Below are 57,671 nucleotides of genomic sequence, written 5' to 3' on the forward strand. Positions count from 1 at the left end.
GCTGCCGTTGTGCCGCTCGGCAATGAAATGCTCGAGATTCTGTTCGGTCTCTTCCATGGTGGTGAACAGTTCGTCACGCACCAGGCTGAGGGACGTTGCTCCAGTGACCATAGGTCTACTGCACCTCGCTAGGCTGGTACTGCATCAGTCGGCAAATTCCGCTTTCTGCTTGCTCATGTGCGCGGCCATGGCCACGCGCAGGTCAGCAGATTGCAGCATCGCGGCATTCCAGTTGGCCACGAACTCCAGGCCGTCGTCGACGCGGTGATCGCGCATGTAGCGAATCATGTGTTTGCTGCCGCGGATGGCGATCGGCGATTTCTCGGCGATCTCGCGGGCAATGCCGAACACCCCGGCGAGCAGCTCTTCCTGGGTCGCGTAGGTGCGGTTGACTAGGCCGATGCGCAGCGCCTCGGCGCCGTCGATGGTGCGCCCGGTGTAGGCCAGTTCGCGCATCATGCCGTCGCCGATGATGCGCGGCAGGCGCTGCAGGGTGCCGACGTCGGCGGCCATGCCCATGTCCACTTCCTTGATCGAGAACTGCGCATCAAGCGTGGAGTAGCGCATGTCGCAGGCGCTGACTAGGTCGATGGCGCCGCCCAGGCAGTAACCCTGGATCGCCGCCAGCACCGGCTTGCGGCAATGGTCGACGGCATTGAAGGAGGCTTGCAGGCGCAGGATGGTGCGGCGCAGGGCTTCGGCGTTACGCCCGATGTCCTTGCCCATCTGGCTGCCGGCCTGGGCCAGCAGCATCAGGTCGATGCCCGAGGAGAAGTGCTTGCCGGCACCGGACAGCACCACCACGCGGGCCTCGTCGGTGTCGTCGACCCACTGGAAGATTTCGACGATCTCGCTCCAGAAGTCCGCGTTCATCGCGTTGACCTTCTCCGGGCGATTGATCTGTACGTGGGCGATCTTGTCGCTCAATTCGACACGAAAGGCTTTGTAGTCGGACACCCAGACATCCTCGGAAGCATGGCGCACAGAGGCACGCATAGAAAATATTGTTATGGATCGAACCGCCCAACTATAACAAGCGTGCCATAAATGTCGATGCTGGCCACTGTGATGGAGGCCACGCTCCCAAAGCTCAAGGGATTTCTGCCTGTTCTCGTTAAGCATTTGATCTGGCTGGAGCTTGGCAGCAAAGCCAGACGTGCCAAGCAAGCTTTTCAGGCGCTGGCGCGGAGCGGCCCCGGCGCGCGCAAGGCAAAGCGCCCCGGACCGGGGCGCTTATGGGGAAGGCGGGCAGCCGCTGCGCGGCTGAGTGCTCAGAGCTTCAGGCAATCCACCGCATATTGCCCGTCTTCCTGCTTCTGCAGGCCGTGCACATCGGCATCGAAGCCGGGGAACTGCTGGTCGAAGGTGCGGGCGAACTGCAGGTAGTCGATGATCGAGCGGGTTTCAGAGGTGAAGCGCTCGCCCGGCATGATCAGCGGGATGCCCGGCGGATACGGCACCAGCATCACCGCGGCGATGCGCCCTTCCAGCTGCTCGATCGGCACCGCCTCGACCTCGCCGCGCACCAGCTGGTTGTAGGCATCGGCCGGCTTGATCGCCACCTGCGGCAGCACCGTGTACATGCGCTTGAGCGCCTTGGCCGTGGCGTTTTCGCGGTAGCAGGCATGCAGCTGCTCGCACAGGTCGCGCAGGCCCATGCCGGCGTAGCGTGCCGCCTGCTCGCGGGCGAGCGAGGGCAGCGCATCGACCAGCGCCACGTTGGCGTCGTACAGGCGCTTGAACTCCAGCAGCTCGGTGAGCAGGGTACTCCACTTGCCCTTGGTGATGCCCATGGAGAACAGCACCAGGAAGGAATACAGGCCGGTCTTTTCCACCACCAGGCCGCGTTCCCAGAGGAACTTGCTGACTACGGCGGCGGGAATCCCCGACTCGGCCAGCACACCCTCGGCGGACAGCCCCGGCATCACCAGGGTGACCTTGATCGGATCGAGCAGCACGTAGTCCTCGGCGATCTCGCCGAAGCCATGCCAGGCCGCGTTCGGCTGCAGCAGCCAGTCGCCGGTCTGCGCGCCCTCGGCCTGCGGCGGTTGCCAGATGCTGAACCACCAGTCCTCGGCCTTGAGGTTCTGCCGTAGGTTGGCCAGGGCGCGACGGAAGCTCAGCGCCTCGTCGAAGGTTTCCTGGATCAGCGAGCGCCCGGCCGGGCCTTCCATCATCGCCGAGGCCACGTCCAGCGAGGCGATGATGCCGTACTGCGGCGAGGTGGAGATGTGCATCATGAAGGCTTCGTTGAAGCGTTCGCGGTCCAGCTGGCGTGCGCCGCCGTCCTGCACGTGGATCATCGAGGCCTGGCTGAAGGCCGCCAGCAGCTTGTGGGTGGAGTGGGTGGTGAACACCAGCGGAGTCTTCTCGCCACACTCGGTGCCCATGCCGTAGCGCCCGGCATAGAACTCGTGGAACGCCGCGTAGGCATACCAGGCCTCGTCGAAATGCAGCACCTCGACGCTGTCGGCCAAAGTGCGCTTGATCAGCTCGGCGTTGTAACAGAGGCCGTCGTAGGTGGAGTTGGTCACCACCGCCAGCTTGACCTTGGGCGCGCGGCCCTTGGCCAGCGGACTGGCGTCGATCTTGGCCTGGATCGATTCCTTGCTGAACTCACTCAGCGGGATCGGCCCGATGATGCCCAGTTCGTTGCGCTCCGGGCACAGGTACAGCGGGATGGCGCCGGTCATGATGATCGAATGCAGGATCGACTTGTGGCAGTTGCGGTCGACCAGCACCAGGTCGTCGCGACCGACCATGGAGTGCCAGACGATCTTGTTCGCCGTCGAGGTGCCGTTGATCACGAAGAAGGTGTGGTCGGCGCCAAAGTTGCGCGCCGCGCGGGCCTCGGCCTCGGCCAGCGGGCCGGTATGGTCGAGCAGCGAACCCAGCTCCGGCACCGACACCGACAGGTCGGAACGCAGGGTGTTCTCGCCGAAGAACTGGTGGAAGGCCTGCCCCACCGGGCTCTTGCGGTAGGCCACGCCGCCACCGTGGCCGGGCGTGTGCCAGGAATAGTTGGACTGCTCGGTGTGCTGCACCAGCGCCTTGAAGAACGGCGGCAGCAGGCCGTCGAGGTAGTTGTGCGCGGCGCGCGCCACCTGGCGGGCAAGGAAGGACACAGTGTCTTCGTACAGGTAGAGGATGCCGCGCAGGTGATTGAGGTCGGCCATGGCCTCGGCCGGCGCGTTCTCGATGGTCACCTGCTCGCCCAGGGCGAAGATCGGCAGCTGCGGCGCGCGCACCCGGGCAATGCGGATCAGCTCGACCATGTCCTGCAGCAGGTGCCGGTTCTCCCCCGCGCCTTCGGCGGCGACCAGGATGCAGGCCAGGCCGTGGTGGGTCGAGGCGACGATGCGCCCCTCGGCGGAGCTGGCGGTAGAGAGGATGGTGAAGCCATCCTGGCTGAGTTCCTGGGCAATTGCCCGGACGCGTTCGCCGGCTACGGTGTCGGCCTTGATGTCGCGGTGAACGATGAGGACGGGGAATTTCAGGTCTTTGTACATTATGAGTTCCTGAGGGGCCGGCAGCGGCCTATCCCTTCAGGTTAGAAGTTCGCCCGGACGGGCGGAACCCCCTGTGCGGCAAGCTGTAAGAAAAGGTCGCCTGGACAACCTTTAGCTTTCTTTCGCCGCCTCCAGCTGCGCCCACAGCGACGGGCCGCCGGCGGACTTCTCGATCACCGCCAGGCGCGCGGCATGGGCGGCCAGCTCGGCCTCGCTGGCGCGGATGATGCAAGTTGGCGCCCGGTTGGCATCCAGACGGATGATCGGGCTGGGCATCTGCCGGCCGCTGCCGTCGCCCCCCTCGCCGGCCAGCGACAGGTGGGTCTGGCCACCGGTCATGGTCAGGTAGACGTCGGCCAGGATCTCGGCGTCGAGCAGTGCACCGTGCAGGTCGCGGCCGGAGTTGTCGACGCCATAGCGCTTGCACAGGGCATCGAGGTTGTTGCGCTGGCCCGGATGGCGCTCGCGGGCCATCAGCAGGGTGTCGAGGATGCCGCAGTAGTCGCTGACTTCGGCGCGCTCGCTCTGCCCGAGCAGGGCGAACTCGTTGTTGATGAAGCCGACGTCGAACGCCGCGTTGTGGATGATCAGCTGGGCGCCGTGGATGAACTCGTAGAACTCGTCGGCGATTTCCCTGAAGCGCGGCTTGTCGGCGACGAACTCATTGGTGATGCCGTGCACCGCGATGGCGCCTTCGTCGATCTCGCGATCCGGGTTGAGATAGACGTGGTAGTGGCGCCCGGTCAGACGCCGGCCCAACAGCTCGACGCAACCGATCTCGATGATGCGGTGGCCATCGGTCACCGGCATGCCGGTGGTTTCGGTATCCAGCACTACGCTACGCATGTTTCATTGCCCTCACTTCGTCGACGCCGCGGTTGGCCAACTGGTCGGCCTTCTCGTTGCCCGGATGGCCGGTATGCCCGCGCACCCAGCGCCACTCGACCCGGTGGCGGTTGACCTGCTCGTCCAGCGCCTGCCACAGGTCGGCATTCTTCACCGGCTCCTTGCTGGCGGTCTTCCAGCCACGCTTCTTCCAGTTCGGCATCCATTCCTGGATGCCCTTCATCACGTACTGCGAGTCGGTGACCAGGCGCACCGAACAGGGCCGGGTCAGGGCGATCAGCGCACAGATCGCCGCCATCAGCTCCATGCGGTTGTTGGTGGTGTTGGGCTCGCCGCCCCAGAGTTCCTTTTCGGCACCCTTGAAGACCAACAGCGCGCCCCAGCCGCCCGGGCCGGGATTGCCCTTGCAGGCGCCATCGGTGTAGATCTCGACTATGTCTTCGCTCATTGACTACTTATTAATCTATTGCTCGGAATCGCGGCGGCTGACTTTGGCCACCGGCATTGGCAGCAACTTGCCCATGGTGGCCCGTTGCACAGGTCGCAGCGGCCGCAAGCCGACCACCAGCTTGCGCGCTACCAACAGATAGAAGCCCGCACCCGGAATCTGCCAGGCGCCACCCCAAGTCTCCAGCCGGGCCAGGCGCGATTGCCAGGCCGGCGAAGCAAGCGGCGGACGATAGCACCCGAAGCGGCGTTTCTCCAGCGCGAAGCCGAGCAGGCTGAGCCAGTCGCTCATGCGCGCCGGCGAGATGCAGCGGGCCTGGCGGAAACCGTCGCGGGCGAAGTAATGGCGCAGGCCCCAGGCGCTCCAGGGGTTGATCCCGACCACCAGCAGGTGGCCGCCCGGGCGCACGCTGTGCGCCGCCTCGCGCAGCAGGCCGTGGGGCGACAGGCAGAAGTCTAGGCCGTGCTGCAGCACCACCACATCGGCGGCGTGTTCACCGAGCGGCCAGGCCTGCTCCTCGCAGGCGATGTCGACGCCAGGCAGCGGCGCCCCCAGGCGTACGTTGCAGCGGATCTGCGGCGCCTTGGCCGGCTGCGCCGCCGCCGGGCCGTAATGCACCAGGTAGCCGCCGAAATAGCGCGTCAGCTCTTCATCCAAGGCGCGGCGCTCCTCTTCCAGCAGCAGCTCGCCGAGGGGCGAGGCCAGCCACTCGCGGGCGGCCTGGGTGAGGTTCAGCCAGTCCGTATCGGCCTGGGCAAAGGGTTGCTCGCGCATCGGGCACCTCCAGTGACACAAGCAGGGCTTTGCCGCTTAAGATGCGCCATTGCTCCCCGATTGGCGACCCCGAAAAATGTTTCAGATCGACGCCCTGCCCGCCTTCAGCGACAACTATCTGTGGCTCCTGCAGGACCACGCCCAGCAACGCTGCGCCGTGGTCGACCCGGGCGACGCCGCGCCGGTGCTGGCCTGGCTCGCCGCCCACCCGGGCTGGCAGCTCAGCGACATCCTGGTCACCCACCACCACGCCGATCACGTCGGCGGCATCGCCCAGCTCAAGGCCGCCACCGGCGCCCGCGTGTACGGCCCGGCGCAGGAGCGCATCCCGGAGCGCGACGTGGCCCTGGCCGAAGGCGATCGTCTCCGCGTGCTTGGCCGCGAGTTCGTCGTCTACGAAGTACCCGGCCACACCCTCGGCCATATCGCCTATTACCACGCCGATACCGGGCAACCCTGGCTGTTCTGCGGCGACACCCTGTTCGCCGCCGGCTGCGGGCGCCTGTTCGAAGGCAGCCCGGCGCAGATGCACGCCTCGCTGAACAAGCTGGCCAGCCTGCCGGACGCGACCCTGGTCTACTGCACCCACGAATACACCCTGAGCAACCTGCATTTTGCCCGCGCCGTCGAACCGGAAAACCCGGCCATCGCCGCACGCTTCGCGCAAGTCAGCGCCTGGCGCGCCCAGGGGCACTGCAGCCTGCCCTCCAACCTGGCGCTGGAGAAGGCCACCAACCCCTTCCTGCGCTGCGGGGAAACATCCGTTAAAGAAAAAATCGACGAGCGGGACGGCACCCGCCAGCGCTCGCCGGACGAGCTGTTTGCCTGCCTGCGCGCCTGGAAGGACGGCTTCCGGATTGGTTAAAAAACGATCAACGGACTGGTGAAAACTTGACCACCCCCTGAGGCGTTCCTAGAATCGCCCGAACTTTTGCGCCGGACGACCCTAGCGACCAATGCCTCCATTACTCTCCAGATCCCTTGAATCAGCTGCATTGGCACGACGCGCAAGGGCTCTGGCGGTGATGCTGTGCGTGGTCCTGAGCGGTTGCCAAAGCATCGGCAACAGCCCGGACGAAGACGACCGCGACACCAATCGCGCGGTCGGCCTGCAACGGGAACCGGAGTGGCTCAGCGAGGTCGAGGAAGAGCAGCCGCCGCGCGATATCTGGGAACGCATGCGCGACGGTTTCGAGCTGCAGGGCGATATCGGCGTCAACCCGCGCATCGAGAACAAGCGCCTGTGGTTCGTCAGCAACCCGTCCTTCCTGGAAAACGCCAGCGAGCGCGGCAGCCTCTATATCCACTACGTGGTCGAACGCCTGGAAGAGCGCAAGATGCCGATGGAGCTGGCCCTGCTGCCGGCCATCGAAAGCTCGTACAACCCCTTCGCCTATTCGCGCAGCCACGCGGTCGGCCTCTGGCAGTTCATCCCCTCCACCGGCCGCCACTTCAACCTGCGCCAGACCAGCTGGTACGACGGCCGCCGCGACATCACCGCCTCCACGGATGCGGCGCTGAACTACCTGAGCCGCCTGCACGACATGTTCAACGGCGACTGGCTGCTGGCCCTGGCCGCCTACAACGCCGGCGAAGGCACGGTCAGCCGAGCCATCGAGCGCAACCAGAAGCTCGGCCTGCCGACCGACTACTGGAACCTGCCGCTGCCCAAGGAAACCCAGGACTACGTGCCCAAGCTGCTGGCCCTGTCGCAGATCGTCATGTCGCCGGAGGCCTACGGCATCCGCCTCAGCCCGATCGCCAACGAGCCCTACTTCGAGCAAGTGGCGATCCGCCAGCGCCTCGACCTGTCGCGGGTGGCGCAGATGGCCGAGATCGACGAGGACGAGCTGTACAACCTCAACCCGGCCTTCAAGAAACGCATCACCATGGACGGCCCGCAGCACCTGCTGGTGCCGACCGAAAAGGCCGAGATGCTCAGCGCCAACCTGGCCCTGATGAAGCCCCAGCAACTGGTGAACTGGCAGGAATACCGGGTGCGCCCGAGCGACAACCTGCACAGCATCGCCAACCGCTACCACCTGACGGTCAACACCCTGAAGGAGGTCAACAACCTGACCAGCAACAACCTGCGGGTCGGCCAGGTGCTCAGCATTCCTGCCGCCGGCGAGCGCGAGCCGAGCCAGCCGCTGCACCAGCAGACCGCCAAGGCCGCCCCTGCCGCCGGGCCCAAACGCTACAAGGTGAAGAGCGGCGACACCCTGTGGCAGATCGCCAATGCCCATCAGGTTTCGCTGCAGGACCTGCAGCGCTGGAACAAGCTCAACAGCCGCAGCAAGCTCAGCCTCGGCCAGCAGCTGCTGATCCATGGCGGCGCCAGCGGCGGCACCGGCAACTCGGTGGCTGCGGCCAAGCCGGCGGCCAGCAAGGCGGCCGGCGAGCGCTCGGCGGTCACCTACTACCGGGTCAAGAGTGGCGACTCGCTGTACCTGATCGCCCAGCGCTTCAAGGTCGACATGCAAAGCCTGCAGCGCTGGAACCCGCGCAGCAGCCAGTCGCTGAAGCCCGGACAGACCCTGACCCTCTACCTCAACTGAGGCGCCCCCTCAGAACCTCAGCGCTTGCTCAGGGCATCCAGGCAGCGCCCGGTCAGCTGGGTGAAGCGCTGGAAGGCGACGAACTGCTCGTGCTTGAGCGCCCGCCCGGATAAGCGGCAGTCGGCGTAGAGCACACCGATCTCGCGGGTACCGGCCAGCACCGGGGCGATGAAGAACATCCCCTGACCCAGCAGCTGGCGCATCGGCAGGGTCACCAGTTCGTTCAGGTTGTAGCTGGCCGGCACGCCCATCCACAGCGCCTCGCGATTGCGCAGGACGTAGCTGAACAGGTGCGGCTGCTCCGCCTGGCTGGCCGGCAGCTGGAAATCGTTCAGCCAGCTCTGCGTGCCGTCCCCCACCACCCGTTTGGCACGGAAGCGCGTCTGCCCATCGGCCAGCACCGCCAGCATCACCCGCTCCAGCCCGGCACCATCGTGCAGGCCCTTGAGCAGGGTATCGAGAATCAGACCGACATCGCCCTTCTGGCTGGCCAGCATGCCCAGGTCCTGCAGGGCCTGCTGCAGCACCAGCAGGTCGGGCTGCAACAGGCGCGCCTTGCGCTCCTGCTGCTGCAGCTTGATCTGCTCGGGGTCGGTATTGGGGATCAGGCTGCACAACTTGCTGGCGCCGAAGGTGGCGGCCACCTTGACCGTTTCCTCGGCGCTTTCCAGGATCTGTTTCAGCGCATCCTCGCTGCTGATCCCGGTGAATTCGGCGAGCTGCTTGACCAGCACCTCCATCGCCGGCGAATCCCAGCCCTCCAGCGCCGCCTCGCTGATGCGCACGCCGAGGCTGACCGCGCGCGCCGCCGGATCGGCCGGGTTGCTGCCATGCGCCAGGCTGGCGATCTCGCCGAGGTTCCAGCTCTTCACCAGGCCCATGGTCAGCTGGCGGAAGCTGGTGCCGAGCACCTGGCGCACCGCCTCCTCCTCGACCACCCCAGGCTGCTCCAGGGCGTCGGCCAGCTCATCGGCCTGCTCCCCGCCGCAGCCCCAGAACGCCAGTTCGCCGACCTGGTTCAACAGGGCGGCGATGAACACCTCCTCCTGATGCCTGGTCAGCACATAGCCGGCGATGTTGCGCGCCTGCACGGCGGCATGGAACGAGCGCGCCAGGAGCATCTGCAACTGCTCGCGCGGCACCTTGGTGAGTAGGCTGTCGATCAGGCTGACCGACATGCCGATCAGCCGCACATTGTCGAAGCCGATCAGCACGATGGCCCGCGAAATGGTGCGGATGGTTTCCTGGGACGGGTTGTAATAGACGCTGTTACCGACCCGCAGCACCTTGGCGGTGAGCGAGGCGTCGCGCAGCAGCACGTCGGCCAGTTGCTGCACCGAGGCCCTGTCGGCCTGGGAAAGTCGGTGCAAGTCCTGCACGACCGCGGCTAAAGCGGGTAATTCGGCCTGATTCAAACGGTCTATCCATGCCTGCAAACCCACACTGCGTTCCGCCAAGATGCCGTCCCCATTTCAATTTGTTTCAGTGTAATCAAATTGACCGCATCCGTAGCGCAAAAGGCACTCTTTTTCCTGCGGATACAAGCTGTTACTGTACCGAACCAGAAGCCCAAAAGCCGCCATGGACTGGATCTTGCGCCCGATGCGTTCCCTGTTCCTGCTGATACTTGGCCTGGCCATGAGCTTTCCCGCCTTCGCAAGCATCAGCGAAAGCCATGGCTACGCCCAATTCGGCACCCTCAAATACCCCGCCAGCTTCACTCACTTCGACTGGGTGAACCCCGACGCGCCCAAGGGCGGCACCCTGCGGGTGATGGCCTACGGCACGTTCGACACGCTGAACGCCTACAGCTTCAAGGGCAGCAGCCCCTCCGCCGCGCCCAACTTCCTGCAGTACGGGGTCAGCGAGCTGAACGAGACCCTGATGGCCGGCACCGGGCAATACGACCCCTCGGGCGACGAACCGGCCTCCAGCTACGGCCTGATCGCCAAGAGCGTGGAATACAGCGAGGACCGCAGCTGGGTGGTGTTCAACCTGCGCGAGGAAGCCCGCTTCCACGACGGCCAGCCGATCACCGCCTACGACGTGGCCTACTCCTACCGCCTGCTGATCAAGGACGGCCACCCGCAGTACCGCACCAACCTGCAGGAAGTGAAGCGCGTCGACATCCTCAACCGCCATCGCATCCGCTTCGTCTTCAAGCGTGCCGGTAACCCGCTGCTGATCCTGCGCCTGGGCGAACTGCCGGTGCTGGCCCAGCACTACTGGAAGGGCCGCGACTTCAAGGCCACCAGCTTCGAGGCGCCACTGGGCAGCGGCCCCTACCGCATCAGCCGGATCAATCCGGGCCGCGGCCTGGTATTCGAACGGGTCAAGGACTGGTGGGGCGAGAAGCTGCTGGTCAACCGCGGCAAGTACAACTTCGACCGCGTCGAGGTGGAGTTCTACCGCGACAGCAACGTCGCCTTCGAGGCCTTCAAGGCCGACGAATTCGACTTCTACATCGAGCACCAGGCGAAGAACTGGGCCAACGGCTACCGCTTCCCCGCCATCGCCCGCGGCGAGGTGATCCGCGCAGAGATCCCGCACCAGATTCCCACCCAGACCCAGGCGCTGTTCATGAACAGCCGCCGCGCCACCTTCGCCGACAGCAAGGTGCGCGAGGCCCTGGGCCTGATGTTCGACTTCGAATGGACCAACCGCGCCCTGTTCAACAGCGCCTACCAGCGCACCAGCAGCTACTACCCGAACAGCGAGTTCGCCGCCAGTGGCAAGCCGGAAGGCGCCGAGTGGCTGCTGCTCTCGCCCTACCGCAAGCAGCTGCCGGCGCGCCTGTTCGGCGAAGCCTTCGCCCTGCCCCACACCGATGGCGCCGGCGTGCCGCGGGAAACCCTGCGCAAGGCGCTCGGCCTGCTCGCCGAGGCCGGCTGGAAACCTTCCGGGCAAACCCTGGTCAACGCCAAGGGCCAGCCGCTGCGCTTCGAGATCCTGTTGGTCAACCCGAACCTGGAACGCATTCTCCAGCCCTACACCGAGAACCTCGCCAGCATCGGCATCCAGGCCAGCCTGCGCACCGTCGACCGCGCCCAGTACAAGCAGCGCCTCGACCACTTCGACTACGACATGATCCTGATGACCCTGCCGCAGAGCCTCAGCCCCGGCCTGGAACAATGGCAGTACTTCCACTCCAGCCAGGTCGACGTCAAGGGCGGCAAGAACTACGCCGGCGTCGCCCACCCGGTGATCGACCACCTGCTGGAAAAGCTGCTGGCCGCGCAGAGCCGCGACGAGCAGGTCGCCGCCAGCCGCGCCATCGACCGCATCCTGCTCTGGCAGCACTACAGCATTCCCAACTGGTACATCAATCATCACCGCTTGGCCTACCGCAACCGGTTCGCCTTCGTCACCACCCCACCCTATACCCTCGGGCTGCGGGCCTGGTGGCTGAAGCCCACGGAGACTGCTCGATGACGAATCCCCTGCGCACCCTAGCTGCCGGCCTGCTGCTGTTTGCCGGCCTGGCCCAGGCTGCCCCGCAGCACGCGCTGACCCTGTATGGCGAGCCGGCCAAGTACCCGGCCGACTTCCAGCACTTCGCCTACGTCAACCCGGACGCACCCAAGGGCGGCACCCTGCGCCTGCCCGGCCTGGGCGGCTTCGACAGCCTCAACCCGTTCATCCCCAAGGGCAACGTCGCCGACCGCATCGGCCTGCTCTACGACAGCCTGACCTACCGCTCGCTGGACGAACCCTTCACCGAGTACGGCCTGCTCGCCGAGAAGATCGAGAAGGCGCCGGACAACAGCTTCGTGCGCTTCTACCTGAACCCCAAGGCGCGTTTCCGCGACGGCGTGCCGGTCACCGCCGCGGACGTGGTGTTCACCTTCAACGCCCTGGTCAAGCACGGCCACCCGCAGTACCGCCACTATTACGCCGACGTGGCCCAGGTGGTGGCCGAAGACCCGCGCCGCGTGCGCTTCGACTTCAAGCACAGCGGCAACCGCGAACTGCCGCTGATCCTCGGCCAGCTGGAGATTCTGCCCAGGCACTGGTGGAACGAACTGGACGCCAGCCAGGCCGACAGCGCCCAGCGGCTCGACCAGCTGGCCAGCCTCAGCGCGCAGGTGGACGGCAAGCTGCTGATCAAGGCGCTGGACGCCACCCAGGCCCTACCGCTCGACAGCATCCGCCGCAACTATGAGCAACTGGCCGCCGGCAATCCCGAGCTGCCGCCGGCCGAACAGCTTAAGACCCTCGACGACTCCAGCCTGCAGCTGAGCTTCCCACGCCAGCCCGCCCAGGCCGTGCTCGACAGCCTGGCCCAGCTCAAGCTGCTGCCGGCCAAGCGCGACTTCGCCGAAACCAGCCTGGAGGCGCCGCTGGGCAGCGGCCCCTACCACATCAGCAAGATCGCCCCGGGCAGTTCGATCCGCTTCGAACGCAACCCGGACTGGTGGGCCAAAGACCTGCCGGTGGCGCGCGGCCTGTACAATTTCGCGCGCATAGACATGGACTACTACCGCGACACCTCGGTGGCCCTGGAGGCCTTCAAGGCCGGGCAGTTCGACGTCAACCTCGAGTACTCGGCCAAGGACTGGACCACCGGTTACGACTCCCCGGCTCTGCGCGCCGGCAAGTTCGTCCAGCAGGCGATTCCCAACCACAACCCGGTGGGCATGCAGGGCTATGTGTTCAACACCCGCCGGCCGATCTTCCAGGATCGCCGGGTGCGCGAGGCGATCGCCCTGCTGTTCGACTTCGAGTGGGCCAGCAAGCAGCTGTTCCACAACGCCTACAAGCGCACCCACAGCTACTTCGAGAACTCGGAAATGGCCGCCCGCGGCCTGCCCGACAGCGAGGAGCTGAAGCTGCTCGAACCGCTGCGCGGGAAAGTGCCGCCGGAGGTCTTCACCAGCGAGTTCAAGCCGCCGGTCAGCGACGCCAGCGGCATCATCCGCGAACAGAGCCGGCGCGCCTACCAGCTGCTCACCGAGGCCGGCTACCGCATCGAAGACGACAAGATGATCGATGCCCAGGGCAAGCAGCTGGCCTTCGAGTTCCTCAACTACCAGGCCAACCTGGAGCGGGTGATCCTGCCGTTCAAGCGCAACCTGGCCGAACTGGGCATCGACCTGCAGATCCGCCGGGTCGACACCTCGCAGTTCATCAACCGCCTGCGCTCGCGCGACTTCGACATGACCTCGGCGATCTGGCCGCAATCCAGCTCGCCCGGTAACGAGCAGCTGGACTTCTGGCACTCCAGCAGCGCCGACAACCCCGGCAGCAGCAACCTGATCGGCCTGCGCGACCCGGCCATCGACCAGCTGGTGGAAGGCCTGATCCGCGCCGACTCGCGCCAGGCGCTGATCAACCATGCGCGCGCCCTCGACCGCGTGCTGCTGTGGGGCCACTACGTGGTGCCCAACTACTACGTCGACACCTGGCGCGTGGCCTACTGGAAGCGCTTCGGCCGCCCGGCGGTGACCCCGCTGTACGACTACGGCCTGATGACCTGGTGGGAAGAGCGCCCGGTCGGCGCCGCGGAACCCAGCGCCACTGCGCCGGCCGAGGAAGTTCGCTGAATGCTCGCCTACATCCTGCGCCGCCTGCTGCTGATCATCCCGACCCTGTTCGGCATCCTGCTGATCAACTTCCTCATCGTCCAGGCCGCCCCCGGCGGGCCGGTGGAACAGATGATCGCCAAGCTGGAGGGCTTCGATGCCGCCGCCGGCGGCGCTACCGGGCGCATCTCCGGCGGTGGCGGCGAGGTTTCCGTGGCCGGTTCCACCTACCGCGGCGCCCAGGGCCTGGACCCCAAGCTGATCGAAGAAATCGAGAAGATGTACGGCTTCGACAAGTCGGCCCCCGAGCGCTTCTGGCTGATGCTGAAGAACTACGCCCAGCTGGACTTCGGCGAGAGCTTCTTCCGCGACGCCAGCGTGATCGACCTGGTGCTGGAGAAGATGCCGGTGTCGATCTCCCTGGGGCTGTGGAGCACCCTGATCATGTACCTGGTGTCGATCCCCTTAGGCATCGCCAAGGCCACCCGCCACGGCAGCGCCTTCGACGTCTGGACCAGCACCGCGATCATCATCGGCTACGCCATCCCGGCATTCCTCTTCGCCATCCTGCTGATCGTGCTGTTCGCCGGCGGCAGCTACTGGGACTGGTTCCCCCTGCGCGGGCTGACCTCGGGCAACTTCGACGAGCTGAGCCTGGGCGGCAAGCTGCTCGACTACTTCTGGCACCTGGCGCTGCCGGTGACGGCCCTGGTGATCGGCAACTTCGCCACCCTGACCCTGCTGACCAAGAACAGCTTCCTCGACGAGATCGGCAAGCAGTACGTGGTCACCGCCCGCGCCAAGGGCCTGAGCAACACCAGCGTGCTCTATGGCCATGTGTTCCGTAACGCCATGCTGATCATCATCGCCGGCTTCCCCTCGGCCTTCATCGGCATCTTCTTCACCGGCTCCCTGCTGATCGAGGTGATCTTCTCCCTCGACGGCCTGGGCCTGATGAGCTTCGAGGCGGCGATCAACCGCGACTATCCGGTGGTGTTCGGCACCCTGTTCATCTTCACCTTGCTGGGACTGGTCGTGAAACTCATCGGCGACATCACCTACACCCTGGTCGATCCGCGCATCGACTTCGAAAGCCGGGAGAATTGAGATGAAGCTCTCCCCGCTCAACCAACGGCGCTTCGCCCGGTTCAAAAGCAACAAGCGCGGCTGGTGGTCGCTGTGGCTGTTCCTCGGCCTGTTCATCCTCAGCTTGGGCGCCGAGCTGATCGCCAACGACAAGCCGCTGGCCGTGCGCTATGACGGCGAATGGTTCTTCCCGGTGCTCAAGCGCTACCCGGAAACCACCTTCGGCGGCGAGTTTCCCCTGCAGGCCAACTACAAGAGCCCCTACATCCGCGAGCTGATCGCCGAGAAGGACGGCTGGATGCTCTGGCCGCCGATCCCCTTCGACTACTCCAGCATCAACTATGAACTGCAAGTGCCGGCGCCCGCGCCACCCTCGGCGCAGAACTGGCTGGGCACCGACGACCAGGGCCGCGACGTGCTGGCACGGGTGATCTACGGCTTCCGCGTGTCGGTGCTGTTCGCCCTGGTGCTGACCCTGCTCAGCTCGCTGATCGGCGTGTTCGCCGGCGCCCTGCAGGGTTTCTATGGCGGCTGGGTCGACCTGGTCGGCCAGCGCTTCCTGGAAATCTGGTCGGGCCTGCCGGTGCTCTACCTGCTGATCATCCTGGCCAGTTTCGTGCAGCCGAACTTCTGGTGGCTGCTGGGCATCATGCTGCTGTTTTCCTGGATGAGCCTGGTCGACGTGGTGCGCGCCGAGTTCCTCCGCGGGCGCAACCTGGAGTACGTGCGCGCGGCGCGCGCCCTGGGCATGCAGAACGGCGCCATCATGTTCCGCCATATCCTGCCCAACGCCATGGTCTCGACCATGACCTTCATGCCGTTCATCCTCACCGGCGCGATCGGCACCCTGACCGCCCTGGACTTCCTCGGTTTCGGCCTGCCGCCCGGCGCACCGTCGCTGGGCGAGCTGGTGGCCCAGGGCAAGTCCAACCTGCAGGCGCCCTGGCTGGGCATCAGCGCCTTCGCCGTGCTGGCGCTGATGCTCAGCCTGCTGGTATTCATCGGCGAAGCCGCGCGCGATGCCTTCGACCCGAGGAAATGAGATGACCGACGCCAACAACCTCATCGAAGTCCGCGACCTGGCCGTCGAATTCGTCACCGGCAGCCTCGTCCAGCGCGTGGTCGAAGGCGTCAGCTTCGACATCAAGCGCGGCGAGACCCTGGCCCTGGTCGGCGAAAGCGGCTCGGGCAAGTCGGTCACCGCCCACTCGATCCTGCGCCTGCTGCCCTACCCGCTCGCCCGCCACCCGAGCGGCAGCATCCACTATGGTGAACAAGACCTGCTCCGCCTCGGTGAAGCTAAGCTGCGCGGCATCCGCGGCAACCGCATCGCCATGGTGTTCCAGGAGCCGATGACCTCGCTCAACCCGCTGCACACCATCGGCAAGCAGATCAACGAAGTCCTCGCCCTGCACAAGGGCCTGTCCGGCAAGGCCGCCACCGCGCGCACCCTGGAACTGCTCGAACTGGTGGGCATCCCCGAACCGCACAAGCGCCTGCGCGCCTACCCCCACGAGCTGTCCGGCGGCCAGCGCCAGCGCGTGGTGATCGCCATGGCCCTGGCCAACGAGCCGGAGCTGCTGATCGCCGACGAACCGACCACCGCGCTGGACGTCACCGTGCAGCTGAAGATCCTCGAACTGCTCAAGGATCTGCAGGCGCGCCTGGGCATGTCGCTGCTGCTGATCAGCCACGATCTCAACCTGGTGCGACGAATCGCTCACCGCGTATGTGTCATGCAGCGCGGTCGCATCGTCGAACAGGCGTCGTGTGACGAATTGTTCCATGCGCCGCAGCATCCCTATACTCAGGAATTGCTCGGCGCCGAGCCCAGCGGCGGCCCGGCGGCCAACCCTGCCGGCCCGCCACTGTTGGAAGTGGACGACCTGCGCGTGTGGTTCCCGATCAAGAAAGGGCTGCTGCGCCGTACGGTCGACCATGTGAAGGCGGTGGACGGCATCAATTTCAGCCTGCCCCAGGGTCAGACCCTGGGCATAGTCGGTGAAAGCGGTTCCGGCAAGTCCACCCTCGGCCTGGCGATCCTGCGGCTGCTTGGCAGCCAGGGCGCCATCCGCTTCCAGGGCCAGGCGCTGGACGGGTTGTCGCAACAGGCCGTGAGGCCGTTGCGGCGGCAGATGCAGGTGGTGTTCCAGGATCCCTTCGGCAGCCTCAGCCCACGCATGTCGGTTGGGCAGATCGTTGGCGAAGGCCTGGATATCCACCGCATGGGGACGCCGGCGGAGCAGGAACAGGCGGTCATCGACGCGCTTGTGGAAGTAGGTCTGGATCCGGAAACCCGGCACCGCTACCCCCACGAGTTTTCCGGCGGGCAACGGCAGCGGATTGCCATTGCCCGGGCACTGGTGCTGAAACCGGCGCTGATTCTGTTGGACGAGCCCACTTCGGCGCTCGACCGTACGGTGCAGCGCCAAGTGGTGGAGTTGTTGCGCTCGTTGCAGGCCAAGTACAACCTAACCTACCTGTTCATCAGCCACGACCTGGCGGTGGTCAGGGCCCTGAGCCACCAGCTGATGGTGGTCAAACAGGGCAAGGTGGTGGAACAGGGCCTGGCCGACACGATCTTCGCCGCCCCGCAGCACACCTATACCCGGCAGTTGCTGGAAGCCGCCTTCATGGCTCCCGGCAAGGCCGATTAATCAGAAGAGGAACAAAGCACATGGGTTTTCTCGCCGGTAAGCGCGTACTGATCGTTGGCGTGGCCAGCAAACTGTCGATTGCCTCGGGCATCGCCGCCGCCATGCATCGCGAGGGCGCCGAGCTCGCCTTCACCTACCAGAACGAAAAGCTGAAAGGCCGCGTCGAGGAATTCGCCGCCGGCTGGGGCTCGGGCCCCGAACTGTGCTTCCCCTGCGACGTGGCCAATGACGAGGAAATCGCCACGGTCTTCGCGGAACTGGCCAAGAAATGGGACGGCCTGGACTGCATCGTCCACTCGGTGGGCTTCGCCCCGGGCGACCAGCTGGACGGCGACTTCACCGCAGTCACCACCCGCGAAGGCTTCAAGATCGCCCACGACATCAGCGCCTACAGCTTCGTCGCCCTGGCCAAGGCCGGCCGCGAGCTGATGAAGGGCCGCAACGGCAGCCTGCTGACCCTGTCCTACCTGGGCGCCGAACGCACCATGCCCAACTACAACGTAATGGGCATGGCCAAGGCCAGCCTGGAAGCCGGCGTGCGCTACCTGGCCGGCAGCCTCGGCCCGGAAGGCACCCGCGTCAACTGCATCTCCGCCGGCCCGATCCGCACCCTGGCGGCAAGCGGTATCAAGAGCTTCCGCAAGATGCTCGCCGCCAACGAGAAGCAGACCCCGCTGCGTCGCAACGTGACCATCGAGGAAGTCGGCAACGCCGGCGCCTTCCTCTGCTCCGACCTGGCCTCGGGCATCAGCGGCGAGATCATGTATGTCGACGGCGGCTTCAACACCACCGCCATGGGCAACATCGAAGACTGAGCCCGACTCAATCTTCGCCCACAAAAAAGGCCGCATCATGCGGCCTTTTTTGTGGCTGGCGATCCGCCCCGCGGGGCGGACCCGATCGATCAGTAACGCTCGATGTCAGCCTGTTCCTTCAGCTCGGCACGGTAGGCATTGAAGTCCTGCTGACCCTGGCGCGAAGCCAGGGCGCGGCGGTACATGGTCTTCTCTTCCGCGCTCAGCTCGGCCTGCGGCTGGCCGACGCCATTCAGGCGCAGCAGCACATAGTCGCCGTTGCTCAGGCTGACACCGGTGAAGGTCGGTGCACCGCTGTCGGCCGGCTTGGGCATGCGGAACAGCGCCTGCAGCAGAACCGGATCGACGCCTTCCTGGTTGCGCGTCGCCGCCTCGACGACCTTCCAGACCTGGCCCTGCTCGGCCTGCTCGACCGGGGTTTTGCCTTCGCGCAGGCTGGCCAGCAGTGCCTCGCCCTTGGCCTTGACCGCTTCGTTGGCACGCTGCAGGGTCAGGCTTTCGCGGATGCTGGCAGCGACCTGCTCGAACGGCAGCAGTTGCGACTTCTTGTGCTCCTTGACCCGCACCACCACCACGGTATCCGGATCCAGCTCGATGGCCCCGCTGTTGGTCGAAGCCTCCAGCAGATCCTCGCTGAATGCCGCCTGAATCACCTGACGGTTGGCGGCCACGCCTTCGCTGCCCCCCTCGCGCCCGAAGGCGGCGGTGGTTTTCACCTCGAGCCCCTGCTCCTGGGCCGGTTGGGCCAGATCGGCAGCCTCGTAGGCGGCGTCTTCGAGGGCCTTGGAGGCCTCGACGAACAGCTGCTCAACACGCGGCGCCTTGAGATCGGCGACCAGTTTGTCTTTCAGGCTGTCGAAGCTCGGCACATCGGCCGCCTGCACGCCCAGCAGCTTGATCAGGTGCCAGCCGAACTCGCTACGCACCGGCGCGGAGACTTCGCCTTGCTTGAGCGCATACAGCGCCTCTTCGAAGGCCGGGTCGTAGACGCCCGGGCCGGCATAGCCGAGGTCGCCGCCATTGGCTGCCGAACCCGGATCCTGGGACAGCTCCTTGGCCAGCGCGGCGAAATCCTCACCCTGCTGCAGGCGCTTGTGCACGTCTTCGAGCTTGGCCTTGGCCTGCTCGTCGCTCAGCTTGTCGTTGACCTCGAGCAGGATATGCGCGGCCTGACGCTGCTCGGCCAGCCCGGCGATTTCCTTCTGGTACTGCTCCTGCAGCTCATCATCCTTGACCTCTACGCGATCGAAGAAGGCGCTCTTCTTCAGCTCGACATAGTCCAGCACCACCTGCTCGGGGCTCATGAACTGGTCGGCATGGCCGTCGTAGTAGGCCTTCAGCTCCTCGTCCTTGAGCTGTACCGCCTTGGCGTCGGCTTGCAGGGTCAGGGTGGCGAAGTCACGGGTCTGCTTGTCCAGGCGGACGAAGGCATCCAGCTCGGCATCGGTGAGGAAGCTGCTACCGACCAGGCCGGCCTGCAGCTGGCTGATCAGCACATCCTGCTCCAGACGCTGGCGGAACTGCATCGGGGTGTACCCCTCCTGCTGGATGATCTGCAGGAAGCGGTCCTTGTTGTACTTACCGTCCACCTGGAACAGCGGCATGCTCAGAATCAGCTGATCGAGCGCCGCCTGGGAGAAGGCCAGGCCGGCATCCTTGCTGCCTTGCAGCAACAGGTTGCGGTCGATCAGACCGTTGAGCGCCGACTCGCGCAGCATCTTGTCGTCCAGCATGGACACATCGAAGTCCTTGCCGAACTGCTGGATGTACTGGCGGCGTTGCATGTCGACGGCACTGCTGAGGGCGTCCTGGCTGATCTTCTCGCCGTTGACGTCGGCAGCATTCTTACTGTTACTCGCGGAGTTGACGATGGCGTCGAATCCGGTGAGAGCCATCAGCGCGACGATGACGCCGACGATGGTCTTGGCAATCCACCCCTGTGAATTGTCCCTGATATTCTGCAGCATGCATCCCCCGAAACGGCTGCGCTGAACAAGCAGCCATGCAGCGTGGGTGAAATCCGGATAAAAGAAAGGCGCATCCTAGGATGCGCCTTCTCGGTAACTGATGGAGCGGCTTTGGCTCGTCTGAACCGCCGCTCCGACCAGGTCGGGGCCAGCCCGACCTGGAAGGGCAAGGCCAGAGAGACGCTTAGTTGACGGCGTCTTTCAGGGCTTTACCAGCTTTGAAACCTGGGATCTTGGCAGCGGCGATGCTGATCGGCTTGCCGGTCTGCGGGTTGCGGCCAGTGCGGGCAGCACGCTCTTTAACAGCGAAAGTACCGAAGCCAACCAGCACCACGGAATCACCAGCCTTCAGGGCGCCAGTGACGGATTCGATCACTGCGTCCAGCGCGCGGCCAGCAACAGCTTTCGGGATATCAGCAGATGCGGCGATGGCATCGATCAGTTCCGACTTGTTCAATCTAAGTCCCCTTATTTCTGTTGAGTTGTTTCTTAATTGTTTGGTGTAAGCAAAGCGGGTGCTGAAGGGCCTGGCTGACACATGAGAGCCGCTTTATAACAAGGGCTCGAAAAATGTGTCAAGGAAGCCCTGCGGCTAATGCGTGCTGATTCGCTCCTTGGAATCAGACTCGCGCTTGTCATCCTTTGCAACCATCTCGGGAGCCGCATCGGGCAAGGGCTCCGGGGCGTATTGCAGCGCAATTTGCAGGACCTCGTCAATCCATTTAACCGGCTTAATGGTCAGGTCTTGCTTAATATTCTCCGGAATTTCCTTCAGATCACGCACATTTTCTTCCGGGATGATAACGGTCTTGATTCCACCGCGGTGCGCGGCCAGAAGTTTTTCCTTCAAGCCGCCAATTGCCAGTACCTGACCACGCAAAGTGATCTCGCCGGTCATGGCCACATCGGCACGCACCGGAATCTGCGTCAGGGCCGAAACCAGCGCCGTGCACAGGCCGATACCAGCACTCGGACCATCCTTGGGCGTGGCGCCTTCCGGCATGTGGATGTGCACGTCGCGCTTCTCGTGGAAATCCGGCGCAATGCCCAGGCTCTTGGCCCGGCTGCGCACCACGGTGAGCGCCGCCGTCATCGACTCGGCCATCACGTCGCCGAGCGAACCGGTCTTGATCAGCTGACCCTTGCCCGGCACCACGGCGGTCTCGATGGTCAGCAGCTCGCCACCGACCTGGGTCCAGGCCAGGCCGGTCACCTGGCCGATCTGATCCTGCTGCTCGGCCAGGCCGTAGCGGTAACGCCGCACGCCGAGGAAGTGCTCCAGCAGATCGGCGGTCACCAACACGCTGAAACGCTTTTCCTTGGCATGCTCCTTCACCGCCTTGCGGCACACCTTGGCGATCTGCCGCTCCAGGCTGCGCACCCCGGCTTCGCGAGTGTAGTAGCGGATGATGTCGCGGATCGCCTCGGCTTCGAACTCGACCTCGCCCTTTTTCAGGCCATTGGCCTCGATCTGCTTGGGCGCCAGGTACTTGACCGCGATATTGATCTTCTCGTCCTCGGTGTAACCGGGCAGACGAATCACCTCCATGCGGTCCAGCAGCGGGCCGGGAATATTCATGGAGTTGGCGGTGCAGATGAACATCACATCCGACAGGTCGTAGTCGACCTCCAGGTAATGGTCGTTGAAGTTGTGGTTCTGCTCCGGATCGAGCACTTCCAGCAGCGCCGAGGCCGGGTCGCCGCGCATGTCCTGGCCCATCTTGTCGATTTCGTCGAGCAGGAACAGCGGGTTGCGCACGGCAACCTTGGTCATCTTCTGGATCAGTCGACCCGGCATGGAACCGATATAGGTCCGCCGATGCCCGCGGATCTCGGCCTCATCACGCACGCCACCGAGAGCCATGCGCACGAACTTGCGGTTGGTCGCGCGGGCGATGGATTCGGCCAGGGAGGTCTTGCCCACCCCAGGCGGGCCGACCAGGCACAGCACCGGCCCCTTGAGCTTCTTCACCCGCTTCTGCACGGCGAGATACTCGAGGATGCGTTCCTTGACCTCGTCCAGCCCATAGTGATCGGCGTCGAGGATGTCTTCGGCCTTGGCCAGGTCCAGACGCACCTTGCTCTCGGCCTTCCACGGCACGTTTACCAGCCAGTCGATATAGGAGCGCACCACGGTGGCTTCGGCCGACATCGGCGACATCTGCTTGAGCTTGTTCAGCTCGGCATTGGCCTTGGTCAACGCTTCCTTGGTCAGGCCGGCATTGTCGATGCGCTTTTTCAGCTCATCGATCTCGTTGTGACCTTCATCGATGTCGCCCAGCTCCTTCTGAATGGCCTTCATCTGCTCATTCAGGTAGTACTCGCGCTGGCTGCGCTCCATCTGCTTCTTGACCCGACCGCGGATGCGCTTCTCGACCTGCAGCAGGTCGATTTCCGCATCCAGCAGAGCCATCACGTGTTCGACACGGGCCGGCAGCTCGGTGATTTCGAGGATTTCCTGCTTCTGCTCGATCTTCAGCACCATGTGCGCGGCCATGGTGTCGACCAGGCGAGCGGGCTCGTCGATGCTGTTCAGCGAGGACAGCACTTCGGCCGGGACCTTCTTGCCCAGCTGCACGTACTGCTCGAACTGGCTGAGCAGGCTGCGGGCAAAGACTTCCGCCTCGCGCTCGGCAACTTCCGTCTCGTCGATCAGCTGCACATCGGCGCGGCAATGGCCGTCCACCTCGATGAAGCGCTCGATGCGACCACGCTGCTCACCCTCGACCAGCACCTTGACCGTACCATCCGGCAGTTTCAGCAACTGCAGCACGGTCGCCACGGTACCCACGCGATACAGAGCCTCTTCACCCGGATCGTCGTCGGCCGGATTACGTTGCGCCAGCAGCAGGATCTGCTTGTCGCCGGTCATTGCCGCCTCGAGGGCTTCAATGGACTTCTCGCGCCCCACGAACAGCGGGATGACCATGTGTGGATAGACCACAACATCGCGCAGGGGTAGGAGAGGCAATTCGATGGTTGTCTTCATGATTTCAGCTCTACGGCGGCCATTTGGCCGTAAACGGACGGGAGACCCTTGGACCTAAGATGGGGCCAGCTCCGGGAAAAAACAAGCAAGGACACCGGAAAAACAAAGGGCCCCGCAGGGCCCTTGGTTTCGTCAGGTATCAGACATCATGCGTCAGGCGCAGCCTTGGCCGGCGGCTCGCTGTTTTCGTAGATCAGCAGCGGCTTGGAGCTGCCTTCGATCACGCTTTCGTCGATCACCACCTTGCTGACTTCACTCTGCGAGGGGATCTCGTACATGGTGTCGAGCAGCACGCCTTCGAGGATGGAACGCAGGCCACGGGCACCGGTCTTGCGCTCCAGCGCACGACGGGCCACGGCCTTGAGTGCATCCGGACGGAACTCCAGATCCACCCCTTCCATTTCGAACAGCTTGCCGTACTGCTTGGTCAGCGCATTCTTCGGCTCGGTGAGGATCTGCATCAGCGCCGCCTCGTCGAGCTCGTCGAGGGTGGCGATGACCGGCAGACGACCGACGAACTCCGGGATCAGGCCGAACTTGACCAGATCGTCAGGCTCGACCTCACGCAGCGCCTCGCCGACCTTCTTGCCCAGCTCCTGGCTGCGCACTTCGGCATTGAAGCCGATGCCACCCTTGGTCGAGCGACCATGGATGACCTTCTCCAGGCCGGAGAACGCACCGCCACAGATGAACAGGATGTTGCGCGTGTCCACCTGCAGGAACTCCTGCTGCGGATGCTTGCGCCCGCCCTGCGGCGGAACCGAGGCCACGGTGCCTTCGATCAGTTTCAGCAGCGCCTGCTGCACGCCCTCACCCGAAACGTCACGGGTGATCGACGGGTTGTCCGACTTGCGCGAGATCTTGTCGATTTCGTCGATGTAGACGATGCCCATCTGGGCCTTCTCGACATCGTAATCGCACTTCTGCAGCAGTTTCTGAATGATGTTCTCGACATCCTCACCGACATAACCGGCTTCGGTCAGGGTGGTGGCATCGGCGATGGTGAACGGCACATTGAGCAGACGCGCCAGGGTTTCCGCCAGCAGGGTCTTGCCCGAACCGGTCGGACCGATCAGCAGGATGTTGCTCTTGCCCAGCTCGACATCGTCTTTCTTGTCGCGCTGATTCAAACGCTTGTAGTGGTTGTACACCGCGACGGAGAGCACCTTCTTGGCGCGCTCCTGACCGATGACGTACTGATCCAGGATGCCGCTGATTTCTTTCGGCGCGGGCAACTTGTGCGCACTGTTCTCGGCCTGGGCTTCCTGCACCTCCTCGCGGATGATGTCGTTGCACAGGTCGACGCACTCGTCGCAGATAAAGACCGAGGGGCCGGCAATCAATTTGCGCACTTCATGCTGGCTTTTGCCGCAGAAGGAGCAATAAAGCAGTTTGCCGTTGTCCTCGCCATTGCGGGTGTCAGTCATTCGATCAATCCAAATCCGGTAGGCATGGAACACAAGATGGAGGCAATTGCTGGCATTTTCAACCCTGCAGGACGGCCGGATGTGCGACCGCCCCGGAGAAAGGCGGGTTAGCTGGCCAGCTGGCGCTTGTTCAGCACCTGGTCGATGAGGCCGTACTTGACCGCTTCTTCGCCACTCATAAAATTGTCGCGATCGGTATCCTTGGCGATCACGTCGATCGGCTGACCGCAATGGTCGGCCAGGATCTTGTTCAGGCGCTCACGAATGGTGAGGATTTCCCGGGCATGGATCTCGATATCCGAGGCCTGGCCCTGGAAGCCGCCCAGCGGCTGGTGAATCATCATCCGCGAGTGCGGCAGGCAGTAACGCTTGTTGGCAGCGCCGCCGGCCAGCAGCAGCGCGCCCATGCTGCAGGCCTGGCCGATGCAGATGGTGGACACGTCGGGCTTGATGAACTGCATGGTGTCGTAGATCGACATGCCAGCGGTCACCGAACCACCCGGGGAGTTGATGTAGAGATGGATGTCCTTGTCCGGGTTTTCCGCCTCGAGGAACAGCAGCTGGGCAACCACCAGGTTGGCCATGTAGTCCTCGACCGGGCCGACCAGGAAGATCACCCGCTCCTTCAACAGGCGCGAGTAGATATCGTAGGCACGCTCACCGCGGGCGGATTGCTCGACCACCATCGGCACCAGGCCGCCGGCAGCTTGGATATCAGGCATTTGCTGCATAAATTGATTACGCGACATGTCCAGCGATCTCTCCATAAATGTTCATATCCCAAAGACGCATAAGCCAGCTCGAAGGCTGGCTTATGGTGTGCTCTAACGAGGCGAGGGATCAGGCAGCTTGCGGAGCTTCCGCCGGCTTGACCGCTTCTTCGTAGGAGACCGCTTTATCGGTCACTTTGGCCTTCTGCAGAACAGTATCTACAACTTGTTCTTCCAGTACAACCGAACGCACCTCGTTCAGCTGCTGGTCGTTCTTGTAGTACCAGGCCAGAACCTGCTCAGGCTCCTGGTAGGCCGACGCCATCTCTTCGATCACTTCGCGTACGCGGGCATCGTCCGGCTTCAGCTCGAACTGCTTGACCACTTCGGCGACCAGCAGACCGAGAGAAACACGGCGCTTGGCCTGCTCCTCGAACAGCTCGGCCGGCAGTTGGTCCGGCTTGATGTTGCCGCCGAACTGCTGCACGGCCTGCACGCGCAGACGATTCACTTCGTTGCCGATCAGCGCCTTCGGCACTTCAACCGGGTTGGCGGCCAGCAGACCTTCCATCACCTGGCTCTTCACCTTGGACTTGATGGCCTGGCGCAGCTCGCGCTCCATGTTCTTGCGCACTTCGGCACGGAAACCGTCGATACCGCCTTCCTTGACGCCGAACTGGGCGAAGAACTCGTCGTTCAGCTCCGGCAGTTGCGGGGCGGAAACGCTGTTGACGGTCACGCTGAACTCGGCAGTTTTGCCGGCCAGCTCGAGGTTCTGGTAATCAGCCGGGAAAGTCGGGGTGATCACACGCTCTTCGCCGGCCTTGACGCCGACCAGCGCTTCTTCGAAGCCCGGGATCATGCGGCCGGAGCCGAGTACCAGCTGGGTACCCTTGGCGGAACCGCCAGCGAAGACTTCGCCGTCAACCTTGCCGACGAAATCGATGTTCAGCTGGTCGCCGTTTTCGGCGGCACGCTCGGCGGCCTCGAAGCGGGTGTTCTGCTTGCGCAGGATTTCCAGCATGTTGTCGACGTCGGCATCACCGACTTCGGCCTGCAGGCGCTCGATGGCAATGCCTTCGAGGCCGGCCACCTGGATTTCCGGGATGACTTCGAAGATGGCAACGTATTCCAGATCCTTGCCCTTCTCGAAGGACTTCGGCTCTACAGCCGGGGCGCCAGCCGGGTTCAGCTTCTGCTCGACGATGGCTTCGTAGAAGGTCGCCTGGATCAGATCACCTAGGGCTTCCTGACGAGCGGAGTCCTCGTAGCGCTGACGAATAACGCTCATCGGCACCTTGCCAGGACGGAAACCAGCGACCTTGGCACGACGGGCAGTCTGTTGCAGACGCTTGGTCACTTCGGTCTCGACGCGCTCGGCCGGGACACCGATGGTCATGCGGCGCTCAAGAGCGGAGGTGCTTTCAACAGAAACTTGCATGGATATTCCTCGTTGCACAGACGTAAGCCGGCCGTTCCGGCCCAGAATCAAGGGCATGCATTCTAGTGGGTCGAATAGCAGAAGTCACCTGCGGAGAAGGCGCAGGAACGGCAGGACATATAAAGGAAGAGAAAAGATGGTGCGGACGGAGAGACTCGAACTCTCACACCTTGCGGCGCCAGAACCTAAATCTGGTGTGTCTACCAATTTCACCACGTCCGCGTGGTCAAGCGCTGAAACAAAAACGCCAGGCCCAGGGCCTGGCGTTTTCTCGAATATGGGGTGGACGAAGGGAATCGAACCCTCGACACCAGGAGCCACAATCCTGTGCTCTACCAACTGAGCTACGCCCACCATATTGCGATGCTTGTGCCTGGATGCCAGATGGCACGCCCGGCAGGACTCGAACCTGCGACCATCCGCTTAGAAGGCGGATGCTCTATCCAGCTGAGCTACGGGCGCTTGTTCATCTGCTAGCGCAGACTTGAAGCTTCGGCTTCGGCAAGACCCGAAGATCTCGCTTTTGCCGTCTTACCCAGCGACTGGCTGTGCTCGACAAGCGGGGCGAATCTTATATAGGCGCCCTCACCCCGTCAACCCTAAAAGTTAAAAAAATTCAGCGAGATAAAGGAGTTACAGGAAATTCGCCGGGCTGCGCCTTTGCCCGACCGCCTCGCCGTGCGAGAATGCACGCCCTTTTTCAATCCTTTTCGATGGTTAACCACGCGCCATGACCGCACAACTGATCGATGGCAAAGCCATAGCCGCCAGCCTGCGCCAGCAGATTGCCCAACGCGTTGTCGAACGCCGCCAGCAAGGCCTGCGCGCCCCCGGCCTGGCGGTGATCCTGGTCGGCAGCGACCCCGCCTCCCAGGTATATGTCTCGCACAAGCGCAAGGATTGCGAAGAAGTCGGTTTCGTCTCCGTGGCCCATGACCTGCCGGCCAGCACCAGTCAGGGCGAACTGCTGGCGCTGATCGACCAGCTCAATGGCGACAACGCCATCGACGGCATCCTGGTCCAGCTGCCGCTGCCGGCGCATCTGGATGCCTCGCAACTGCTCGAACGCATCCATCCGGACAAGGACGTCGACGGTTTCCATCCGTTCAACGTCGGCCGCCTGGCCCAGCGCATCCCGCTGCTGCGTCCGTGCACGCCGAAAGGCATCATGACCCTGCTGGAAAGCACCGGGGTCGACCCGCACGGCCTGAATGCCGTGATCGTCGGCGCATCGAACATCGTCGGCCGGCCGATGGCCCTGGAACTGCTGCTGGCCGGCTGCACCGTGACCGTTACCCACCGTTTCACCAAGGATCTGCCCGGCCACCTGGCCAATGCCGACCTGGTGGTGGTCGCGGCCGGCAAACCAGGCCTGGTCAAGGGCGAATGGATCAAGCCGGGCGCCATCGTCATCGACGTGGGCATCAATCGCCAGGCCGACGGCAAGCTGGTCGGCGATGTCGAGTTCGACGCCGCCGCCGAGCGCGCCGGCTGGATCACCCCGGTTCCCGGCGGCGTGGGCCCGATGACGCGCGCCTGCCTGCTGGAAAACACCCTGTACGCGGCCGAGCACCTGCACGCCTGAGTGCGGGGTAATCCGGCAAAACGGCACCTGCGGGTGCCGTTTGCGTTTTTGCTCGGCAAAAACACGACACGCACGCGCTCCAGCGACATGAATCCCTGTCATTGAACCCAACTACGCTGATAGCGGTTGGAGCACAATTCCACGGGTACCGGCAAACAGGAGCGCCCGACGATGGCCAAAGGCTGGATCAATCCGCTGTTCCTGGGATTGACACTGCTGGCTCTGCTGAGCGGATTTGTCGCGCGCGGCCTGGGCCATGGCGATTTCGCCGCACTCCTGTGGAGCGCCAGCGCACTGGTGGTCGCCGGCCTGCTCGCGATTGAAATCATCGTGCGCCTCTACCACCGCGAACTGGGTGTCGACCTCATCGCCCTGCTCTCGGTCGCCGGCGCCATCCTCCTGGATCAGGACCTGGTGGCCGCAGTGATCGCCCTGATGCTGGCCGGCGGCCGCACCCTGGAGTACTACACCTCGCAGCGCGCCGAACGCGAACTGCGCCGCCTGATCGACCGCGCGCCACGCTTTGCCTGGCGCTACAGCGCCGACGGCTCCCTGGAGCAGATCCCCGCCGCCGCCATCGCCCCCGGTGATCGCCTGCTGCTGCGCATGGGCGAAGTGATACCGGTCGACGGGATGCTGCTGGAGGTACCGGCGTTCCTCGACGAATCGGCCCTCACCGGCGAGCCGCTTCCGGTGCGCTACCTGCCCGGCGCGACGGTCCGCAGCGGCGGAGTGAATGCCGGCGCGCCCTTCACCCTGCAGGCTTCCCGCTCGGCCGCCCAGAGCACCTATGCCGGCATCGTGCGCCTGGTCGAATCCGCGCGCCATTCGCGCGCGCCCTTTGTGCGCCTGGCCGACCGCTACGCCCTGGCACTTGTGCCCGTCACCCTGCTGCTCGCCGGTGGTGCCTGGCTGTTCAGCGGCGATCCGCTGCGCGCCCTGGCGGTACTGGTGGTCGCCACGCCCTGCCCGCTGATCCTTGCCGTGCCGGTGGCGATCATTGCCGGGGTCTCGCGTTGCGCCCACCGCGGCATCCTGGTCAAGGACGGCGCCACCCTCGAGGCGCTGGCCGCGGCGCAGATACTGTTCCTCGACAAGACCGGCACCCTGACCGCCGGCCATGCCAGCGTGCATACCGTGGAAAGCGCCGGGGACTACAGCAAGCACCAGCTGCTGTTCTTTGCCGGCTCCCTGGCCCAGGCCTCGCCGCACCCGATCTCCACGGCCATCGTCCAGGCCGCGAACAACGCCGGACTGTCCCTAACCACCCCGCAGGACGTGCAGGAGCAGCCCGGCGCCGGCCTGTCGGGGATGGTCGACGGGCACCGGATCAGGCTCGGCGCGCATGCCTACGTGGCCGCGCCAGACTGCGACCGGACCTGGAGCGACGCCTTGCTGCGGCGCATGGACTACCAGGTGTCCGGCGGCAGCTTCATCGCCATCGACGGCGCCGTGGCCGGGGCCGCCCTGTTTGCCGACCGCCTGCGCCTCGAGTCGCCGCACGCCCTGCGCCAGCTGCGCCAGGCCGGCATCCAGCGGATCATCATGCTCACCGGCGACCGCCTGGAGGCCGCGCAGATGATCGGCCTGGCCGCCGGCGTCGATGAAGTGCAGGCCGGGCTGGACCCCGCCCAGAAAGTGACAGCCGTGACCCAGGGCCGCCAGCTCGGCAAAACCCTGATGGTCGGCGACGGCATCAATGATGCACCGGCCCTGGCCGCGGCCGACGTGGGCATCGCGCTGGGCGCCAATGGCGCCACCGCCTCGTCCGAGGCGGCAGGAGTCGTGCTGCTGGTCGACCGCCTGGATCGGGTCGCCGAGGCCCTGCGAATCGCCCGGCGCTCACAGCGGATCGCCCTCCAAGGGGTGCTGGCCGGCATGGGGCTCTCGGCGCTGGCCATGCTGGTCGCCGCCTTCGGCTACCTGCCGGCGCTTGCCGGGGCCATCTTGCAGGAAGTGATCGACGTCGCCGTGATCGGCAACGCCCTGCGCGCACTCGGCGGCGGGCTGGGACACAGGGCCGCGAGCAAGCTCAGCGCCGCCAGCGTCGACGAGCTGCACCGCGAGCATGCAGACCTGGCGCAAGTCCTCGAGGAAGTTGGCGCCCTGGCCAGGAACGTCGCCAGCCTGGCGCCCGAGCAGGCGCGCAGCCGACTCGAACAGCTGGTGGTCCTGCTCCAGCAGCGCCTGATCCCGCATGAGGAGAACGACGAAACCGCACTTTACCCATTGCTGGTCAAACACCTGCAAGGCGAAGACCCGCTGGCCGCCATGAGCCACACCCATCGCGAGATATTCCGCCTGGCCAAGCTGCTGGACCGCATGAGCAGCGATCTTTGCGCCGCCCACGGCACGGTATCACTGGAGGAAATCCAGCTGCTGCTGGTTCGCCTGGACACCGTGCTGAGCCTGCACTTCGAGCAAGAAAACGAGCTTTACCACAACCTGGATGACCGCTGACCCGCGGCTGGCGGGAAGCCTCGCGGCCACGCCTCATGCGCCCCGGCCCGGCAAAGCCATTGGCCGACTCAGCCGCGCTAGCCACCGCCCCTGCAACCAAGCGGTCCTAGCAGACTCGCCTTAATGAACCGTTAAGCCCCGGCAAAAGTGCATTCAGCTTGCATTCAGTTTCAGTGAGTAGCCTCAAGCCATCCCCACTCACTGGACATTAGGCCGATGAAAACCATTACCACCTCACTGTGCCTGGCCGGCGCCATGGCAGCGCCCGGTCTGGCGCAGGCCCAGGCAATAACCCTGAACACCCAGTTAAAAGACTACCGCGGCAATGACGCCTACCTGGCGATCTATCTGACCGACGCCCAGGGCCAATACCAGCAGACACTCTGGATCGCCGGCAAGAAGCCCAAGTACTACAAGCACCTGCGCGACTGGGCACGCGGCAGCGGCCTGCAGCGCAGCGCGTTTGACGGCATCAGCGGCGCCAGCGTCGGCAGCGGCGACAACCTCAGCGTCGCAATCGAGCTGGCCGACAGCCTGATCGATGCCGGCTACCAGATCCGCATCGACAGCGCCGTGGAGGACAAGCGCGACAACCGTGCCGAGGTCAGCGTGCCGCTGACCCGCGCCGGCGCCGGTCAGCCGGTCGGTGGCAATGGTTACGTCGAGTCATTCAGCTACGACCTGTGATCGCAATCGCCCGCGGAGGCACACCATGCTGCGCCAGCTTCATTCACTACCGGGTCTGCTCGCCGCCGTGCTGGTCATGCTGCTGGCCGTCAGCGCGCTGTTGCTGTCGCTCCAGCCGACCCTGGAAAGGCTCGACGCGACGCTTCCCGCCGCCGACCAAGTCAACCTGGCCGACCTGGCCGAGCGGGTTGCCCGGCACTATCCGGGCGTCGAACGGATAGAACGGACGCCGAACGGCGCGGTCATCGTTGACTTCGAGCAGGAGGGCGAGCCCGGCTCCGTGCTGGTCGACCCGTTCAGCGGCCAGGGCATTGCCGCCCATGAGCCGAGCGACTGGTCGAGCTGGAGCAAGGACCTGCATCGCTCGCTGCTGCTCGGCACGCCTGGCCGCGCCTTGGCCGCCATGGCCGCCCTGTGCATGCTGCTGCTGAGCCTGTCCGGGGCGGCCCTGCTTGCCAGGCGCCAGGGTGGCTGGGACAAGCTGCTACGGCCGCTGCAAGGCAACCTGAGCCAGCGCTGGCATGCCGAAGTCGGCCGCCTGGCCATTGTCGGCCTGCTGCTGTCGGCGCTGACCGGGCTGTACCTGTCGGCGGTGAGCTTCGAGCTGCTGAGCGATGGCTCGGAGGTCGAAGCCGAATTCCCGCAAACCCTCGGCGCCGGCCAGGCCGCGCCGCTGCACAGCCTGCTAGCCCTGCGCGCCACCGACCTTAATGACCTGCGCGAGCTGGCCTTCCCCGCCCCCGGCGATCCGAGCGACGCCTACCGACTCAGCACCGCCCAAGGTGATGGCTATGTCGATCAGGTCAGCGGCACGCTCCTGTCCTTCACCCCGCACAACAGCGCCCGCCGCCTGTATGAGCTGGTCTATCGGCTGCACACCGGCGAAGGCCTCTGGTGGCTCGGCCTGCTGCTGGGCCTCGGCGCCCTCAGCGTCCCCTTGATGAGCCTCACCGGGGTCCGCCTGTGGTGGCGTCGGCGCCAGGCCATGCCGCGCCTGGCGAACAATGCCGCGGTACAGAGCGCCGACACGGTGATCCTGGTCGGCAGCGAGAACCACGGCACCTGGGGCTTCGCCAAGGCCCTGCATGCCGCCCTGAACCAGGCCGGACTGCGCGTGCACACGGCGCCGATGAACCAGTTGCGTGCCGACTACCCGCGCGCCGAGCGCCTGTTCATCCTCACCGCCACCTATGGCGATGGTGGCGCACCGGCCAGCGCCAGCCAGTTCCTCGAACACCTGGACCGCATCGAGGCCAATCCGCGGCTGGGCTTTGCCGTGCTCGGCTTTGGCGACCGGCAGTTCCCGCGGTTCTGCCAGTTTGCCAAGGACTGCGACGCTGCCCTGGCCAAGCGCGGCTGGCCGCGACTGCTGGCCCTCGAGACCATCGACCGGCAGTCCGCCCAGGCGTTCGCCCGCTGGGGCAACGCCGTTGGCGGCCTGCTTGGCCGCGAGCTGAACCTGCAACACAGACCGCCACAGCCGCCGACCCGCACCTGGCAGCTGGTCGAGCGGGTGCAGTACGGCGAGCAGGTGCAGGCCCCGACCAGCGTGCTGCGCTTCACCGCAGCCGCCCCGGCGCCCGCTGGCAACCGGCTGCAGCGCTGGCTTGGCGGCAATCGCCAGCCCCACTTCGAAGCCGGCGACCTGGTCGGTATCGTGCCGCCGGGCAGCCCGCTGCCGCGCTTCTACTCCCTGGCCAGCGCCTCCACCGATGGCGTGCTGGAGATTTGCGTGCGCAAACATGCCAACGGGCTCTGTTCGAGCTTCCTGCATGACCTGCCGCTGGGTGGGCAGATCGAGGCCTTCATCCAGGCCAATCCGGACTTTCGCCCGGCATCCGGCAAACACCCGGTGGTGCTGATCGGCGCCGGTACCGGCATCGGCCCGCTGACCGGTTTCATCCGCCACAACAAGGCCAGGCACCCGATGCATCTGTACTGGGGCGGGCGCAATCCAGACTCCGATTTTCTCTACGAGCCCGAACTGAACGACTACCTGGCCGACCGGCGCCTGACCCGCCTGCACACCGCCTTCTCGCGGGCCGCCGACTGCAGCCATGTGCAGCAGCGCATCATCGAGGACGCCACGCAGCTGCGCCGGCTGATCGACAAGGGCGCGCAGGTCCTGGTCTGCGGCAGCCGCGAGATGGCCAAGGGGGTGATGCAGGCCCTGGATCAGGTGCTGGCACCGCTCGACCTCGACGTACTGACCCTCAAAACCCAGGGGCGCTACCGTGAAGATGTCTACTGAAACACCCGCCGTGCAGCGCTACAGCCTCAACGGCGCCACCATGGGCACGCGCTACAGCGCGCTGTTCTATGCCGCGCCCGGGCTGGATGAGTCGGCCATCGGTGCCAGTCTGTTCGCCGCGGTCGACCGGGTGGACCGGCAGATGTCCAGCTGGCAGGCCGACTCGCAGCTGAACCGGCTCAATGCCCTTGCCACCGAGCAATGGCTGGATCTGCCGGCCGAACTGTACACGGTGCTGGCGACGGCCCTGCGGGTCGGCCGGCAGTCCGCCGGAGCCTTCGATATCGGCGTCGGCGACCTGGTCAATGCCTGGGGCTTCGGTCCCGACCGAGCCCAGCCGGACAGCGCGCAGATCGATGCCCTGCGCCGCCAGCCGCGCCGAGCGGCCGGCGCAGCCCTGGAACTGGACCCGGTGCACGGGCGCATACGCAAGCGCAGCGCGATCACCCTCGACCTGGCCGGCATCGCCAAAGGCTTCGGCGTCGACGAACTGGCGCGCTGCCTGGATGGCTGGGGGATCGGCCACTACCTGGTCGGCATCGACGGGGAAATGCGCGCCCGCGGCCACAAGGCCGATGGCCAGCCCTGGGTCATCGCCATCGAGAACCCCACCTACGGCCTGCGCGAAGTCATGGGCGTGATGGAACTCAGCGATGCCGCCATCGCCACCTCGGGCGACTATCGGCACTGGGTCGAGATGGCCGACCAGCGCGTCGCCCACACCATGCACCCGGGCCTGGGGGCGCCCCTGCGCAACCGCCTGGCGGCCGTGACGGTAGTGGCCGCCACCTGCATGCTGGCCGACGCCTGGGCCACAGCATTGTTGGTGCTGGGCGAAGAGGCCGGGATGAAGATGGCGGCCGAGCGCGGCATGGATGCCCTCTTCGTCCTGCGCACGGCGCAGGGTCTGGAGCAGCGCTGGCTGATCGACGGACAATTGCAGCAGCTGGATTGAGACCAACGCGCGCGCAGGTGCGCCGCCTCAACGACGCTAGGCCGGCACCCGCGTACTGGCGACAAAGGCGCGAAAGTCATCGGCCGCCAGCGGCCGGGCGAACAGGTAGCCCTGGCCCTGGTCGCAGCCGAGCGCGGCCAGCAGCTGACGGGTCGCCTCATCCTCGATGCCTTCGGCGGTGGTGAGCAGGTTCAGGCTCTTGGCCATCTGGATAATTGCCGTGACGATGGCCTGCTCCTGCGGACTGTCCTGCAGCCTGCGCACGAACGACTGATCGATCTTCAGCTTGTCCACGCGAAAGCGCTGCAGGTAGGACAGGTTGGAATAGCCGGTGCCGAAGTCGTCGATCGACAGCCTCACGCCCAGCGCCTTGAGGCGATGCAGCAGGTCGATGAAGTCCTGCGAATCCTGCAGCAGGATCGATTCGGTCAGCTCCAGTTCCAGGCAGCCCGGATGCAGGCCGCAGCGCTCCAGGGCCGAGCGGATCAGCGACTCCAGGTTGCCGCGACGAAACTGTACCGAGGACAGGTTGACCGAGACCACGAAGCGCGGCAGACCGGCCGCCTGCCATAGCATCATCTGCCGACAGGCTTCGTGTACGACCCACTCGCCGATCTCGACGATCAGGCCCGATTGCTCCGCCACGCCGATGAAGGTGTCCGGAGTGATCATGCCCCGCTGCGGATGCTGCCAGCGGATCAAGGCCTCGGCAGCCAGCAGGCGCCCCGTGTGGATATCGACGATCGGCTGGTAATGCAGGACGAATTCGCCGCGGCTCAGCGCCTTGCGCAAGTCCAGCTCCAGGTTCAGGCGCTCGCGGGCATCGGCATTCAACTGCGCATCGAAAAAACAGAAGGCGTTACGCCCCAGCGACTTGGCCTGGTACATGGCCATGTCCGCATGCTTGAGCAGGGTATCGAAGTCGTCGCCGTCCTCGGGAAACAGGGCGATGCCGACCGATATCGAGGTGACGATCTGCATGCCGTTCAAGGCGAAGGGCTGGGCCAGCATCTCCTGTACTCGCGTGGCCACCGCCGCCACCTCCGCCAGGTCGTCCACATCGGCCAGGGCCATGAGGAACTCATCGCCCCCCAGGCGGCTGACCGTATCCATCTCGCCGACGATCCCCTGCAGTCGCGGTGCCACTTCCTTGAGCAGCTCGTCACCGGCGGCATGGCCCAGGGAATCGTTGATGATCTTGAAATTGTCCAGGTCGAGAAACAGCAGGGCCACGCGTTTCTTGTAGCGCCGCGCCTGACCGATGGCCTGCTCCATGCGGTCACGGATCAACACCCGGTTGGGCAGGTTGGTCAGCGCATCATGCTGGGCCAGGTGCATGGCGTTGGCTTCGGAGTCCTTGACCCGCAGGATTTCCTGCTGCAGACGCAGCAGGGTGCGGCGCAGGTCGTCGGCCAGCAGCCAGACCGCCGCCGCGCACATCAGCAGGATGCTGCTGACGTTGATCATGCGCCCCAGCCCCAGCGGCAGCGGCTCGAAGCTCTGCAACCCACTGAGCGCCGCGCAGGTGAGAAACGCCACCACCGCCAGCATGCTCAGCAGCAGGCCGACGAACAGCCGCACCTGCGCCACCATGCCGGCCACGATGAGGATCGCCGGGTAAGCCAGCACGGCCCCGCTGTACAGGCCCTGGCTGAACCACAGGGAAACCGTGACCAGTGCCGTCAGCGAGCTGAGCACCAATATGATTGAGGCATCGACTTGGCCGCGCTGGTTCAAGTGACGCCCAAGCAGCACCAGCACCAGTGCCGAAAGCACCAGTCCGGCATTCAGCCAGCTCTGCGCAAAGATGGTCTGCAGGCCGATAAGCAGCAGCACGATGCACAGCACATTGGCGATCTGCGTCAAACGGCGCGCCTGCAGGCTGCGCTCCAGCGGATCGCCCGGTTCATCCTGGGTTTGTGAGTTCTGCGCATGCTTCATAACGAACTGCCATCCATGAGCGACTGCTGCGGTAGGGCCTGCCTGCACCCTAGCCAATAACCAGGTGATCGTACAAGTTTACCAATGGGCGCAGACCGTCGAAACGAAACAGCCGCGCAAGGGCGCGGCTGCTCTGCTCCGGGCGACTCAGGCCGGGAAGTCGGTAAACAGCGACAAGCTGCGCCGGCCTGCACCGCTACTACCCGAGCCGCCACATGCCGGCCGCGCTGCGCGCCTTCATCGACTTCGCCCGCGCCGCACTTGCCAACGGCGCCAATCCCTGACAAAACGCCGCCAGCCCAACCACTGCGAGCAACGCCATGAGTGACCAACTGAAAATCGAAGACCTGCAACTCGGCAGCGGCAAGGCCGCCGTCAAGGGTGCGCTGATCACCACCCAGTACCGCGGCTGGCTGGAGGACGGCAGCGAGTTCGACTCCTCCTACTCGCGCGGCAAACCGTTCCAGTGCGTGATCGGCACGCGCCGGGTGATCCAGGGCTGGGATCAGGGTCTGATGGGCATGCAGGTCGGCGGCAAGCGCAAACTGTGGGTGCCCGCGCACCTGGGCTATGGCGAGCGCCAGGTCGGCTCTATCCCGCCGAATTCCAACCTGGTGTTCGAGATCGAGCTGCTGGAAGTGCTGACCCGCGACGACTGATCCACCTGCGCGGAAACGACAACGCCCATCGCTCAGGCGACGGGCGTTGTCGTTTCTGGCCTCTCAGGCCGAGAAGCCGCCATCGATGGTCAGGTTGGCACCGGTGATGTAAGCCGCCTCAGGGCCGGCCAGGTAGGCCACGAAGCTGGCGATCTCCTCCGCCTTGCCGTAGCGCGGCAGCGCCATGGTCTGCTTCAGCGCTTCGGCGAAGTCGCCCTGATCGGGGTTCATGTCGGTATCCACCGGGCCGGGCTGCACGTTGTTGACGGTGATGCCGCGCGGCCCCAGGTCACGGGCCAGGCCCTTGGTGAAACCGGCCACCGCGGCCTTGCTCAGCGCATACACCGAACCACCGGCGAAGGGCATGCGCTCGGCGTTGGTGCTGCCGATGGTGATGATGCGCCCGCCTTCGCCCATCACGCGGGCGGCTTCCTGGCTGGCGATCACCACGCTGCGTACGTTCACGTCCAGGGTGCGGTCCAGGTCGTCGATGCTGAACTCCTCGATGGGCGCCACGGCCAGCACGCCCGCGTTGTTCACCAGAATGTCGAGACGACCGAAGCTCTCCACGGTGTGGCGGATGGCGGCGCGGATGGCCTGCTCGTCACGGCTGTCGGCCTGGATGGCGATGGCGCGGCCACCGGCGGCTTCGATGGCCTGCACCACGTCGAGGGCTGCGGCGGCGGAGGACACATAGGTCAGGGCGACGGCCGCACCCTCCTTCGCCAGGCGCTGGGCAATGGCGGCGCCGATGCCACGGGAACCACCTTGGATGAATGCGACTTTGCCTTCGAGGGTTTGGTTGGTGCTCATTTTGAATCTCCTGAATCTGGGGGTTGGTGTGCAAGACGGCCTCAGTATTCACCCACCACTCACAACCGATAAGCTGGCAATCGCTATATTCAGTCGATACCAATGGTTTATGGAGAGCCCATGGAAACCCTCAGCAGCATCGAGTGCTTCGTCCGCGCCGCAGAGGCCGGCAGCTTCGCCGAGGCCGCGCGGCGCCTGGGCCTGACGCCGGCGGCGGTGGGCAAGAATGTGGCTCGCCTGGAGTCCAACCTCGGTGTGCGCCTGTTCCTGCGCAGCACCCGGCGTCTGACCCTGACCGAGGCCGGCGAGCGCTTCCTGGCGCAGGTGAGTGGCGGGCTGGCCAGCATCCAGGGCGCGGTGGCCAATCTGGCCAGCAGCCAGGGCCAGCCGGCGGGCACCCTCAAGGTGAGCATGGGCGTGGCCTTCGGCCGCGACTACATCATGCCGCACCTGTCCGACTTCCTGGCCCGCTACCCGGCAATAGTGCCCGACTGGCACTTCGACAACCGCGCGGTGGACCTGATCGGCGAAGGCTTCGACGCCGCCCTCGGCGGTGGCTTCGAGCTGCCACCTGGGGCCATTGCCCGGCAACTGGCGCCGGCCCACCGGGTGCTGCTGGCCTCGCCGGAGTACCTCGCCCGCCATGCGCCCATCGAGCAGCCGGAAGACCTGGCTCCGCACGCCGGCATCCTCCTGCGTTCGCCGCAGACCGGGCGCGTACGCAGCTGGCCGCTACGCACCCGCGACGACCGCCAGGCCAGCTTCGAGCTGACGCGGCGCATGACCATGAACGACCCCGAGGCGGCCTGCCATGCAGCCTTGCAGGGCCTGGGCGTAACCCTGGTCAGCACCGTGCATGCATTGCCCTATCTACAGAACGGCAGCCTGCAGCGCGTGCTGCCGGACTGGTATGTGGACACCGGCAGCCTGAGCCTCTACTTCAGCGCGCAGAAGCTGCTGCCGGCCAAGACGCGGGTGTTCATCGACTTCATCGTCGAGCGCTTCCGCGAACACCAGTGGGCGGAGCGTTTCGACGCCCGCCGGCGCGCCTAGCCAGCCGCCCTACTTTGCCTCGGCGACCTGCAGGCGCCGCCGCAGGCTCCAGCCCTGCTGCATGCCGGCTGCCGCCAGCAGGATGGCCGCCACGCCCAGCCACTGCAGCGGGCTGAGGCGATGTCCGAAGGCCAGCCAGTCGACGAAGATCGCCGCGATCGGATAGATGAACGACAACGCCCCGGTCAGCGCCGTCGGCAGCTTCTGGATGGCGCTATACAGCAGCATGTACATCACTCCGGTATGGACGATGCCCAGGGCCGCCAGGCTGGCCCAGGCCTGCGGCTGCTCGGGCAGCTGGTTGCTGGCCAGCGGCGCCAGCAGGAGAATGCCGGTGAGCAGCTGGATCAGCGCGATCAGGTGCGGCGGCGTGCCGCTCAGGCGTTTGACGATCAGCGCCGCCAGCGCATAGAGCAGCGCGGCGCCCAGGGCCAGGGCGATGCCCAGCAGGTAGTTCTCGCCCGAGGTGCCAGTGTCGCCATGGGCGCTGACAATGGCCAGCATGCCGAGGAAGGCCACACCCAGCCAGGCCAGCTTGACCAGGGTGATGCGCTCGCCGAGCAGCAGCGCCGCCAGCCCCACCAGCATGAACGGCTGCACGTTATAGACCGCCGTGCTGATGGCGATCGAGGCCTTGGAATAGGAGGCGAACAGCAGCAGCCAGTTGCCGACGATGGCCACCCCGCTGACCAGCGCCAGGACCAGCACGCGGCGACCGAGCAGCTCGGCCCGCAGCAGGCCGAGCGCGGCGCAGACCAGCAGCAACATCGCGCCGCCGATCACGCAGCGCCAGAACACCACGTCGACCACGGACTGGCCGGAGACCAGGACGAACCAGCCGATGGTGCCGGAAATCAGCATCGCCGCGATCATTTCCAGCGAGCCGCGCTTGAGGGTCTTGTCCATGGTCGGAGTCTCCGGGTGGGGGGCGCTCATTATTCGGCTAGCCGCACCCGCGCCTCCAGGGCTAATCTAAGGAGAAATCGAAATACCGCCTTTATTGCGAAGGCGAATCCACGAAATCACCTAACGGGCACGCCATGACCGACGAGATCGACCAGCTTCTGCTCAACGCCCTGATGGAAGACTCGCGCCGCTCGCTCAAGGCCCTGGCGCAGATCAGCGGCCTGTCCTCGCCCAGCGTGGCCGAGCGCCTGCGCCGCCTGGAGGAACGCGGGGTGATCAAGGGCTACCGGGTGGAAGTGGACCCGCGCCACTTCGGCTACCAGCTGCAGGCCATCGTCCGGGTGCGCCCGCTACCCGGCAAGCTGCACGAGGTGGAACGGCAGATCCAGTCGATCCCCGAATTCACCGAGTGCGACAAGATCACCGGCGAGGACTGCTTCGTCGCCCGCCTGCAGGTGCGCTCGATGGAGCAGCTCGACGAGCTGCTGGACCGCATCAACGCCTACGCCGAGACCAACACCGCCATCGTCAAGAAGACCTCGGTGGCGCGCCGGCTGCCGCCGATGAACTGAAGGATTCCCCCATGCGATTCAAAACCACCGCGCTGGCCCTGCTACTGGTCGGCCAGAGCGCCCTGGCACAGCCGGATGAGCTGCGCGCCGCCGTCGATGCCGCCGTGCAGCCGGCCATCGAGCAGTACCAGATTCCCGGCCTGGCCGTGGCCATCGTGCACAAGGGCGAGCGCCACTTCTTCAACTATGGCGTCGCCTCCCGCGAGAGCGGCCTGGCGGTGAACGAACACACCCTGTTCGAGCTCGGTTCGGTCAGCAAGCTGTTCACCGCCACCCTCGGCGCCTACGCCCAGGCCGAAGGCAAGCTGAGCCTGGACGACCCGGCCAGCCAGCATCTGCCGGCGCTGCGCGGCAGCGCCTTCGACCACATCAGCCTGCTCGACCTGGCCACCTACACGCCCGGCGGCCTGCCGCTGCAGTTGCCGGATACCGTGCACAACGAGCGGCAGATGCTCGACTACTACCGCGCCTGGCAACCCGCCTACCCCGCCGGCAGCCAGCGCCTGTATTCCAACCCCAGCATCGGCCTGTTCGGCCATCTGGTCGCCGCCAGCCTGGGCGAGCCGTTCGACCAGTTGCTGGAGCGCCGGCTGTTCCCGCAGCTGGGCATGCGCGAGAGCCATGTGCGGGTGCCGCAGGCGCAGATGGCGCGCTACGCCTGGGGCTACCGTGAGGAGAAGCCGATCCGCGTGCAGCCGGGCCCGCTGGATGCCGAGGCCTATGGGGTGAAGTCCACAGCCGCCGACATGCTGCGTTTCGTCGAGGCCAACCTCGATCCATCGCACTTGCCTGCACCGCTGCACCAGGCCATCGCCACCACTCACCAGGGCTACTACCGGGTCGGTGATTTGGTTCAGGGCCTTGGCTGGGAGCGCTACGCCTACCCCATCACCCTGCAGCGCCTGCAGGCCGGCAACTCCACGCCGATGGCCCTGGAACCGCATGCCGTCGAACGCTTGGCCAAACCGCAAGCGGCCGAGGGCGACCTGTTGCTGAACAAGACCGGTTCGACCAACGGCTTCGGTGCCTACGTGGTGCTGCTGCCGGCCCGCGACACCGGCCTGGTGATCCTGGCCAACCGCAACTACCCGAACGCCGAGCGGGTGCGCATCGCCCTGCAGATCCTCACCACGCTGGAGCCCTGAGAATCTGCTCACGATCTCCTGACTCGCGGCCATACCGCGTTAAAAGCGGCCTCGGAGTGCTCATTTACAGCTCGTAAACTCCGCTTCCTCGGCCGCTTTTGCCTTGTCTGGCTCTAATTCAGAAGATCGTGAACAGATCCTGATCCATCCCACCCTGGCCCATTGCCAGAGCAAAATCCGTATGATGGCCGGCCGCATCTGCTTTCCGAGTTGCCATGCTGTCCGCCGTCAAACGCTACCAGGCGCTGCTCTCCAGCGCCCTGGCGCGCTACTTCCCCCGCACCACCGAATACCTGCGCGCCGAACGCGAGGCCGCCGCCCGGCTGCGCCAGCCGCAGCCCCGCGCCAAACGCCCCGCCAGCACCGGCAAGGCCAAGGCCGGCGGGCGCAAGAAAAAGGCCAGCGATGGCCCTGCCCCCACTCAAACCGGCCTCTACTCCAGCGCCCGCCTGAAGATCAGCGAAACCCAGACCGCCGCCATGCGCGCCCGTGTTGCCGAGGCCGTGACTGCCGGCCTGATTGGTGCACCCTCCGACGAGCAGTGGGCGATGATCCTCTGCCGCGCCCCGCTGGCGCGCATCTTCGCCGGGGCAGGCTCGGGCAAGTCCACCACCCTGCTGCTGCGCGTGGTGTTCATGCTCTGCCACCTGCAGATTCCCGCCGCCAGCCTCACGGTGATCTCCTTCACCAACGCTTCCTGCGCCGAGCTGCGCAGCCAGCTGCTGCGCCTGCTGGCCTTCTGGCAGTTGCCGTTCGACGAGGCGCAGGCGCGCCAGTGCGTGCGCACCTTCCATTCGGCCATGGCGCAGCAGGCCAAGGCGCTGCTGGGCGCGCCGAGCTGGTTCGAGCAGCTCGGCGGCCCCAGCGAGGAGCCGGACGCACCTGCCGGTGGCCGCCTGCCTGCCGCACAGCAACGCCTGCTGCGTCAGGCCTATGACGGCCTATATGCCAGCGACCCGGGCTTTCGCCAGCAGGTGCATGAGCTGCTCGGTGTGGCCACGCCCGATAGTGTCGGCAAGGCGCCGCAGGAGGGTTTGCGCCTGGCCGGCGAGCTGCGCGCCGCGCCGTTGTTCGAAGTGTTCTACCAGCAGGCCTGTTTCGCCGAGAGCCTCGGCCTGCGCCCGGATCGGCTGGATGCCACCACACTGGTCTGCGCGCCGCGCGAGCGCCTGTTCCTGCAGGCACTCGCCAGCTTCTGGACGCGCTTCCAGGCACTGCTGCAGGAGCAAGGCGTCACCACCTTCGACGCCGCCTTCCGCCAGCTCGGCGAGCGCCTGGCCAGCGCCCAGGAGCTGCCGACGGAAGCCATCGAGCCCCTGCGCCATCTGCTGATCGACGAGTTCCAGGACATCTCGCCGCAGATCGTCCACTGGCTGCAGGCCGTACACCGCGCGCTGGCCGGCCGCGGCAAGGCGGTCAGCCTGATGGCCATCGGCGACGACTGGCAGTCGATCTACGGCTGGCGCGGCAGCTCGCCGGAGCTGTTCCTCGACTTCGACCGCCACTTCCCCAGCCGCGGCAGGGCCAAGAGCCAGGTGCTGATGCTGACCCGCAACTTCCGCAGCATCGAGCCGATCCTGCGCGATGCCGAGGCGCTGCTGCAGGGCGTCGCCTGCAAGCAGGCCAAGCGCAGGCAGGCGGTCAAAGCCGCGCAGCCGGGCGACCACGGCGTGCGCCGCATCGAGGGCTTCGACCTCAAGCGCCAGCTGCCCGAGCTGCTGCAGGAAATCGCCGCGCAGTGCGCCCATGTCGCCCAGCGCGGCAGCCACGAGCGCAACCCGGTGCTGCTGCTGGGCCGGCGCAACGACGCGCTGAAGCAGGTGCAGGCCCAGCTGAACCCGAGCCTGCCGGTACGCGCCTACAGCATCCACCGCGCCAAGGGCCTGCAGGGCGAGGTGGCGATCATCCTCGATGATGGCGGCAGTCCAGAGTCGCATCCGCTGCGCAACGCGCTGTATGCCCACTGCGGCCTGTTCCGCAACAGCTACGACCAGGCCATGCGCGACGAGAGCCTGCGCCTGGCCTATGTGGCCGTCACCCGCGGCGTCAGCCGGGTGATCTGGTACAGCGGCAAACGCTGAACCTGCAGGCATGAAAAAGGCCGCCCGAGGGCGGCCTTTTTCATGGAGCGGAGCAGCTTACTCGGCCAAACGCCAGGTGGTGCCGCCCTTGCCGTCTTCCAGCACCACGCCCATGGCGGTGAGCTGGTCGCGGATGCGGTCGGACTCGGCCCAGTTCTTCTCGGCGCGGGCCTGCAGGCGCGCGGCGATCAGCGCGTCCACCGCAGCGGCGTCGACCTTGCCGGCGGCGCCGGCCTGGAGGAAGGCATCCGGCTCCAGCTGCAGCACACCGAGCACGGAGGCCAAAGCCTTGAGCTGGGCGGCCAGGCCGGCGGCGGCCTGTTCGTCCGACTCACGCAGGCGGTTAACCTCGCGGATCATCTCGAACAGCACCGCGCAGGCTTCCGGCGAGTTGAAGTCGTCGTCCATGGCCGCGCCGAAGCGCTCGACGAATTCCTCACCACCGGCAGGCTGAGCCTGCGGCAAGCCTTTAAGGCCGTTGTAGAAGCGCTCCAGGGCGCCCTTGGCTTCCTTGAGGCTGTCTTCGGAGTAATTGATCGGGCTGCGGTAGTGGCTGGACACCAGCAGGTAGCGCACCACTTCCGGGTGGTACTTCTCCAGCACCTCGCGGATGGTGAAGAAGTTGCCCAGGCTCTTGGACATCTTCTCGCCGTCCACGCGCACCGCGCCGGCGTGCATCCAGGCGTTGGCGTAGAGCTTGCCGGTGGCCGCCTCGCTCTGCGCGATCTCGTTCTCGTGGTGCGGGAACACCAGGTCCGGGCCGCCGCCGTGGATGTCGAAGGTCTCGCCCAGGCAGCAGGTGGACATCACCGAGCACTCGATGTGCCAGCCCGGACGGCCCGCACCCCAGGGCGACTGCCAGCTCGGCTCGCCCGGCTTGGCGCCTTTCCACAGCACGAAGTCCAGCGGGTCCTCCTTGATCTCGTCGACCTCGATGCGCGCGCCAATCTTCAGCTCGTCGATCTTGCGCCGCGACAGCTTGCCGTAACCCTCGAACTTGGTGACGCGGTAGTACACGTCGCCATTGCCCGGCGCGTAGGCGTAGCCCTTGTCGATCAGGGTCTGGATCATCTGGTGCATGCCGGCGATATGCCCGGTGGCACGCGGCTCGATATCAGGGCGCAGCACGTTGAGACGACCTTCGTCCTCGTGCATGGCGGCGATCATGCGCTCGACCAGGGCTTCGAACGGCTCGCCGTTCTCCTGGGCGCGCTTGATGATCTTGTCGTCGATGTCAGTAATGTTGCGCACGTAGGTCACGTAATAACCGCGCGCACGCAGCCAGCGGGTGACCACGTCGAAGGCGACCATCACGCGGGCATGGCCGATATGGCAGAAGTCGTACACGGTCATGCCGCACACGTACATGCGCACCTGATTGTCGACCAGGGGCTTGAATGGCTCTTTGACCTTGCTCAGGGTGTTGTAGATGGACAACGCCATGGATCAGGCTCCCCAGGAATCGCGCAGGGTAACGGTACGGTTGAACACCGGAGCGCCAGGCTTGGAATCCTTCAGGTCGGCGACGAAGTAGCCTTCGCGCTCGAACTGGAAACGATCTTCCGGTGCGGCGTTGGCCAGCGACGGCTCGGCGCGGCAGCCGGTGAGCACCACCAGCGAATCCGGGTTGATGTTATCGAGGAAGCTGCCGCCCTCCTCGTCCTTCTCCGGGTTGGCGGAGCGGAACAGGCGGTCGTACAGGCGCACTTCACACTCCACGCTTTCGGCGGCCGGCACCCAGTGGATCACGCCCTTGACCTTGCGCCCTTCCGGGTTCTTGCCCAGGGTGTTCTCATCGTAGCTGCAGCGCAGCTCGATGATATTGCCGGCGGCGTCCTTGACCGCTTCGTCGGCGCGGATCACGTAGCTGCCGCGCAGGCGCACTTCACCACCGGGGATCAGGCGCTTGAAGCCGTCCGGCGGGGTTTCCTCGAAGTCGCTGGCGTCGATGTAGATCTCGCGGCTGAACGGCAGCACGCGCACGCCCATGTCCTGCTTGGGATGGCGCGGAAGTTCGAGGTTCTCGACCTGGCCTTCCGGGTAGTTGGTGATCACCACCTTGAGCGGCTTGAGCACACACATGGCGCGCGCGGCGTTGGCATCCAGGTCGTCACGGATGGCGAATTCCAGCATGCCGACATCGACCACGCCGCCGGCGCGGTTGACGCCGATCATGTCGCAGAAGTTGCGGATCGACGCCGGCGTGTAGCCACGGCGACGGAAGCCAGACAGGGTCGACATGCGCGGGTCGTCCCAACCATTGACGTGGTTCTCGTCGACCAGCTGCTTGAGCTTGCGCTTGCTGGTGATGGTGTAGTTCAGGTTGAGGCGGGCGAATTCGTACTGACGCGGCTGCGCCGGCACCGGCAGATTTTCCAGGAACCACTCGTAGAGCGGGCGGTGATCCTCGAACTCCAGGGTGCAGATGGAGTGGGTGATGCCCTCGATGGCGTCCGACTGGCCGTGGGTGAAGTCGTAGCTCGGGTAGATGCACCACTTGTCGCCGGTCTGGTGGTGATGGGCGTGGCGGATGCGGTAGAGGATCGGGTCGCGCAGGTTGATGTTCGGCGAGGTCATGTCGATCTTGGCGCGCAGCGAACGGGCGCCATCGGCAAACTCGCCGGCCTTCATGCGGGCGAACAGGTCGAGGTTCTCTTCCACCGAGCGCTCGCGGAACGGGCTGTTCTTGCCCGGTTCGGTCAGGCTGCCACGGTAGGCGCGCATTTCCTCGGCATTCAGGTCGCAGACGAAAGCCTTGCCGGCCTTGATCAACTCGATGGCCCAGGCATGCAGCTGATCGAAATAGTTGGAGGCATAGCGCTCTTCACCGGCCCATTTGAAGCCCAGCCACTCGACGTCGCTCTTGATCGCGTCGATGTATTCCTGGTCTTCCTTGGCCGGGTTGGTGTCGTCGAAGCGCAGGTTGCACTCGCCACCGAATTCCTGGGCCAGGCCGAAGTTCAGGCAGATCGACTTGGCATGGCCGATGTGCAGGTAGCCGTTGGGCTCCGGCGGGAAGCGGGTGATGATCTTGGCGTGCTTGCCGCTGTCCAGGTCGGCCTGGACGATGGGCAGCAGGAAGTTGGCGGCTTTTTCGACGGTGGGCTTGCTCATGATGTCCTTAGGTGCGAATGCGCGGCTCAGGGGCCAGAACCTGTTTTGAGTCTCGCGAGCTAGAGCCAGGCAAGGCGAAATCGGGCGAAGAAGCGCAGTTTACAAGTTGTAAATGAGCATTCTGAGCCCGATTTCAACGCAGCATGGCCGACGCGCAGCAGACTCTGAACAGGTTCTCAGGGTAGGCCGGTCAAAACAAAGCCCGTATGATACCCAACCCGTCAACCCCCTGACAGCCGCAAAGCGACCGGGCGTGAGCATATGGCGCGAAAACAGGCCCCGCCTGCCCCGCTGCCGCACCACATCAGCCGCCTTGCCCGTAACTCAAGAGTGAATCCCATGATCAAGCTGCACACCAACCACGGCGTCATCACCCTGGAACTCTTCGAAGACAAGGCCCCGGAAACCGTGGCCAACTTCAAGGAATATGTGAAGAGCGGTCATTACGACGGCACCGTTTTCCACCGCGTGATCAGCAACTTCATGATCCAGGGCGGCGGTTTCGAGCCGGGCATGAAGCAGAAGCCGACCCGCGCACCGATCAAGAACGAAGCCAACAACGGTGTGGCCAACAAGGTCGGCACCGTGGCAATGGCCCGCACCATGGAGCCGCACTCGGCCTCCGCGCAGTTCTTCATCAACGTCGCCGACAACAGCTTCCTCAACCACAGCGCGCCGACCGTCCAGGGCTGGGGCTACGCCGTGTTCGGCGAAGTGGTCGAAGGCATGGACGTGGTCAACAAGATCAAGGCCGTGGCCACCACCATGAAGTCCGGCCACCAGGACGTGCCGGTGGACGACGTGATCATCGAGAAGGCCGAAATCGTCGAGTAAGTCGATGATCCTGCTGATCTCCGATCTGCACCTGGAAGAACAACGCCCGGACCTGACCCGGGCGTTTGTGCATTTCTTGCAGACCCGTGCCCGTGCGGCCGAAGCCCTGTACATCCTCGGCGACTTCTTCGAGGTGTGGATCGGCGACGATGGCATGACCCCCTTCCAGCACGAGATCGCCCGTGCCCTGCGCCAGTTGAGCGACAGCGGCACGCCAATTTTCCTCATGCATGGCAACCGCGACTTCCTGATCGGCAAGACCTTCTGCCGCGAAGCCGGCTGTACCCTGCTGCAAGATCCGAGCCTGGTGCGTTTCAACGGCGAGCCGGTGCTGCTGATGCACGGCGACAGCCTGTGCACCCAGGACCTGGCCTACATGAAGCTGCGCCGTTGGCTGCGCCACCCGCTGACGCTGTTCATCCTGCGCCACCTGCCGCTCGCCACCCGCCACAAGCTGGCGCGCAAGCTGCGCAGCGAAAGCCGCGCGCAGACCAGCATGAAGGCCAGCGAAATCGTCGACGTGACCCCGGACGAAGTGCCGCGGATCATGGCCGAGTACGGCGTGCGCACTCTGATCCACGGCCACACCCATCGCCCAGCGGTGCATGAACTGCAGGTCGCCGGCCAGGCCGCCCGGCGTATCGTCCTCGGCGACTGGGACAAGCAGGGCTGGGCCCTGCAGATCGACGCCAGCGGCTACCGGCAGGCCCCCTTCGCCCTCAGCTGAGCAATCTGCGCGAGACGCGGCACATACCGGCCAGTCGCCCCTTGACGGCCCCGCGCCGGCTCAGCAGCATTCGCGCTCTTTTCCCGCAGTCAAGGACAGATCATGGAAATCTCCAACGGAGCCCCCTCGAAACTCTCCCTCATCAAGTATGTCGGCATGCCCGTACTGGTCGCAGCCATCGGCTTCGTCACCTTCAACGGGGTGTTCTTCTACAACGAGGCCGGTTTCGCCACCCATGTGCGGACTATCTTCGGCGAGGAGAAAGTGGTCGACGACGTCGGCTACGCGACCAAGTGGTTCGGCCGCGCCACCCCGTGGAAGAAGGCCCTCAGCGTGCAGTCGGTGCTCACCGAAGCGCTGGAGATCAACGACAACAGCGACAACGACTCGCTAGGCGCCACCATCGAAGCCTTCCCCATCGTGTTCCTCGGCAACGTCGACGCCAAGGTCGAGTCCTCGGCGCGCTTTCGCCTGCCGGCCGGCGAGCAGTTCCTGAAGATCGCCCAGGAATACCGCAACCCGGAAAACTTCATCAAGACCGCCCTGGTACCGGCCATCAAGGAAACCCTGCAGGCCACCGCCTCGCTGATGAGTGCCGACGACTTCTACGCCGGCGCGCGCAGCGAGTTCGCCGCCGAGTTCGAGAACCAGCTCAACGACGGCCTGTACCTGATCAAGCGCAAGGAAGTACGCGGCCCGCGCGGCCACCAGCCGAGCCAGACCGCCATCCTCCAGGCCGGCACCGAGCAGGGCAGCTTCGGCGACAACAACGCCAGCCAGTTCGTCACCGAGAAGGTCATGGACAACAAGGGCATCCCGGTACGCAAGCAGCAGCAGTTCCGCAAGTACGGGGTGGAAGTGGTCGAGGCGCGCATCACCAACGTCGACCCCAACCCGCAGTACAAGCAGCGCATGGTCAAGGTCCAGCAGGCCCTGGCCGAGCTGGCCGTGGCCCGGCAGAACCGCCTGAAGGAAGAGGAAGAGAAGCTGCTGGTCACCGCCCGCGGCGAGAAGGAAGTGGAAGCCCGCCGCCAGGAAACCCTGCGCGACCAGATCGAGCGCACCACCCAGGCCGAAACCGAGAAGCAGCTGGCACGGATCAACGCCGAGCGCGAGAAAGGCCGTGCCGAGATCGAGAAGCAGACCGCCGAGCTGCTGCGCGACAAGGCGGCGATCACCGCCGACGCCACCAAGATCACCGCCGACGCCGAAGCCTATGCACGCAAGGCGGTGATCGAGGCGGACGGCGCCCTGCAGCCGAAGCTGGATGCGCTGATCTCGATCAACAAGGTCTGGGCCGAAGCGGCCGCCCAGGCGCCGGTACCCGGCGTGATGATGGGCGGTTCGGGCACTGGCGCCGGCGCCAGCCGCCAGGACGAGATCGGCCAGCTGATGGGCATCCTCGCCACCAAGGCCGCCCGCGACCTGTCGCTGGACATGAAGGTCAAGGAATAAGCTCAGGCAGCAATGAAAACGCCCCGCACAGCGGGGCGTTTTTGTTGGTGTGCACGAAAGCTTTTGTAGGAGCGGCTTCAGCCGCTAAAAAGCCGCGAAACCGGAAAACCATCGCGGCTAAAGCCGCTCCCACAAAGCCACCACGCGCTTGTTCAGGCCGCCGGGCACGCCGGTTGGCGCAAGTCGCCGAACGCCAGTTGCAGCCAGTGGCGATAGAAGCCCTCCGCCACCCGGTTGAGCGCCGCCACCCGTGTCGGCAGATCGGCCAGCATCTGGCGCAGGCCCTGCTGACTGGCCTGGGTCTCGTCGAGCAGGTGCGACCAGTCCTGCAACCAGTCGCCGAGCAGCGTCTCGGTCACCTCCGGGTGGCCCTGCAGGGCCAGCACCTTGTCGCCCCAGGCAAAGCCCTGGTTCGGGCACCAGGGGCTGGACAGCAGCCATTCGGCACCCGCCGGCAGTTCGAAGGTGTCGCTGTGCCACTGATAGACCGGGAACTCGGCCGGCAGGTGGGCCAGCCAGGGGCTGGGCTTGGCCTGGTCGCGGCGCACCAGCGGCTGCCAGCCGACTTCGGTGTAGGGCATGCGATGCACCGGCGCGCCGAGGGCGCGGGCAATCATCTGCCCGCCCAGGCAGTGGCCGATCAGGGGAATATCGCGTTGGATGATGTGCTGCAAAGCGGCAACCTCTGCCCCGATCCAGGGCAGATCGTCGTTGACGCTCATCGGCCCGCCCATCACCGCCACGGCACGCGGGCGATCCAGGTCGTAGCCTGCGAGTTCACCGCGGTCGCAACGCAACACGGTGAAATCCAGTTGATGGGCCTCCAGCACTGCTGCCAGGTGGCCCGGAGGACAATAATCGACGTGCGTTAGAATTAGAATGTCGGTCATGACTACTCTCCGGTGTCCGCTGCCCGTTATCCGCTAGAAAAAGGCAAAGCCCGTGCCGAAACACGGGACTTTACAGCGACTCTGCGGCGATTCTGCGAACTTTTTTACGGAGGCTAACCGAGTCGCCCGTGACCGGCCAGTGCCGGCACGGACAAACCTGCGCCATCAGGCAATGCTGACCGCCTGCTGATCGCTACGCGCCAGATCCATCAGCTCGCGGTTGGCCACTGCATACATGGCGTAGTCGATGCCGGTGGCCGCACGCAGCTCGCCGAGCATGACCAGCCAGCGCTGCACCAGCGCCTTGTGCTGTTCCAGCCAGAATCCTACGCGCGCCTCCACATCCGCCGGACCTTCGGCCATCTGCAGCACCGACACGGTGATGGCGCGCTGCTGCCAGTCCAGGTCGTCGCGGAACGCCTCGCGGGCCAGGGCCTGCCAGTTGTTGTCCACCGGCAGGCTGGTGATCTGCTGCAAGTACCAGGACAGCTCCAGCGCCCCGCCCACGGCGAAGTAGGCGGTAGCCACTTCCGCGGCCGGCTTGCCGGTGACATCCGCCGCTTCGATGATCGGCAGCAGGGTGTACAGGTGGCTGGTGCCAGCCACCACGCGGGCCAGTTCCTCCGGCGTACCGGCTTCGACGAAGCCCTGGTAGCGCGCCAGCCACTGCTCGCGGGCCGGGCCTTCCAGCAGTTCGTCCAGACGCCCGGCCAGCTCGGCCACGCGCGGGGCGAAGTGACCGACATCGCGCGCGGCGTCCAGCTCGTTGCGGCGGCTGCGCAGGAACCAGCGGGTAGCGCGGCGGCCCAGGCGCATCAGCTCGTCCATCAGCTGCAGCTGCAGCTCGGCCGGCACCTGGTAGTCCAGCGCCTCGATCTGCTGCCACCAGTGCGGCAGGCGGAACACGTCGCGGACGATGACATAGGCGCCGGCGACGTTGGCCGCGCTCATGCCGGTGGACTCCTTCAGGCGCTGCACGAAGGTGATGCCCATGTGGTTGACCAGATCGTTGGCGATCTGCGTGCTGACGATCTCGCGCTTCAGGCGGTGGCGGCGCATCGGCTCGGCGAACTTCTTGCTCAGCTGCGCCGGGAAGGCGGTCTCCATCTCGCGGGCCAGGTAGTCGTCGTCCGGCACCAGGGATTTCAGCAGCGCTTCCTTGAGGTCGATCTTGCTGTAGGAGATCAGCACCGACAGCTCCGGCCGGGTCAGGCCCTGGCCATTGGCGGCGCGCTCGTTGAGCTCGTCGTCGCTGGGCAGGAACTCCAGGGCACGATCCAGCTTGCCGGCCGCTTCCAGCGCCGCCATCAGCCGCTTGTACTCGGGCAGGCGTTCGCGGGCGCGGCGCTCGGCCAGGGACAGGGCCTGGGTCTGCTTGTAGTTGTTGCCCAGCACCAGGCTGCCCACCGCATCGGTCATCTCGGCCAGCAGCTTGTTGCGCTGCTTGCCGGTCATGTCGCCGGCACCAACGATCTCGTTGAGCAGGATCTTGATGTTGACCTCGTGGTCGGAGCAGTCCACGCCGCCGGCGTTGTCGATGAAATCGGTGTTGCTCGCCCCGCCGCTCAGGCCGTACTCGACGCGGCCGAGCTGGGTCATGCCGAGGTTGCCGCCCTCGCCCACCACCTTGGCGCGCAGCTCGCAGCCGTTGACCCGCAGGCCGTCGTTGGCCTTGTCGCCGACGTCGGCGTGGCTCTCCTTGCTCGACTTGACGTAGGTGCCGATGCCGCCGTTCCACAGCAGGTCGACCGGCGCCTTGAGCAGGGCATTGAGCAGTTCGGTCGGCGCCAGCTTGTCGGCACTGATGTCGAAGCGCGCCTGCATCTGCGGGCTGATGGCGATGCTCTTGGCGCTGCGCAGGAAGATCCCGCCGCCTTCGGAGATCAGCGAGGCGTCGTAGTCGGCCCAGCTGGAGCGCGGCAGGTCGAACAGGCGCTGGCGCTCGACGAAGCTCGAAGCCGCATCCGGGTTGGGGTCGATGAAGATGTGCATGTGGTTGAAGGCCGCCACCAGCTGCAGCTTGTCCGACAGCAGCAGGCCGTTGCCGAACACGTCGCCGGCCATGTCGCCGATGCCGATGACGGTGACGTTGTCCTTCTGCACGTCGATGCCGCGCTCGCGGAAGTGGCGCTGCACCGAGACCCAGCCGCCCTTGGCGGTGATGCCCATGCCCTTGTGGTCGTAGCCGGCCGAGCCGCCGGAGGCGAAGGCGTCGCCCAGCCAGAAGCCGTAGTCCTGGGCGATGCCGTTGGCGATGTCGGAGAAGGTCGCAGTACCCTTGTCCGCCGCCACCACCAGGTAAGGGTCGTCGTTATCGTGGCGCACCACGTTCTGCGGCGGCACCACGGCGCCGTCCTTGAGGTTGTCGGTGATGTCGAGCAGGCCGCTGATGAAGATGCGGTAGCAGGCGATGCCCTCGGCCAGTACCTCGTCGCGGTTGGCGCCCACCGGCATCTTGCGCGGGATGAAACCGCCCTTGGCGCCCATCGGCACGATCACCGCGTTCTTCACCTGCTGCGCCTTGACCAGGCCGAGCACTTCGGTGCGGAAGTCTTCCTCGCGATCGGACCAGCGCAGGCCGCCGCGGGCCACGTCGCCGAAGCGCAGGTGCACGCCCTCGACGCGCGGGCAGTAGACGAAGATCTCGAACTTCGGCACCGGCCGCGGGATGTCCGGGATCAGCCGCGGGCTGAGCTTGAAGCTGAAGTAATGCTTGGCCTGACCATCGGCGTCCGGCTGGTAGAAGTTGGTGCGCAGGGTGGCCTTGATCAGGTCCAGGTAGCGCCGCAGGATACGGTCCTCGTTGAGCACCGCGACATTGTCCAGGGCGGCGAGAATCGCCTGTTCGAGCTTCTGCTGCTTGTCCTCCAGGTCCTCGTCGGTGAGCTTGCGCGCCAGGTAGAAGCGGGTGCGGAACAGACGCACCAGCTCCTTGGCGATATCGGCGTGGTTGACCAGGGTGGCGGCGATGTAGCTCAAGTCGAAGCCCAGGCGGATCTGCTTGAGGTAGCGGGCATAGGCGCGCAGCAGCGCCACGTCGCGCCAGGGCATGGAGGCGGTCAGCACCAGGCGGTTGAAGCCGTCGTTCTCCGCCGCGCCGCCGACGATCTGCACGAAGGCGTCCTGCAGGGTGTCGTTGAGCTGCTGGATGTCGACATCGACGCCTTCGGCGCTGGTGAAGGCGAAGTCATGAATCCAGAACTCGCGGCCATCGACGCGACGCAGCTTGTAGGGGAACTCGCCGAGTACGCGCAGGCCGAGGTTTTCCAGGATCGGCAGCACGTCCGACAGCGGCAGCGGCGTGTCGGCGTGGTACAGCTTGCAGTGCAGCTCCTGCTCGCCCTGGGCCAGCGGCTGGTAGAAGCTCATCACCAGCGGACGCTCGGTCGACAGGCTGAGCAGGTGCTGCATGTCAACCACCGCCGAATGCGGGGCGAAGCGCTCGCAGTAGCCGGCCGGGAAGCCTTTCGGGAAATCGGCCAGCACCTGGGTGCCCTGGGCCTCGCCGAAGCTTTCCACGACCAGGCTGGCGTAGTCGTCCTTCCACGAACGGCAGGCCTGGATGACTTCCTTCTCCAGGCGTACCGGGTCGATCTGCACGCGGTTCTTCGGGTCGACCTTGAGGATGAACTGCACCCGCGCCAGCACCGACTCGGAGAAGTAGGTCCAGAACTCGCAATCACTGGCGCCCAGGCGCTCCATGAGGATCTGCTGGATCTTCACCCGTGTCTCGGTGGAGTACACATCGCGCGGCACATAGGCCAGGCAGTAGGCGAAACGACCGTAGGGGTCGCGGCGGATGAACAGGCGCAGCTTGTTGCGTTCCTGGATCTGCACGATGGCGATGGCGGTGTTGAACAGCTCATCGACCGGGGTCTGGAACAGGTCGTCGCGCGGCAACACTTCCAGCACCTGCTCCAGCTCCTTGCCCAGATGGGCCTGGCGATCGAAGCCCGAGCGTTCGGCGATCTCGTCGACCTTGCGGCGGATATAGGGGATGCGGCCGACGCTCTGGGCATACACCGAGGAGGTGTACAGGCCCATGAAGCGGCATTCCTTGACCACCTTGCCCTTGGCATCCAGCTCGCGGATGGAGACGAAGTCCGGGTAGGCCGGGCGATGCACGCGGCTCGGCGTGGCGGCCTTGGCGAAGGACAGCAGGCAGGGTTCGCGGAGGAAATTCACGGCCTCCTTCTCGATATGCAGCTCTTCCTGCTTGAGGCCCTTGCGCAGGTGGCGCGACAGGCCGAGCAGGGACTGCTCGTCATACACCAGATGGCCGCCGTCCTTCTCCTCGGCCACGGTGAATTCCTCGTAGCCGAGGAAAGTGAAGTGATTGTCCAGCAGCCAGGTAAGAAAGGCTTTCACTTCCGCCAGCTCGGCGCCGTCGACCTTGAGCTTGGCCTTGTCCAGCCAGGCCAGCAGCTGCTCGGCGCGGGCCTTCATCGGCGCAAAATCGGCCACCGCCAGGCGCACTTCCTCCAGCACTTCCTGCAGGGCCTTTTCCAGGGTGCGCAGCTCGCCGACATTGGCGCAGCGGTCGATCTCCAGGTACATCAGCGCTTCCTGCTGCACGCCCTTGCCGTGGCTGCCCTTGGCCAGGATCTCCTGCAGCTCGCCGTTCTTCTCACGGCGTACGCTGAACACACTGTTCTGCAGGGTATGGATGCTGTAGCCGCGGCGATTCAGCTCCATGCGTACCGAATCGACCAGGAACGGCAGGTCGACGTGCAGCACTTCCACCGCGGTATGGGTGGACTGCCAGCCATGCTTCTCGTAATCCGGGTTGTATACCCGCACCAGCGGCTTGGCCGGGTCGAAGTGCTCGAGCAGGCGCCAGGAAGACAGGGTGCAGCCGGCCAGATCGCCGAGGCGGCGTTGGGTCAGTTCGTCGAGGGCGACGATGCCGAAAAACTGCTCGGCGAACAGCGCCACTTGTGGCAACGCCTGCTCGCTGACGTGCTGAGCCAGGGCCGCTTGCAGTTGATGCTGGAAGTCGGCTTTGCTGGCCGCAGTGAAAAACGCCATGGTGATGCTCCGCTGGACTTGTTATTCGTGGAGGCGCCGCGCGTGCTTGCAGACAGAAGGCTGCAGCGCCGGTTCCAGGCAGTCTAGGCCATGCAGGAAACCGGGCAGTACACACGACGACCGCTAGGTCACGCCAAGCTTAGCCAGTGCGCGTGAAACCACGCTTGCAGCCCTGCGACATATTCGTTCATCGCCATGCTGCGCCGCGGCCATGCGCGCGCCTACACAGATGCGCCGATGAGCTGCTAAGGTGCCGGCTTCCTCGCAGCCTGGTAGGGAAACCATGGCCAACCGTCCTCTCACGCGCTCGCTGCTGCGCCACTTCGGCAACCTGCTGGTCAGTGCCATCGGCGCCCTGCTGCTGGGTCTGGCCGCCTGGCTTGCGCCGCCACTGCTCGTCCCGCTGCTGTGGGCCGGCGTGCCGGTCTACCTCGGCGTGCTGCTGCCGCGCTGGATCGGCCGTGGCGAGCGCCTGCGCCGGGCCGAGGCGGCGCGCCAGGCCGACCTGGGCAAATGGGGCTTTGCCTGCCGCGACCATGCCGGGCCCTGGCTCAACTACATCGACTATCCCCTGCTGCAGCGCTGCGAGCAGTTCGCCGGGCGCTACTTCTATGGTGAATGGCTGATCATCCACGACGGCCTGCTGATCATTAATCCGGGGCACTCCAGCGTCGACCTGCAGCAGGGCGAAGTGCGCTACGACTTCGCCCGTCCGCGCACCTACGCCTGGGACGGCTGCACGCCCAAGGTGCCGTTCTACTGGCTGGCCATCCTCGGCATTCCCGACTGGTGGGAGAAGCGCCACCCCATCCTGCGCCTGCAGCAGGGCCAGGTGCAGGAAAGCCAGGTGTTCTGGCCCCTGGCCCACCCGGCCAGCCTGGTGCACGACGCGCTGTACCAGTACCTCAACGTCGCCCCGCTGGCCAAGCACGAGGCCGACCGGCTGTTCTTCCAGATGCTGCGCCAGGCCGGCATGGTCTGGCCGCTGGCGTTCGCCTACTACCTGGCCGTGCGCCTGTTCGGCGCGCTGGAGGTACGCGGCCCCGCCCCGGCCAACAGCGCGCTGCGCTGCGCCACCCCGCTGCCGGCCAGCGCGCAGGCGCCGGCGCTGAACTTCGACGCGCCGACACGGTCTGCTTGAGCCGCGACCTCGCGGCGCAAAAGGGGAACTGGCCGGCACTGCGCGCGCCCAGGCCTGCCAGCTCGCCACACAATGCAGTAGAGTTGGCACCCCGATCGGGTGTTTTCGGCTACCCGTCAGTCCCTTTTCAGGAAGAACCTCGATGGAACATCGTGAGGCGCTCGTTGCGCTGCGACACTTTCTTGCAACCCAGATTCTCGGCCAGGAAAAACTCATCGAACGCCTGCTGATCGCCCTGCTGGCCGACGGCCACCTGCTGGTCGAAGGCGCTCCCGGCCTGGCCAAGACCAAGGCGATCAAGGAACTGGCCGAAGGCATCGAGGCCGAATTCCACCGCATCCAGTTCACCCCCGACCTGCTCCCCGCCGACATCACCGGCACCGAGATCTATCGCCCGGAAAACGGCAGTTTCGAATTCCAGCAGGGGCCGATCTTCCACAACCTGGTGCTGGCCGACGAGATCAACCGCGCCCCGGCCAAGGTGCAATCGGCCCTGCTCGAGGCCATGGCCGAGCGCCAGGTCAGCGTCGGGCGCAGCACCTACGACCTGTCGCCGCTGTTCCTGGTGATGGCCACGCAGAACCCGATCGAGCAGGAAGGCACCTACCCGCTGCCCGAAGCCCAG

General features: G+C 65.4%; 43 protein-coding genes and 3 tRNA genes (2 of these 46 cut by a window edge). 23 read left to right on the top strand and 23 right to left on the bottom strand.

From position 1 onward, the window contains the following. The 6 genes from F3I16_RS12845 to F3I16_RS12870 form a co-directional block, all read right to left on the bottom strand. Positions 1-111: the start of a ferrous iron transporter B gene (locus tag F3I16_RS12845; RefSeq protein WP_160493981.1), read on the bottom strand. The gene continues 1,557 nt to the left of window position 1, outside the view; 111 of the gene's 1,668 nt are visible here — the first part of the coding sequence; the start codon lies at positions 109-111; the stop codon falls past the left edge of the window. Positions 112-144: 33 nt separating this feature from the next. Then, positions 145-957, bottom strand: coding sequence for a crotonase/enoyl-CoA hydratase family protein (locus tag F3I16_RS12850; RefSeq protein ID WP_160493982.1), 813 nt, complete (start codon positions 955-957; stop codon positions 145-147). Between the two features lie 314 nt (positions 958-1,271). Further along, positions 1,272-3,509 carry an Orn/Lys/Arg decarboxylase N-terminal domain-containing protein gene (locus F3I16_RS12855; protein ID WP_160493983.1) on the bottom strand — a complete coding sequence of 746 codons (2,238 nt, stop codon included), beginning with the start codon at positions 3,507-3,509 and terminating at the stop codon, positions 1,272-1,274. Positions 3,510-3,620: 111 nt separating this feature from the next. Further along, the gene (gene dnaQ / locus F3I16_RS12860; RefSeq protein ID WP_160493984.1) at positions 3,621-4,355 is read right to left on the bottom strand and encodes a DNA polymerase III subunit epsilon; all 735 of its coding nucleotides are present in this window, start codon (positions 4,353-4,355) and stop codon (positions 3,621-3,623) included. Beyond that, positions 4,348-4,803: a ribonuclease HI gene (gene rnhA, locus F3I16_RS12865; protein WP_160493985.1), complete on the bottom strand. Its 456-nt coding sequence runs from the start codon at positions 4,801-4,803 to the stop codon at positions 4,348-4,350. The genes dnaQ and rnhA overlap by 8 nt, the downstream gene beginning before the upstream one ends. A gap of 15 nt (positions 4,804-4,818) precedes the next feature. After that, positions 4,819-5,577: a class I SAM-dependent methyltransferase gene (locus tag F3I16_RS12870; protein ID WP_160493986.1), complete on the bottom strand. Its 759-nt coding sequence runs from the start codon at positions 5,575-5,577 to the stop codon at positions 4,819-4,821. A 76-nt stretch (positions 5,578-5,653) separates the two neighbouring features. Between F3I16_RS12870 and gloB the strand changes: the two genes are divergently transcribed. Together gloB and F3I16_RS12880 are read left to right on the top strand one after the other, a co-directional pair. After that, positions 5,654-6,442: a hydroxyacylglutathione hydrolase gene (gene gloB, locus F3I16_RS12875; RefSeq protein ID WP_160493987.1), complete on the top strand. Its 789-nt coding sequence runs from the start codon at positions 5,654-5,656 to the stop codon at positions 6,440-6,442. 91 nt (positions 6,443-6,533) lie between these two features. Beyond that, complete coding sequence (locus F3I16_RS12880) at positions 6,534-8,135, top strand: LysM peptidoglycan-binding domain-containing protein (protein ID WP_160493988.1); 1,602 nt, start codon at positions 6,534-6,536, stop codon at positions 8,133-8,135. Between the two features lie 17 nt (positions 8,136-8,152). Here F3I16_RS12880 and F3I16_RS12885 read toward each other — a convergent pair whose 3' ends face one another. After that, positions 8,153-9,571, bottom strand: a complete 1,419-nt coding sequence (locus tag F3I16_RS12885) for an HDOD domain-containing protein (RefSeq protein ID WP_372239628.1) — start codon at positions 9,569-9,571, stop codon at positions 8,153-8,155. Positions 9,572-9,737: 166 nt separating this feature from the next. Here F3I16_RS12885 and F3I16_RS12890 point away from each other — a divergent pair, with 166 nt between their 5' ends. The 6 genes from F3I16_RS12890 to fabI are packed head-to-tail and all read left to right on the top strand — an operon-like array spanning position 9,738 to position 18,215. Further along, positions 9,738-11,567 (top strand): extracellular solute-binding protein, encoded by a 1,830-nt coding sequence (locus F3I16_RS12890; RefSeq protein WP_160494039.1) that lies wholly within the window; start codon positions 9,738-9,740, stop codon positions 11,565-11,567. Beyond that, positions 11,564-13,678, top strand: coding sequence for an extracellular solute-binding protein (locus tag F3I16_RS21210; RefSeq protein ID WP_256670159.1), 2,115 nt, complete (start codon positions 11,564-11,566; stop codon positions 13,676-13,678). Before F3I16_RS12890 ends, F3I16_RS21210 begins: the two co-directional genes overlap by 4 nt. After that, positions 13,679-14,764 (top strand): microcin C ABC transporter permease YejB, encoded by a 1,086-nt coding sequence (locus tag F3I16_RS12905; protein WP_160493990.1) that lies wholly within the window; start codon positions 13,679-13,681, stop codon positions 14,762-14,764. Position 14,765: 1 nt separating this feature from the next. Then, the gene (locus F3I16_RS12910) at positions 14,766-15,785 is read left to right on the top strand and encodes an ABC transporter permease (protein ID WP_160493991.1); all 1,020 of its coding nucleotides are present in this window, start codon (positions 14,766-14,768) and stop codon (positions 15,783-15,785) included. 1 nt (position 15,786) lies between these two features. Continuing rightward, entirely contained in the window at positions 15,787-17,400 is a 1,614-nt protein-coding gene (locus F3I16_RS12915) for an ABC transporter ATP-binding protein (RefSeq protein WP_160493992.1), read from the top strand. Positions 17,401-17,420: 20 nt separating this feature from the next. After that, positions 17,421-18,215, top strand: a complete 795-nt coding sequence (fabI, locus tag F3I16_RS12920) for an enoyl-ACP reductase FabI (protein ID WP_160493993.1) — start codon at positions 17,421-17,423, stop codon at positions 18,213-18,215. Between the two features lie 89 nt (positions 18,216-18,304). Here fabI and F3I16_RS12925 read toward each other — a convergent pair whose 3' ends face one another. The 9 genes from F3I16_RS12925 to F3I16_RS12965 form a co-directional block, all read right to left on the bottom strand. Continuing rightward, positions 18,305-20,182 carry a SurA N-terminal domain-containing protein gene (locus tag F3I16_RS12925; protein ID WP_160493994.1) on the bottom strand — a complete coding sequence of 626 codons (1,878 nt, stop codon included), beginning with the start codon at positions 20,180-20,182 and terminating at the stop codon, positions 18,305-18,307. A 184-nt stretch (positions 20,183-20,366) separates the two neighbouring features. After that, a complete protein-coding gene (gene hupB / locus F3I16_RS12930; protein WP_003239952.1) occupies positions 20,367-20,639 on the bottom strand; it encodes a nucleoid-associated protein HU-beta in 273 nt (90 codons plus the stop codon). A 135-nt stretch (positions 20,640-20,774) separates the two neighbouring features. After that, the gene (lon, locus tag F3I16_RS12935; RefSeq protein WP_160493995.1) at positions 20,775-23,171 is read right to left on the bottom strand and encodes an endopeptidase La; all 2,397 of its coding nucleotides are present in this window, start codon (positions 23,169-23,171) and stop codon (positions 20,775-20,777) included. A 146-nt stretch (positions 23,172-23,317) separates the two neighbouring features. Next, positions 23,318-24,598: an ATP-dependent Clp protease ATP-binding subunit ClpX gene (gene clpX, locus F3I16_RS12940; RefSeq protein WP_160493996.1), complete on the bottom strand. Its 1,281-nt coding sequence runs from the start codon at positions 24,596-24,598 to the stop codon at positions 23,318-23,320. 107 nt (positions 24,599-24,705) lie between these two features. Next, positions 24,706-25,347 carry an ATP-dependent Clp endopeptidase proteolytic subunit ClpP gene (clpP, locus tag F3I16_RS12945; protein ID WP_160489537.1) on the bottom strand — a complete coding sequence of 214 codons (642 nt, stop codon included), beginning with the start codon at positions 25,345-25,347 and terminating at the stop codon, positions 24,706-24,708. A gap of 91 nt (positions 25,348-25,438) precedes the next feature. Then, a complete protein-coding gene (gene tig, locus F3I16_RS12950; RefSeq protein ID WP_160493997.1) occupies positions 25,439-26,749 on the bottom strand; it encodes a trigger factor in 1,311 nt (436 codons plus the stop codon). A 137-nt stretch (positions 26,750-26,886) separates the two neighbouring features. Beyond that, positions 26,887-26,971, bottom strand: a tRNA-Leu gene (locus tag F3I16_RS12955). 56 nt (positions 26,972-27,027) lie between these two features. Continuing rightward, positions 27,028-27,103: transfer RNA gene (locus tag F3I16_RS12960), tRNA-His, on the bottom strand. 31 nt (positions 27,104-27,134) lie between these two features. Then, positions 27,135-27,211: transfer RNA gene (locus tag F3I16_RS12965), tRNA-Arg, on the bottom strand. A 268-nt stretch (positions 27,212-27,479) separates the two neighbouring features. Between F3I16_RS12965 and folD the strand changes: the two genes are divergently transcribed. The 5 genes from folD (at position 27,480) to F3I16_RS12990 (ending at position 34,687) form a co-directional block, all read left to right on the top strand. Further along, positions 27,480-28,334 carry a bifunctional methylenetetrahydrofolate dehydrogenase/methenyltetrahydrofolate cyclohydrolase FolD gene (folD, locus tag F3I16_RS12970; RefSeq protein WP_160079635.1) on the top strand — a complete coding sequence of 285 codons (855 nt, stop codon included), beginning with the start codon at positions 27,480-27,482 and terminating at the stop codon, positions 28,332-28,334. A 171-nt stretch (positions 28,335-28,505) separates the two neighbouring features. Continuing rightward, a complete protein-coding gene (locus F3I16_RS12975; protein ID WP_160493998.1) occupies positions 28,506-30,794 on the top strand; it encodes a heavy metal translocating P-type ATPase in 2,289 nt (762 codons plus the stop codon). 216 nt (positions 30,795-31,010) lie between these two features. Further along, positions 31,011-31,481: a DUF2271 domain-containing protein gene (locus F3I16_RS12980; protein WP_160493999.1), complete on the top strand. Its 471-nt coding sequence runs from the start codon at positions 31,011-31,013 to the stop codon at positions 31,479-31,481. 25 nt (positions 31,482-31,506) lie between these two features. Next, positions 31,507-33,732 (top strand): PepSY domain-containing protein, encoded by a 2,226-nt coding sequence (locus tag F3I16_RS12985; RefSeq protein WP_160494000.1) that lies wholly within the window; start codon positions 31,507-31,509, stop codon positions 33,730-33,732. Then, positions 33,722-34,687 carry an FAD:protein FMN transferase gene (locus tag F3I16_RS12990; protein WP_160494040.1) on the top strand — a complete coding sequence of 322 codons (966 nt, stop codon included), beginning with the start codon at positions 33,722-33,724 and terminating at the stop codon, positions 34,685-34,687. Before F3I16_RS12985 ends, F3I16_RS12990 begins: the two co-directional genes overlap by 11 nt. 36 nt (positions 34,688-34,723) lie before the next feature. Here F3I16_RS12990 and F3I16_RS12995 read toward each other — a convergent pair whose 3' ends face one another. Then, positions 34,724-36,628, bottom strand: a complete 1,905-nt coding sequence (locus tag F3I16_RS12995; RefSeq protein WP_160494001.1) for a bifunctional diguanylate cyclase/phosphodiesterase — start codon at positions 36,626-36,628, stop codon at positions 34,724-34,726. 320 nt (positions 36,629-36,948) lie between these two features. Here F3I16_RS12995 and F3I16_RS13000 point away from each other — a divergent pair, with 320 nt between their 5' ends. Continuing rightward, positions 36,949-37,287, top strand: coding sequence for an FKBP-type peptidyl-prolyl cis-trans isomerase (locus tag F3I16_RS13000; RefSeq protein WP_160494002.1), 339 nt, complete (start codon positions 36,949-36,951; stop codon positions 37,285-37,287). Between the two features lie 63 nt (positions 37,288-37,350). On the opposite strand, the gene F3I16_RS13005 is transcribed toward F3I16_RS13000, so the two are convergent. Continuing rightward, a complete protein-coding gene (locus F3I16_RS13005; protein ID WP_160494003.1) occupies positions 37,351-38,100 on the bottom strand; it encodes a 3-oxoacyl-ACP reductase family protein in 750 nt (249 codons plus the stop codon). A gap of 120 nt (positions 38,101-38,220) precedes the next feature. Here F3I16_RS13005 and F3I16_RS13010 point away from each other — a divergent pair, with 120 nt between their 5' ends. Then, positions 38,221-39,153: a LysR family transcriptional regulator gene (locus tag F3I16_RS13010; RefSeq protein ID WP_160494004.1), complete on the top strand. Its 933-nt coding sequence runs from the start codon at positions 38,221-38,223 to the stop codon at positions 39,151-39,153. A 9-nt stretch (positions 39,154-39,162) separates the two neighbouring features. Here F3I16_RS13010 and F3I16_RS13015 read toward each other — a convergent pair whose 3' ends face one another. Next, positions 39,163-40,059 (bottom strand): DMT family transporter, encoded by an 897-nt coding sequence (locus tag F3I16_RS13015; protein ID WP_160494041.1) that lies wholly within the window; start codon positions 40,057-40,059, stop codon positions 39,163-39,165. Positions 40,060-40,193: 134 nt separating this feature from the next. On the opposite strand from F3I16_RS13015, the gene F3I16_RS13020 reads away from it, so the two are divergent. The 3 genes from F3I16_RS13020 (at position 40,194) to F3I16_RS13030 (ending at position 43,857) form a co-directional block, all read left to right on the top strand. Next, positions 40,194-40,631: an Lrp/AsnC family transcriptional regulator gene (locus tag F3I16_RS13020; protein WP_160494005.1), complete on the top strand. Its 438-nt coding sequence runs from the start codon at positions 40,194-40,196 to the stop codon at positions 40,629-40,631. An 11-nt stretch (positions 40,632-40,642) separates the two neighbouring features. Next, positions 40,643-41,776 carry a class C beta-lactamase gene (gene ampC, locus F3I16_RS13025; protein WP_160494006.1) on the top strand — a complete coding sequence of 378 codons (1,134 nt, stop codon included), beginning with the start codon at positions 40,643-40,645 and terminating at the stop codon, positions 41,774-41,776. A gap of 215 nt (positions 41,777-41,991) precedes the next feature. Next, positions 41,992-43,857, top strand: a complete 1,866-nt coding sequence (locus tag F3I16_RS13030; protein WP_160494007.1) for a DEAD/DEAH box helicase — start codon at positions 41,992-41,994, stop codon at positions 43,855-43,857. A gap of 57 nt (positions 43,858-43,914) precedes the next feature. On the opposite strand, the gene cysS is transcribed toward F3I16_RS13030, so the two are convergent. Next, the gene (cysS, locus tag F3I16_RS13035) at positions 43,915-45,300 is read right to left on the bottom strand and encodes a cysteine--tRNA ligase (protein WP_160494008.1); all 1,386 of its coding nucleotides are present in this window, start codon (positions 45,298-45,300) and stop codon (positions 43,915-43,917) included. 3 nt (positions 45,301-45,303) lie between these two features. Beyond that, positions 45,304-46,971, bottom strand: coding sequence for a glutamine--tRNA ligase/YqeY domain fusion protein (locus F3I16_RS13040; protein WP_160494009.1), 1,668 nt, complete (start codon positions 46,969-46,971; stop codon positions 45,304-45,306). Between the two features lie 339 nt (positions 46,972-47,310). Between F3I16_RS13040 and F3I16_RS13045 the strand changes: the two genes are divergently transcribed. From F3I16_RS13045 to F3I16_RS13055, 3 genes are all read left to right on the top strand, one after another. Then, complete coding sequence (locus tag F3I16_RS13045; RefSeq protein WP_160494010.1) at positions 47,311-47,805, top strand: peptidylprolyl isomerase; 495 nt, start codon at positions 47,311-47,313, stop codon at positions 47,803-47,805. Between the two features lie 4 nt (positions 47,806-47,809). Next, positions 47,810-48,532 (top strand): UDP-2,3-diacylglucosamine diphosphatase, encoded by a 723-nt coding sequence (lpxH, locus tag F3I16_RS13050; protein WP_160494011.1) that lies wholly within the window; start codon positions 47,810-47,812, stop codon positions 48,530-48,532. 102 nt (positions 48,533-48,634) lie between these two features. Beyond that, a complete protein-coding gene (locus F3I16_RS13055) occupies positions 48,635-49,987 on the top strand; it encodes an SPFH domain-containing protein (protein ID WP_160494012.1) in 1,353 nt (450 codons plus the stop codon). A gap of 152 nt (positions 49,988-50,139) precedes the next feature. Here F3I16_RS13055 and F3I16_RS13060 read toward each other — a convergent pair whose 3' ends face one another. Continuing rightward, positions 50,140-50,877: a type 1 glutamine amidotransferase gene (locus tag F3I16_RS13060; RefSeq protein WP_160494013.1), complete on the bottom strand. Its 738-nt coding sequence runs from the start codon at positions 50,875-50,877 to the stop codon at positions 50,140-50,142. Positions 50,878-51,042: 165 nt separating this feature from the next. Then, a complete protein-coding gene (locus F3I16_RS13065) occupies positions 51,043-55,905 on the bottom strand; it encodes an NAD-glutamate dehydrogenase (protein ID WP_160494014.1) in 4,863 nt (1,620 codons plus the stop codon). A gap of 283 nt (positions 55,906-56,188) precedes the next feature. Between F3I16_RS13065 and F3I16_RS13070 the strand changes: the two genes are divergently transcribed. Together F3I16_RS13070 and F3I16_RS13075 are read left to right on the top strand one after the other, a co-directional pair. Further along, the gene (locus F3I16_RS13070; protein WP_160494015.1) at positions 56,189-57,046 is read left to right on the top strand and encodes a DUF1353 domain-containing protein; all 858 of its coding nucleotides are present in this window, start codon (positions 56,189-56,191) and stop codon (positions 57,044-57,046) included. Positions 57,047-57,188: 142 nt separating this feature from the next. Continuing rightward, positions 57,189-57,671, top strand: the 5' portion of a protein-coding gene (locus F3I16_RS13075) for a MoxR family ATPase (RefSeq protein ID WP_160494016.1). Its footprint extends 477 nt past the window's final position; only the first 483 of its 960 coding nucleotides appear in the window; it begins with the start codon at positions 57,189-57,191; its stop codon lies beyond the right edge, outside the window.

This window comes from Pseudomonas sp. L-22-4S-12 (genome assembly GCF_009799935.1).
GTDB lineage: Bacteria > Pseudomonadota > Gammaproteobacteria > Pseudomonadales > Pseudomonadaceae > Aquipseudomonas.

What these genes read in the sequence shown, in the direction of transcription:
- F3I16_RS12855 (WP_160493983.1), bottom strand. Translation starts at nt 3,509, where the DNA reads ATGTACAAAGACCTGAAATTCCCCGTCCTCATCGTTCACCGCGACATC.
- dnaQ (WP_160493984.1), bottom strand. Translation starts at nt 4,355, where the DNA reads ATGCGTAGCGTAGTGCTGGATACCGAAACCACCGGCATGCCGGTGACC.
- rnhA (WP_160493985.1), bottom strand. Translation starts at nt 4,803, where the DNA reads ATGAGCGAAGACATAGTCGAGATCTACACCGATGGCGCCTGCAAGGGC.
- F3I16_RS12870 (WP_160493986.1), bottom strand. Translation starts at nt 5,577, where the DNA reads ATGCGCGAGCAACCCTTTGCCCAGGCCGATACGGACTGGCTGAACCTC.
- gloB (WP_160493987.1), top strand. Translation starts at nt 5,654, where the DNA reads ATGTTTCAGATCGACGCCCTGCCCGCCTTCAGCGACAACTATCTGTGG.
- F3I16_RS12880 (WP_160493988.1), top strand. Translation starts at nt 6,534, where the DNA reads ATGCCTCCATTACTCTCCAGATCCCTTGAATCAGCTGCATTGGCACGA.
- F3I16_RS12890 (WP_160494039.1), top strand. Translation starts at nt 9,738, where the DNA reads ATGCGTTCCCTGTTCCTGCTGATACTTGGCCTGGCCATGAGCTTTCCC.
- F3I16_RS21210 (WP_256670159.1), top strand. Translation starts at nt 11,564, where the DNA reads ATGACGAATCCCCTGCGCACCCTAGCTGCCGGCCTGCTGCTGTTTGCC.
- F3I16_RS12905 (WP_160493990.1), top strand. Translation starts at nt 13,679, where the DNA reads ATGCTCGCCTACATCCTGCGCCGCCTGCTGCTGATCATCCCGACCCTG.
- F3I16_RS12910 (WP_160493991.1), top strand. Translation starts at nt 14,766, where the DNA reads ATGAAGCTCTCCCCGCTCAACCAACGGCGCTTCGCCCGGTTCAAAAGC.
- F3I16_RS12915 (WP_160493992.1), top strand. Translation starts at nt 15,787, where the DNA reads ATGACCGACGCCAACAACCTCATCGAAGTCCGCGACCTGGCCGTCGAA.
- fabI (WP_160493993.1), top strand. Translation starts at nt 17,421, where the DNA reads ATGGGTTTTCTCGCCGGTAAGCGCGTACTGATCGTTGGCGTGGCCAGC.
- F3I16_RS12925 (WP_160493994.1), bottom strand. Translation starts at nt 20,182, where the DNA reads ATGCTGCAGAATATCAGGGACAATTCACAGGGGTGGATTGCCAAGACC.
- lon (WP_160493995.1), bottom strand. Translation starts at nt 23,171, where the DNA reads ATGAAGACAACCATCGAATTGCCTCTCCTACCCCTGCGCGATGTTGTG.
- clpX (WP_160493996.1), bottom strand. Translation starts at nt 24,598, where the DNA reads ATGACTGACACCCGCAATGGCGAGGACAACGGCAAACTGCTTTATTGC.
- clpP (WP_160489537.1), bottom strand. Translation starts at nt 25,347, where the DNA reads ATGTCGCGTAATCAATTTATGCAGCAAATGCCTGATATCCAAGCTGCC.
- tig (WP_160493997.1), bottom strand. Translation starts at nt 26,749, where the DNA reads ATGCAAGTTTCTGTTGAAAGCACCTCCGCTCTTGAGCGCCGCATGACC.
- folD (WP_160079635.1), top strand. Translation starts at nt 27,480, where the DNA reads ATGACCGCACAACTGATCGATGGCAAAGCCATAGCCGCCAGCCTGCGC.
- F3I16_RS12975 (WP_160493998.1), top strand. Translation starts at nt 28,506, where the DNA reads ATGGCCAAAGGCTGGATCAATCCGCTGTTCCTGGGATTGACACTGCTG.
- F3I16_RS12980 (WP_160493999.1), top strand. Translation starts at nt 31,011, where the DNA reads ATGAAAACCATTACCACCTCACTGTGCCTGGCCGGCGCCATGGCAGCG.
- F3I16_RS12985 (WP_160494000.1), top strand. Translation starts at nt 31,507, where the DNA reads ATGCTGCGCCAGCTTCATTCACTACCGGGTCTGCTCGCCGCCGTGCTG.
- F3I16_RS12990 (WP_160494040.1), top strand. Translation starts at nt 33,722, where the DNA reads ATGTCTACTGAAACACCCGCCGTGCAGCGCTACAGCCTCAACGGCGCC.
- F3I16_RS12995 (WP_160494001.1), bottom strand. Translation starts at nt 36,628, where the DNA reads ATGAAGCATGCGCAGAACTCACAAACCCAGGATGAACCGGGCGATCCG.
- F3I16_RS13000 (WP_160494002.1), top strand. Translation starts at nt 36,949, where the DNA reads ATGAGTGACCAACTGAAAATCGAAGACCTGCAACTCGGCAGCGGCAAG.
- F3I16_RS13005 (WP_160494003.1), bottom strand. Translation starts at nt 38,100, where the DNA reads ATGAGCACCAACCAAACCCTCGAAGGCAAAGTCGCATTCATCCAAGGT.
- F3I16_RS13010 (WP_160494004.1), top strand. Translation starts at nt 38,221, where the DNA reads ATGGAAACCCTCAGCAGCATCGAGTGCTTCGTCCGCGCCGCAGAGGCC.
- F3I16_RS13015 (WP_160494041.1), bottom strand. Translation starts at nt 40,059, where the DNA reads ATGGACAAGACCCTCAAGCGCGGCTCGCTGGAAATGATCGCGGCGATG.
- F3I16_RS13020 (WP_160494005.1), top strand. Translation starts at nt 40,194, where the DNA reads ATGACCGACGAGATCGACCAGCTTCTGCTCAACGCCCTGATGGAAGAC.
- ampC (WP_160494006.1), top strand. Translation starts at nt 40,643, where the DNA reads ATGCGATTCAAAACCACCGCGCTGGCCCTGCTACTGGTCGGCCAGAGC.
- F3I16_RS13030 (WP_160494007.1), top strand. Translation starts at nt 41,992, where the DNA reads ATGCTGTCCGCCGTCAAACGCTACCAGGCGCTGCTCTCCAGCGCCCTG.
- cysS (WP_160494008.1), bottom strand. Translation starts at nt 45,300, where the DNA reads ATGGCGTTGTCCATCTACAACACCCTGAGCAAGGTCAAAGAGCCATTC.
- F3I16_RS13040 (WP_160494009.1), bottom strand. Translation starts at nt 46,971, where the DNA reads ATGAGCAAGCCCACCGTCGAAAAAGCCGCCAACTTCCTGCTGCCCATC.
- F3I16_RS13045 (WP_160494010.1), top strand. Translation starts at nt 47,311, where the DNA reads ATGATCAAGCTGCACACCAACCACGGCGTCATCACCCTGGAACTCTTC.
- lpxH (WP_160494011.1), top strand. Translation starts at nt 47,810, where the DNA reads ATGATCCTGCTGATCTCCGATCTGCACCTGGAAGAACAACGCCCGGAC.
- F3I16_RS13055 (WP_160494012.1), top strand. Translation starts at nt 48,635, where the DNA reads ATGGAAATCTCCAACGGAGCCCCCTCGAAACTCTCCCTCATCAAGTAT.
- F3I16_RS13060 (WP_160494013.1), bottom strand. Translation starts at nt 50,877, where the DNA reads ATGACCGACATTCTAATTCTAACGCACGTCGATTATTGTCCTCCGGGC.
- F3I16_RS13065 (WP_160494014.1), bottom strand. Translation starts at nt 55,905, where the DNA reads ATGGCGTTTTTCACTGCGGCCAGCAAAGCCGACTTCCAGCATCAACTG.
- F3I16_RS13070 (WP_160494015.1), top strand. Translation starts at nt 56,189, where the DNA reads ATGGCCAACCGTCCTCTCACGCGCTCGCTGCTGCGCCACTTCGGCAAC.